The sequence below is a fragment of the Imhoffiella purpurea genome (genome assembly GCF_000585215.1).
Lineage (GTDB): Bacteria > Pseudomonadota > Gammaproteobacteria > Chromatiales > Chromatiaceae > Imhoffiella > Imhoffiella purpurea.
On the sequence record NZ_AONC01000004.1, the window covers coordinates 1 to 55,851 of the forward strand.

The 55,851-nt window shown below is 65.6% G+C and carries 54 protein-coding genes (1 of these 54 only partly in view); 21 read left to right on the plus strand and 33 right to left on the minus strand.

What is annotated here, in order from left to right:
• Positions 1-103 precede the first annotated feature (103 nt).
• Positions 104-1,675: a formylglycine-generating enzyme family protein gene (locus D779_RS20855; RefSeq protein ID WP_332307737.1), complete on the plus strand. Its 1,572-nt coding sequence runs from the start codon at positions 104-106 to the stop codon at positions 1,673-1,675.
• Between the two features lie 453 nt (positions 1,676-2,128).
• On the opposite strand, the gene D779_RS22735 is transcribed toward D779_RS20855, so the two are convergent.
• The gene (locus tag D779_RS22735; RefSeq protein ID WP_043748474.1) at positions 2,129-2,341 is read right to left on the minus strand and encodes a four helix bundle protein; all 213 of its coding nucleotides are present in this window, start codon (positions 2,339-2,341) and stop codon (positions 2,129-2,131) included.
• 6 nt (positions 2,342-2,347) lie between these two features.
• Here D779_RS22735 and D779_RS22740 point away from each other — a divergent pair, with 6 nt between their 5' ends.
• Positions 2,348-2,584 carry a type II toxin-antitoxin system HicB family antitoxin gene (locus D779_RS22740; protein WP_232424037.1) on the plus strand — a complete coding sequence of 79 codons (237 nt, stop codon included), beginning with the start codon at positions 2,348-2,350 and terminating at the stop codon, positions 2,582-2,584.
• Between the two features lie 164 nt (positions 2,585-2,748).
• Here the strand turns inward: D779_RS22740 and D779_RS01650 are convergent, their stop codons facing one another.
• The 4 genes from D779_RS01650 to grxC are packed head-to-tail and all read right to left on the minus strand — an operon-like array spanning position 2,749 to position 4,768.
• Positions 2,749-3,609, minus strand: a complete 861-nt coding sequence (locus D779_RS01650) for an SDR family NAD(P)-dependent oxidoreductase (protein ID WP_043748475.1) — start codon at positions 3,607-3,609, stop codon at positions 2,749-2,751.
• A complete protein-coding gene (locus D779_RS01655; RefSeq protein WP_043748478.1) occupies positions 3,606-4,085 on the minus strand; it encodes a hypothetical protein in 480 nt (159 codons plus the stop codon). The genes D779_RS01650 and D779_RS01655 overlap by 4 nt, the downstream gene beginning before the upstream one ends.
• A 21-nt stretch (positions 4,086-4,106) precedes the next feature.
• Positions 4,107-4,517: an RNA-binding S4 domain-containing protein gene (locus D779_RS01660; protein WP_043748484.1), complete on the minus strand. Its 411-nt coding sequence runs from the start codon at positions 4,515-4,517 to the stop codon at positions 4,107-4,109.
• A complete protein-coding gene (gene grxC / locus D779_RS01665) occupies positions 4,514-4,768 on the minus strand; it encodes a glutaredoxin 3 (RefSeq protein ID WP_043748791.1) in 255 nt (84 codons plus the stop codon). Before grxC ends, D779_RS01660 begins: the two co-directional genes overlap by 4 nt.
• A 196-nt stretch (positions 4,769-4,964) precedes the next feature.
• Here grxC and pepN point away from each other — a divergent pair, with 196 nt between their 5' ends.
• Positions 4,965-7,610, plus strand: a complete 2,646-nt coding sequence (gene pepN, locus D779_RS01670; RefSeq protein ID WP_043748488.1) for an aminopeptidase N — start codon at positions 4,965-4,967, stop codon at positions 7,608-7,610.
• A gap of 73 nt (positions 7,611-7,683) precedes the next feature.
• Here the strand turns inward: pepN and D779_RS01675 are convergent, their stop codons facing one another.
• A complete protein-coding gene (locus D779_RS01675) occupies positions 7,684-7,923 on the minus strand; it encodes a TraR/DksA C4-type zinc finger protein (RefSeq protein WP_043748498.1) in 240 nt (79 codons plus the stop codon).
• A 175-nt stretch (positions 7,924-8,098) separates the two neighbouring features.
• On the opposite strand from D779_RS01675, the gene lptF reads away from it, so the two are divergent.
• On the plus strand, positions 8,099-9,229 hold the full coding sequence (gene lptF / locus D779_RS01680; RefSeq protein ID WP_043748500.1) for an LPS export ABC transporter permease LptF: 1,131 nt from the start codon (positions 8,099-8,101) through the stop codon (positions 9,227-9,229).
• 67 nt (positions 9,230-9,296) lie between these two features.
• On the opposite strand, the gene D779_RS01685 is transcribed toward lptF, so the two are convergent.
• From D779_RS01685 to D779_RS01700, 4 genes are all read right to left on the minus strand, one after another.
• Entirely contained in the window at positions 9,297-9,491 is a 195-nt protein-coding gene (locus D779_RS01685; RefSeq protein WP_043748502.1) for a hypothetical protein, read from the minus strand.
• A 58-nt stretch (positions 9,492-9,549) separates the two neighbouring features.
• Complete coding sequence (locus D779_RS01690) at positions 9,550-9,867, minus strand: DUF4342 domain-containing protein (protein WP_043748504.1); 318 nt, start codon at positions 9,865-9,867, stop codon at positions 9,550-9,552.
• 143 nt (positions 9,868-10,010) lie between these two features.
• Complete coding sequence (locus D779_RS01695; protein ID WP_043748506.1) at positions 10,011-10,403, minus strand: YchJ family protein; 393 nt, start codon at positions 10,401-10,403, stop codon at positions 10,011-10,013.
• A gap of 32 nt (positions 10,404-10,435) precedes the next feature.
• On the minus strand, positions 10,436-11,425 hold the full coding sequence (locus D779_RS01700; protein WP_043748508.1) for a serine/threonine protein kinase: 990 nt from the start codon (positions 11,423-11,425) through the stop codon (positions 10,436-10,438).
• 274 nt (positions 11,426-11,699) lie between these two features.
• On the opposite strand from D779_RS01700, the gene D779_RS01705 reads away from it, so the two are divergent.
• Both D779_RS01705 and D779_RS01710 read left to right on the plus strand, forming a co-directional pair.
• On the plus strand, positions 11,700-13,022 hold the full coding sequence (locus D779_RS01705) for a hypothetical protein (RefSeq protein WP_043748510.1): 1,323 nt from the start codon (positions 11,700-11,702) through the stop codon (positions 13,020-13,022).
• Between the two features lie 84 nt (positions 13,023-13,106).
• Entirely contained in the window at positions 13,107-13,715 is a 609-nt protein-coding gene (locus D779_RS01710) for a hypothetical protein (protein WP_043748512.1), read from the plus strand.
• A 28-nt stretch (positions 13,716-13,743) separates the two neighbouring features.
• Here the strand turns inward: D779_RS01710 and D779_RS01715 are convergent, their stop codons facing one another.
• From D779_RS01715 to D779_RS22045, 4 genes are all read right to left on the minus strand, one after another.
• Entirely contained in the window at positions 13,744-14,658 is a 915-nt protein-coding gene (locus D779_RS01715; protein ID WP_043748513.1) for a GGDEF domain-containing response regulator, read from the minus strand.
• A complete protein-coding gene (locus tag D779_RS20860; protein ID WP_052347681.1) occupies positions 14,648-17,170 on the minus strand; it encodes an ATP-binding protein in 2,523 nt (840 codons plus the stop codon). The genes D779_RS01715 and D779_RS20860 overlap by 11 nt, the downstream gene beginning before the upstream one ends.
• Positions 17,167-18,507 (minus strand): ABC transporter substrate-binding protein, encoded by a 1,341-nt coding sequence (locus D779_RS01725; RefSeq protein WP_232424038.1) that lies wholly within the window; start codon positions 18,505-18,507, stop codon positions 17,167-17,169. Before D779_RS01725 ends, D779_RS20860 begins: the two co-directional genes overlap by 4 nt.
• Positions 18,508-18,734: 227 nt before the next feature.
• On the minus strand, positions 18,735-19,199 hold the full coding sequence (locus tag D779_RS22045; protein WP_157726296.1) for a hypothetical protein: 465 nt from the start codon (positions 19,197-19,199) through the stop codon (positions 18,735-18,737).
• Between the two features lie 374 nt (positions 19,200-19,573).
• Here D779_RS22045 and sufB point away from each other — a divergent pair, with 374 nt between their 5' ends.
• The 4 genes from sufB (at position 19,574) to D779_RS01750 (ending at position 23,611) form a co-directional block, all read left to right on the plus strand.
• Positions 19,574-21,019 (plus strand): Fe-S cluster assembly protein SufB, encoded by a 1,446-nt coding sequence (gene sufB, locus D779_RS01735; protein ID WP_043748517.1) that lies wholly within the window; start codon positions 19,574-19,576, stop codon positions 21,017-21,019.
• Positions 21,020-21,039: 20 nt separating this feature from the next.
• Positions 21,040-21,795, plus strand: coding sequence for a Fe-S cluster assembly ATPase SufC (gene sufC, locus D779_RS01740; RefSeq protein WP_043748796.1), 756 nt, complete (start codon positions 21,040-21,042; stop codon positions 21,793-21,795).
• The gene (gene sufD / locus D779_RS01745; RefSeq protein WP_043748519.1) at positions 21,792-23,111 is read left to right on the plus strand and encodes a Fe-S cluster assembly protein SufD; all 1,320 of its coding nucleotides are present in this window, start codon (positions 21,792-21,794) and stop codon (positions 23,109-23,111) included. The genes sufC and sufD overlap by 4 nt, the downstream gene beginning before the upstream one ends.
• Positions 23,112-23,200: 89 nt before the next feature.
• A complete protein-coding gene (locus tag D779_RS01750) occupies positions 23,201-23,611 on the plus strand; it encodes an SUF system Fe-S cluster assembly protein (protein WP_043748522.1) in 411 nt (136 codons plus the stop codon).
• 84 nt (positions 23,612-23,695) lie between these two features.
• Here D779_RS01750 and D779_RS01755 read toward each other — a convergent pair whose 3' ends face one another.
• A complete protein-coding gene (locus D779_RS01755; RefSeq protein ID WP_043748533.1) occupies positions 23,696-24,892 on the minus strand; it encodes an alkaline phosphatase family protein in 1,197 nt (398 codons plus the stop codon).
• Between the two features lie 117 nt (positions 24,893-25,009).
• A complete protein-coding gene (locus D779_RS01760; protein ID WP_052347683.1) occupies positions 25,010-25,459 on the minus strand; it encodes a CZB domain-containing protein in 450 nt (149 codons plus the stop codon).
• A 279-nt stretch (positions 25,460-25,738) separates the two neighbouring features.
• Here D779_RS01760 and D779_RS01765 point away from each other — a divergent pair, with 279 nt between their 5' ends.
• Both D779_RS01765 and D779_RS01770 read left to right on the plus strand, forming a co-directional pair.
• Positions 25,739-27,850, plus strand: a complete 2,112-nt coding sequence (locus D779_RS01765; protein WP_043748535.1) for a molybdopterin-containing oxidoreductase family protein — start codon at positions 25,739-25,741, stop codon at positions 27,848-27,850.
• A gap of 14 nt (positions 27,851-27,864) precedes the next feature.
• Positions 27,865-28,701, plus strand: coding sequence for a hypothetical protein (locus tag D779_RS01770; protein WP_043748537.1), 837 nt, complete (start codon positions 27,865-27,867; stop codon positions 28,699-28,701).
• A gap of 3 nt (positions 28,702-28,704) precedes the next feature.
• Here D779_RS01770 and D779_RS01775 read toward each other — a convergent pair whose 3' ends face one another.
• Complete coding sequence (locus D779_RS01775) at positions 28,705-29,007, minus strand: YhbY family RNA-binding protein (protein WP_043748539.1); 303 nt, start codon at positions 29,005-29,007, stop codon at positions 28,705-28,707.
• 368 nt (positions 29,008-29,375) lie between these two features.
• On the opposite strand from D779_RS01775, the gene aroA reads away from it, so the two are divergent.
• From aroA to ihfB, 4 genes are all read left to right on the plus strand, one after another.
• Entirely contained in the window at positions 29,376-30,716 is a 1,341-nt protein-coding gene (gene aroA / locus D779_RS01780) for a 3-phosphoshikimate 1-carboxyvinyltransferase (protein ID WP_043748540.1), read from the plus strand.
• Entirely contained in the window at positions 30,713-31,381 is a 669-nt protein-coding gene (gene cmk / locus D779_RS01785; RefSeq protein ID WP_043748546.1) for a (d)CMP kinase, read from the plus strand. The genes aroA and cmk overlap by 4 nt, the downstream gene beginning before the upstream one ends.
• 151 nt (positions 31,382-31,532) lie before the next feature.
• The gene (gene rpsA, locus D779_RS01790; protein WP_043748548.1) at positions 31,533-33,215 is read left to right on the plus strand and encodes a 30S ribosomal protein S1; all 1,683 of its coding nucleotides are present in this window, start codon (positions 31,533-31,535) and stop codon (positions 33,213-33,215) included.
• A gap of 69 nt (positions 33,216-33,284) precedes the next feature.
• Entirely contained in the window at positions 33,285-33,662 is a 378-nt protein-coding gene (gene ihfB, locus D779_RS01795; protein WP_043748551.1) for an integration host factor subunit beta, read from the plus strand.
• Positions 33,663-33,837: 175 nt separating this feature from the next.
• Here ihfB and phoR read toward each other — a convergent pair whose 3' ends face one another.
• From phoR to putP, 3 genes are all read right to left on the minus strand, one after another.
• Positions 33,838-35,163 (minus strand): phosphate regulon sensor histidine kinase PhoR, encoded by a 1,326-nt coding sequence (gene phoR / locus D779_RS01800; protein ID WP_043748800.1) that lies wholly within the window; start codon positions 35,161-35,163, stop codon positions 33,838-33,840.
• A gap of 67 nt (positions 35,164-35,230) precedes the next feature.
• Positions 35,231-35,917, minus strand: coding sequence for a phosphate regulon transcriptional regulator PhoB (gene phoB / locus D779_RS01805; protein ID WP_043748554.1), 687 nt, complete (start codon positions 35,915-35,917; stop codon positions 35,231-35,233).
• A gap of 179 nt (positions 35,918-36,096) precedes the next feature.
• A complete protein-coding gene (gene putP, locus D779_RS01810; protein ID WP_043748557.1) occupies positions 36,097-37,596 on the minus strand; it encodes a sodium/proline symporter PutP in 1,500 nt (499 codons plus the stop codon).
• A gap of 214 nt (positions 37,597-37,810) precedes the next feature.
• Here putP and D779_RS01815 point away from each other — a divergent pair, with 214 nt between their 5' ends.
• Entirely contained in the window at positions 37,811-38,377 is a 567-nt protein-coding gene (locus D779_RS01815; protein WP_043748561.1) for an NUDIX hydrolase, read from the plus strand.
• Between the two features lie 139 nt (positions 38,378-38,516).
• Here D779_RS01815 and D779_RS01820 read toward each other — a convergent pair whose 3' ends face one another.
• From D779_RS01820 to D779_RS01860, 9 genes are all read right to left on the minus strand, one after another.
• Positions 38,517-39,347 (minus strand): formylglycine-generating enzyme family protein, encoded by an 831-nt coding sequence (locus D779_RS01820; protein ID WP_043748563.1) that lies wholly within the window; start codon positions 39,345-39,347, stop codon positions 38,517-38,519.
• Complete coding sequence (locus D779_RS01825) at positions 39,344-40,627, minus strand: O-antigen ligase family protein (RefSeq protein ID WP_043748565.1); 1,284 nt, start codon at positions 40,625-40,627, stop codon at positions 39,344-39,346. Before D779_RS01825 ends, D779_RS01820 begins: the two co-directional genes overlap by 4 nt.
• A gap of 62 nt (positions 40,628-40,689) precedes the next feature.
• Positions 40,690-41,352: a phosphatase PAP2 family protein gene (locus tag D779_RS01830; protein ID WP_043748575.1), complete on the minus strand. Its 663-nt coding sequence runs from the start codon at positions 41,350-41,352 to the stop codon at positions 40,690-40,692.
• A 340-nt stretch (positions 41,353-41,692) separates the two neighbouring features.
• Positions 41,693-42,181, minus strand: a complete 489-nt coding sequence (locus D779_RS01835; RefSeq protein ID WP_043748577.1) for a DUF4405 domain-containing protein — start codon at positions 42,179-42,181, stop codon at positions 41,693-41,695.
• Positions 42,182-42,643: 462 nt separating this feature from the next.
• Positions 42,644-43,240: a zeta toxin family protein gene (locus D779_RS01840; protein ID WP_043748584.1), complete on the minus strand. Its 597-nt coding sequence runs from the start codon at positions 43,238-43,240 to the stop codon at positions 42,644-42,646.
• On the minus strand, positions 43,237-43,653 hold the full coding sequence (locus tag D779_RS01845) for a TA system antitoxin ParD family protein (protein WP_043748593.1): 417 nt from the start codon (positions 43,651-43,653) through the stop codon (positions 43,237-43,239). The genes D779_RS01840 and D779_RS01845 overlap by 4 nt, the downstream gene beginning before the upstream one ends.
• Positions 43,654-43,698: 45 nt before the next feature.
• On the minus strand, positions 43,699-43,974 hold the full coding sequence (locus tag D779_RS23250) for a cysteine-rich CWC family protein (RefSeq protein WP_408605987.1): 276 nt from the start codon (positions 43,972-43,974) through the stop codon (positions 43,699-43,701).
• A 14-nt stretch (positions 43,975-43,988) separates the two neighbouring features.
• A complete protein-coding gene (locus D779_RS01855; protein WP_043748595.1) occupies positions 43,989-44,312 on the minus strand; it encodes a c-type cytochrome in 324 nt (107 codons plus the stop codon).
• 4 nt (positions 44,313-44,316) lie between these two features.
• Entirely contained in the window at positions 44,317-44,901 is a 585-nt protein-coding gene (locus D779_RS01860; RefSeq protein ID WP_043748598.1) for a cytochrome c3 family protein, read from the minus strand.
• Between the two features lie 271 nt (positions 44,902-45,172).
• Here D779_RS01860 and D779_RS01865 point away from each other — a divergent pair, with 271 nt between their 5' ends.
• Both D779_RS01865 and cbiB read left to right on the plus strand, forming a co-directional pair.
• Positions 45,173-46,324: an adenosylcobinamide amidohydrolase gene (locus D779_RS01865; protein WP_043748601.1), complete on the plus strand. Its 1,152-nt coding sequence runs from the start codon at positions 45,173-45,175 to the stop codon at positions 46,322-46,324.
• Positions 46,315-47,277, plus strand: coding sequence for an adenosylcobinamide-phosphate synthase CbiB (gene cbiB, locus D779_RS01870; RefSeq protein ID WP_043748603.1), 963 nt, complete (start codon positions 46,315-46,317; stop codon positions 47,275-47,277). The genes D779_RS01865 and cbiB overlap by 10 nt, the downstream gene beginning before the upstream one ends.
• Before the next feature lie 78 nt (positions 47,278-47,355).
• On the opposite strand, the gene D779_RS01875 is transcribed toward cbiB, so the two are convergent.
• Positions 47,356-49,473 carry a polysaccharide deacetylase family protein gene (locus D779_RS01875; protein WP_043748605.1) on the minus strand — a complete coding sequence of 706 codons (2,118 nt, stop codon included), beginning with the start codon at positions 49,471-49,473 and terminating at the stop codon, positions 47,356-47,358.
• Between the two features lie 188 nt (positions 49,474-49,661).
• On the opposite strand from D779_RS01875, the gene D779_RS01880 reads away from it, so the two are divergent.
• Positions 49,662-51,659 (plus strand): sensor domain-containing diguanylate cyclase, encoded by a 1,998-nt coding sequence (locus D779_RS01880; protein WP_081763272.1) that lies wholly within the window; start codon positions 49,662-49,664, stop codon positions 51,657-51,659.
• A gap of 10 nt (positions 51,660-51,669) precedes the next feature.
• On the opposite strand, the gene murJ is transcribed toward D779_RS01880, so the two are convergent.
• Complete coding sequence (murJ, locus tag D779_RS01885; RefSeq protein WP_052347687.1) at positions 51,670-53,217, minus strand: murein biosynthesis integral membrane protein MurJ; 1,548 nt, start codon at positions 53,215-53,217, stop codon at positions 51,670-51,672.
• Positions 53,218-53,358: 141 nt separating this feature from the next.
• Here murJ and rpsT point away from each other — a divergent pair, with 141 nt between their 5' ends.
• Positions 53,359-53,622, plus strand: coding sequence for a 30S ribosomal protein S20 (rpsT, locus tag D779_RS01890; protein WP_043748614.1), 264 nt, complete (start codon positions 53,359-53,361; stop codon positions 53,620-53,622).
• An 82-nt stretch (positions 53,623-53,704) separates the two neighbouring features.
• On the opposite strand, the gene lgt is transcribed toward rpsT, so the two are convergent.
• Positions 53,705-54,556, minus strand: a complete 852-nt coding sequence (lgt, locus tag D779_RS01895) for a prolipoprotein diacylglyceryl transferase (RefSeq protein WP_043748622.1) — start codon at positions 54,554-54,556, stop codon at positions 53,705-53,707.
• A 32-nt stretch (positions 54,557-54,588) separates the two neighbouring features.
• A protein-coding gene (locus tag D779_RS01900) for a hypothetical protein (RefSeq protein ID WP_198295648.1) crosses the window boundary here: on the minus strand, positions 54,589-55,851 show its 3' portion. 693 nt of this gene lie beyond the right edge of the window; 1,263 of the gene's 1,956 nt are visible here — the last part of the coding sequence; its start codon lies beyond the right edge, outside the window — the gene reads right to left on this strand; it ends in the stop codon at positions 54,589-54,591.

Sequence of the window (55,851 nt, forward strand, 5' to 3'; positions counted from 1 at the left end):
GGCCACCGTGCAGACGAACGAGTCGACAGCGGGCGAGCCCGAAGACAGCTGGGGCCAGGATGTTCACCTTACGTGACCTTCAAAGCCCTGGCTCGAAGGGGTCATCGCCAAGCGCGCCCAAGAGGCCGTGCAGAGATCCGGCGTCGACGCCGAGCGGGTGCTGCCCCGTGTCTTCTGCCGACTGCTCGGACTCCAGCCCAAGGGGCCGCCGACGCGCCTGCGCGAGCATCTGGATCACTGGCGGGACGACCCGGACGCGCTCGCCCTCATCCATGCCCTGGCGGGTCAGAGCGCGAGGCTCCTGGTCCCGTCCGATCGCGAGGACCGCACGGGGGCGCAGCCAGCGGTCGAGACCGTGGACGGCCTTGCGCACGGCGGCATGATCGAGGTCGCCCACGAGGCCCTCTTCAGCGCCTGGCCCGAGCTGGGCCGATGGATCGAGAGACGCCGCGAGGCCCTGCTGCGCCAGCCCCAGGTCGAGCGCGACGCCGAGCGCTGGGACGCCGAGGGGCGCCCGGACGGTCGCATCTACAAGACCGACATCATCACCGAGACCCGCGAGCTCCTCGAAAGCGCCGAGGTCTGGCAATGCCTGGCCCAGGACGCGCGGATCGCCCACTTCCTGGCGCGAGACGACGCCGACGAGCTGGCCGCCCTTGCTCGGCGCGCCTTCGACGAGCGAATGGGAGACGACGCGGATGTGCGCCGCCTGGACCTGCTGCGCACGCTTACCGCCGAAGGCCGCCGTGCGGATACGGTCCAGACACTCGGTGCGCAGATCGCGGCCGAGCAGTCGGCGCTCGCCGATTGGCTGCGGACCGGCATCGAGACGGTCATCGAGCGGTTCGGCGATGACTTGGGTGAGCCCTGGCGCTGGCGGCGCCTGCGTCTCGGCGACCTGCTCGCGGCCATCGGCGACCGGCGCGAGGGCGTCGGGCTGCGCGATGGTCTTCCGGACATCGTCTGGCAGCCGGTCCCCGAGGGCGACTTTCAATGGCAGGGCGGGGAGACGCGGAAGACCGGCGCCTACCGGATCGCGCGCTATCCGGTGACCAATGCTCAGTACCAAGCATTTACAGAGGCGGAGGACTATGGCGATAAGGAGTGGTGGCAGGAAGGCTATGTCGGCCCTGAGCCGGCTCGGTCGACATGGAATCAGCCGAATCGTCCTCGGGTCAATGTCGCATGGGTTGAAGCCCTGGCGTATTGCCGCTGGCTCACCGCCCGTTTCCATGAACGCGGCCTCATCGACCGGAACGAAGCGATCCGGCTTCCCACCGAGTACGAGTGGGAGAAGGCCGCTCGCGGCACCGATGGCCGAGCCTTCCCCTGGGGCGAGGACTATCGCGGCGGAGATGCCAACATCGACGAGACCTATGACCAGACCGGCTTGCTCTTTCTGCGCGAGACCACTGCGGTCGGACTCTATCCGCGCAACGTCTCACCCTATGATCTGATCGACTGCAGCGGCAACGTCTGGGAATGGTGCCTGAATACCTACGACGATCCGGAAAACATCGCGACAGAAGGCGAAGCCATGCGTGCGTTGCGCGGCGGCTCTTGGGACTACGATCAGGCCGGCGCGCGCGCCGCCGCCCGCTACCGCCTCGTCATCCTCTTCCGGAGCAGCTCTGTTGGCTTCCGGCTCCTCTGCTCCGTCCCCATCGATCACTGATCCCTGGGCTTCTGGCCACTGATCGCTGATCCGCTGCCCACTGAAGTCCGCTCGCCCGGCGAGCGAACCCGGCGAGCAAAGCGAGCCGCGTTTTTTACGTTGCTGATTCGGCTGGAGGCTCTACACTCAGCGTACCGTGAGAACGGTGGGGCGCCCCGGTATCGACGGCGTGCGTTGCGCGGCGGCTCTTGGAACAACGATCAAGCCAACGCGCGCGCCGCCGCCCGCAACCGCAACGACATCAACAACCGGAACAACTCTGTTGGCTTCCGGCTCCTCTGCTCCGTCCACGTCCCCCTCTGGACCCGAAGGCCGACAGGCCCGGCCGACCAAGGTTCGCCGGGTGCGGCGGGCACCGGGGGGATGGCGCGGGTGCGTCCCGTCCGCACGTCCTTATCGGCGTCGGGCGCATATCGAAGCGAGGCGCCGCCTGGGCACGAGCCCCGCGGCGCCTCACCCCCGCTCGGTCGCCGCCTGACGGATCCAGCCGCCGAGCAGCCGGCCGATCTCCGCCACCATGCGGCTGACGTGCTCGTACTGGCTGTTGGAGAGCCAGCGCCAGCGGTGGGCCAGCCGCAGGTAGAGCCGGAGCCTGTTGAGGGCCGCATCGGCATCCGCCAGCGCGGATTGGCGTGCCCGGCCGCGCCGGCTCTGCGCCGCGTACACATCCCGGTGCCAACTCCGCTGGAGTCCTTGGCCGACAGTGCGGAGTATCAGGGGGGCGTCTGGATGCTGGTCGAGATCGACCTCGGCCGCATCCGTCCCAAGTCGGTGCGGATCAATATCTCGCTGCCGGAGACGATGGTCCGCCGGATCGATTCGCACGCGAAAGCGGGGCACATGAGCCGGTCGGCATTCCTGGCTCAGGCGGCACGCGAGGCGATCGAGAGGGCAGGTCGGAAGCCATAGCAAACTCACTTGCAGCGCATTGGAATCCGAGTCCACAACACCGCAATATTTCCGCGCAATTCGACACTATCTTCTGAAATGCAAGGCATTGATCTGAAAGCGGACTGACAGCTGTGCTGGCTTGATTTGTGTGGTGGCTTTCAGAGCCATCAACCGACGAGTCCTCAAGGCCGCTTGGCGAGCCCGGTCATTCGCTCGCTCATCTCCCAGACCTGCCGATTGGCCTCCGCATCGCGCGCCTGAGCCGGTGCCTTCAAGTCTTTTCCCCGAGTCAGATAGCGGCCGCTGACGCCCTCCCACTCGGGAGAGACGGCCAGGTCGACGATCGGGCGCGCGGCCTTGTCGGGCGATGGCAGGGCCCAGCCGATGAGGATGTCCACGAGTCTCCAGAAGCGCCCCTGGGCGCCGTCCGTGCCGCCCAGATTCGAGCGGAAGATTCCGGGGAAGACGCAGTTGACGGTGACGCCGCTGCCGGCCAGTCGGCGTGCCAGCTCGAAGGTGAAGTGCAGGTTGCCGAGCTTGGATTGACCGTAGGCTTGCATGAGCCGATAGGGGCGGCGTTCCCAGTTGGGATCCGAAAGATCCATGGCGGTATCGATGCGGGTGCCGACGTTGACGATGCGCGCCGGCGCGCTCTCGGCGAGCCGCTCCAGCAGCAGATGGGTGAGCAGGAAGGGGGCCAGATGGTTCACCGCCAGGGCGCTCTCGATCCCGTCGGGGCTCGGCCGGCGGTGCGGAAAGGCGGTGCCGGCATTGTTCACCAGCAGATGGAGCCGCTCGAAGCGTTCGAGGATCTCTTCGGCCAGCCGGCGGATCGCGCCCTGATCCGCGAGGTCGGCGACGAACAGATGGATGTCCGGGGTGTCGGCGGTCGCGCGGATCTCGGCCAGGGCGGCCTCGCCGCGCGTTCGGTTCCGCACCACCATCCCGACCCGGTAGCCCTGCCGGGCCAGGGCGCCGGCGATGGCCTTGCCGAGCCCCGAGTTGGCCCCGGTGACCACCGCGGTCTTGACGGACTGGTTCATGGTCGCTCTCCCTTGTTTGGGGCCGTTCGGCGCGGTCGGGTTCGGCCGCGATAGGCGGCGATGTGACGCATGATGACCGAGAAGGGCAGTCGGTCGGGGCTGCCGAAGCGCGATCGGACCGCCGCGACGAGGGCGCTGATGTCCTCGACCGGGCCGGGATCGGCCCGGTCCGGTTCCAGGACCGACTGGATGCCGCGCAGTCCGCCGACCTGGACCCGCATCGCCAGGGCATGCGGGCGGGCGCCCTGGGGCGCGGTCGAGCGGGTCAGGAAGAGCGCCTGCCGATGCAGCAGTTCCAGCAGCTCGCTGCAGGCGCCCTGGGCCGCCTCCGAGCCGCATTGGACGCCTTCGCGCTCGGCGATGCAGAAGCGCTCGGCCAGGGTGCAGCCGGCCTGGCGCGTCAGCAGGGTCTTTTCGAAGGGACAGACGCGCTGGTTGACGGCATCGTAGGTGTCGCGGAAGGCGTCGTCGTCCATCGGGTTCTCAGCTCATGTGGTTCAGGGCGTGGGGTCGCCGCGGCCGGTGAAGCGTTGGATCATGCGGCGGTCGCGCTTCGAGGGGCGCCCGCTGGCGTCATGCTGGCCGAGCGCCATGTCGCGCCGCTCGCGCACCATCTCCTCGCGTTTCAGGCGGCTCTCCTCGTCCTCGGCATAGAGTTTCGACGCCTCGGTCGCGGAACGGCGCTGCTTGTCGACGGCGAGCACCTCGATCCGCCAGGAGAGGCTGCCCTTGTGGATCTCGATCCGGCTGCCGGGTCGCACGGAACGGCTCGGCTTGGCGCGCTGTCCATCGACCTGGATCTTGCCGCCGTTGATCGCCTCGATCGCCAGCTGACGGGTCTTGAAGAAGCGGGCCGCCCACAGCCACTTGTCGAGCCGCAGTTCCTGGGTCGGGGACGAGGCGTTCATAGACCCAGAAGCTCGTCCAGCTCGCCGCACGAATCCAGCAGGGCCATGTCGTCGTAACCGCCGACGTGATGGTCGCCGACGAAGATCTGGGGTACGGTGTGGCGATTGCTGCGCTCGACCATGGCGGCCATCTGCGCCGGGTCGTGATCGACCGGGATCTCCTCGAAGGCGATACCCTTGCGCTTGAGAAGGTTTCTGGCCCGCAAGCAATAGGGGCAGACCTGTGTCGTATAGATGGTGACCTTGGGCATGGTGTCGTTCCGCTCCGGTGACATTGAAACAGCGCGGGAGCTTCGCCGGCCCGGCCGATGTCGTCAAGCTGCCTTGAAAAGTGGTGACTCGGACCGGAAGACCAAGTCCAAGCAAGGATCGATTCATGCCGGATCGATCCGGATACCGTTTCGAGCCGGCATCCATCCTTCATTCGATTGTCTACCCGGGATTCCCATGTATCGTGACACGCCGCATGCCATTCATCTCAAGGACTACCAGCCGCCCGAGTTCCTGATCGACAGGGTCGAGCTGCATTTCGACCTGGATCCGGATCGCACCAGCGTCGAGTCCAGGCTGGAACTCAGACGCAATCCGGCCGCGACGCGCGGGGACGGCAGTCTGCGCCTGCACGGCGAGCAGCTCGAGCTGGAGACGGTGGAGATCGACGGCAATCCGCTGACCGGTTCCGAATACGTCCTGGATCCGGAGTCTCTGACCCTGCATCGGGTCCCGGACCGTTTCAGTCTCCTGACCCGGGTGCGGATCCATCCGAGCCTGAACACCGCGCTCGAGGGGCTCTACCAGTCGGGGGACATGCTCTGCACCCAGTGCGAGGCGGAGGGCTTCCGGCGCATCACCTATTTCCTCGACCGTCCGGACGTGATGGCGCGCTATACCACCACCCTGGTGGCCGACCGGGCGCGCTTTCCGGTGCTGCTCTCCAACGGCAACCTGATCGAGGAATGCCGTCTCGAGGACGGGCGGCACCTGGCGCGCTGGGAGGATCCCTTTCCCAAGCCGAGCTATCTGTTCGCGCTGATCGCGGGCGATCTGCGCGCGATCGAGGACCGCTTCACCACGGCCTCCGGGCGCGCGGTGGATCTCAAGATCTTCGTCGAGCCGCACAACCTCGACAAGTGCGACCATGCCATGCGCTCCCTGAAGAAGGCCATGCGCTGGGACGAGGAGCGCTTCGGACGCGAGTACGACCTGGACGTCTTCATGATCGTCGCCGTCAGCCACTTCAACATGGGCGCGATGGAGAACAAGGGTCTCAACGTCTTCAACGACAAATACGTGCTGGCCCGTCCGGACACGGCGACCGACGCCGATTTCGACGGCATCGAGAGCGTCATCGCCCACGAGTATTTCCATAACTGGACCGGCAACCGCATCACCTGCCGCGACTGGTTCCAGCTCAGCCTCAAGGAAGGCTTCACCGTCTATCGCGACCAGGAGTTCTCCGCCGACGTGGGCTCGCGCGGGGTCAAACGCATCGCCGACGTGCGTCTGCTGCGCGCGCATCAGTTCGCCGAGGATGCCGGGCCCATGGCACATCCGGTGCGTCCCGATTCCTATATCGAGATCAACAATTTCTACACCGCGACCGTCTACCAGAAGGGCGCCGAGGTGGTGCGGATGCAGGCCAATCTGCTGGGCCCCGATGCCTTCCGCCAGGCGACCGACCTCTATTTCGAGCGTCACGACGGCCAGGCGGTCACCACGGAGGATTTCGTGCGCTGCATGGAGGATGCGAGCGGACGCGACCTGAGCCAGTTCCGCCGCTGGTACGCCCAGGCCGGAACGCCCGAGCTGACGATGCAGGGCGACTACGATCCCGCGGCCGGCGTCTATCGTCTGAGCGTGCGTCAGTTCACCCCGCCCACGCCGGGGCAGCCCGAGAAGCGGCCCTTCCACGTGCCGCTCGCCATCGGCCTGCTGGGTGACGACGGCGAGGATTTGCCGCTGCGCCTGGAGGGCGACTCCCAGGCTCCGGCTGCGGGAACCCGCGTGCTCGAACTCAAGGCCGAGGAGGAGACCTTCCGCTTCGTCGGGCTGGATAGCCGTCCGGTGCCCTCGCTGCTGCGCGGCTTTCCGGCCCCGGTGAAGCTGCGCTTCGATTACGGCGACCGGGATCTGCTGTTCCTCATGGCCCACGACAGCGACGGGTTCAACCGCTGGGACGCCGCGCAGACGCTGATGCAGCGCCTGCTGCTGGCCCTGGTCCGGGATCCCGATCATGGCGTTCTGGACGCCTTCTTCGATGCCTTCCGCGAGGCGTTGCTGGACGCCGAGGGCGATCGGGCGCTGCTCGCCGAGGTGCTGACGCTGCCGAGCGAAGGCTATCTCGCCGATCAGATGGATCTGGTCGACGTCGACGGCATCCACCGCGCGCGAGCCGGTCTGGAGCGCGCGATCGGCGGCCGCCTGCGCGCGGATCTGCTCGCCGTCTATCGGGCCAACGCGGCCGAGGGCTGCGGCTATGTCTTCACCCCGGAGGAGGTGGGGCGGCGGGCGATCCGCAACCTGGCGCTGCACTATCTGATGCAGTCGCCGGATGACGAGACTCTGGGGCTGTGCCGGGAGCAGTTCGCCGCCGGGGACAACATGACGGACGTGATGGCGGCCCTGCGTCTGCTGGCCGACCACGGCGGCGCGGAGGGTGCCGAGGCGCTGGAGTGCTTCTACCGGCGCTGGTCCAGGGAGTCCCTGGTCGTCGACAAATGGTTCGCCGTCCAGGCCAGCAGTCCGCGCGAGGACGCCTTGGAGCAGGTCCAGCGTCTACTGAGCCATCCGGACTTCTCCCTGCGCAATCCGAACCGGGTGCGCAGTCTGGTCGGGGTCTTCAGCGTTGCCAATCAGGTGCGCTTCCATGCCGCCGACGGCGGCGGTTACCGCTTCCTGGCCGACCGCATTCTGGAGCTGGATCCGCTCAATCCGCAGATTGCCTCGCGGCTCCTCAAGTCCATGATCCGCTGGCGTCGTTTCGACCGGACGCGCCAAGCGCTGATGTGCGACGAGCTGCGCCGCATCCTGGATGCCGAGGAATTGTCCAAGGACGTCTACGAGGTCGCCTCCAAGGCGCTCGAGTCCGACTGATCGATGCGGCAGGCGGCGTGTCGCTCGCGGACATCGCCGCCTGCCGGTTTCGGGCGAACGGGCGCTCGCCGGGTCAGGCGGCCGAGCGTCTGACCGGTGTCTGATGGCGCTCGACCATCTCTTGGCAGGAGGCGCAGCGGAGTGCGTTGGGGACGTGGCGGCGGCGGCTTTCGGGGATGGGCTCGCCGCAGAGGATGCAGTATTCGCGACCGAATCCGTCGTTGGCGTGTCGCTGGATCGCGTCGATCCTCAATTGGACCTCGCGTTCCGTGTGGGCCTGGGCCATATCCAGTACATCGGCGAATTTTTCCATGCTGTTCGGACCTTTGCGTTGAGGTACGAACCCTAAGTATGTGCCTGCTCGATGATGCCTGGATGAGCGTTTGATGGCGTGCGGATGACGGTCCGGGCCGCGCAGGCGTTCGGGCGGATGGTCAGGCGCCCGTGGGGCATGACACAATTGGGGTCCGTCGGCTCTGGTGCGGACCATGCTCGGAATCCTCGATCGATACATCCTGCGCGAGGTGGCGAAGTCCTTTCTCGCCATCATCCTGGTCTTGCTGCTCATCGTGGCCAGCATGCTCTTCCTGCGCACCCTGGAGGAGGTGAACGTCGGCGCTCTGGGCGTGGGCGTGGTCTTCCAGTATTTGCGCCTGCAGCTCGTCCGCGACGCCTCGAGCCTGCTGCCGCCCGCCTTTTTCATCGCCGTTCTGGTGACCCTCAATCGGCTTTCGCACGACAGCGAGCTGATCGCCATGAATGCCGGCGGCGTCGGTCCGCCGCGTCTCTACCGCGCGCTGCTGCTGCTGGCGCTGCCCGTGGCCCTGATCACCGCCTGGTTCGCCTTGATCCTGCAGCCCTGGGCCTCGGAGGGCATCCATCAGGTGCGGCTGCAGCAGAAGGGACAGGCGGCGCAGATCGCCGGGCTGCAGGCGGCGCGCTTCTACGTCGAGGAGGGGGGGCGGCTGGTGGTCTATATCGGCGAGATCGATCGTCGCAAGTCGCTGGCCGACGTCTTCATCCTGGATCGCCGCGGCGAGCAATCGCGTCTGGTGTACAGCGAGGGTGGAGAGCATCGGATCGAGGAGGCGACCGGAGACCATCTGGTCTCGCTCAAGCGGGGACATCGCTTCGACGGGGATCCCGGATCGGGCGCCTTCCTCGTCGGCGAGTTCGCCGACTATCTCATCCGGGTGCCTGGAACCGGCGCCAGACGCCAGGCCATCTCCAAGCGCTCGACCGTGCCGACCCAGGAGCTGGTAGGGTCGGAAGACATGGGCGACCGGGTGGAACTCGAGCATCGCATCGGTGCGCCCCTGGCCATCTTCACCCTGGCGATAATGGCCATACCGCTGATCGATATCTCGCCGCGTCAGCGGACCTCGGGGAGGCTCACGCTGGCCTTTTTGGCCTATTTCTGTTTCTTCAATCTGCAGCGCCTGGCCGAGACCTGGCTGGAGTCCGGGGTGACGCCGCCCTGGCTGGGCAGCCTCTGGTATCAGCTGGCGATACTCCTGTTCGTCTATGGCGTGCTCCTGCCCGACAGCTTCTGGGTCAGGCGCACGCTGCATCGGCTGCAGGGGCGGCGCGATCGCGGGGAGGCCGCAGCAGGGGGCTGAGGCGGGGCCGAGGACGGCCGCTTCGAGCGGTGCCGAATCGGGGGGCGGGATCCCGCCTTGCGGCGTCTTACTCGGAGTCGCTCGACTCGGCCTCGGCTTCAGGAGCGGCCTTGGGTTCGGGCAGGGTGATCAGATTTTCGTCGACCAGGATCTGCTGTTTGGCGTCGCCGTTGATCCACTGCTTGTTTTTGCCCTTGACCGCGTAACGGCCGGATTTCTTCTGAAACAGGGTGTATTCGGCGGTCTTCTTGATCTGCTGCATCTCGGATTCTCGTTTCAAATCGTGGATTTAGAAGGGGTATGGCCAGCGAATGGAGGATTCACCGGCGTCGGCGGCGAGCCATGTCGTCGCGGTGCTCGAAGACATACTCCGGATCGCGCTCGATGCGGACCCGAAATTGGGTGATCAGCGCCGTCATGGCTCCGAGCGCGGCGAGCATGGGTGCCAGGAGGGTCAGGACACCGGCGACGCCGATGCCGGTCGTCAGAGAGACGTCCGCCAGGACCTTTCCGCTCGGCCGCTGGATGATGAGCCGGCGGACGTTGCCCTGCTGAATCAGATCCTTGACCTTGTCCAGCAGCGCGGAGCCGTTCACTCGGATCTCCTCCTGCAAGGGACGTTCGTCGCGATCTCGCATTCTGGTTACCTATAAGCATTTGAGCGATGACCGTCTCGTCACCGATAGGCGTTGCGTCCGAACCCGCTACGCCCGGACAGATTGCGCCCGGGGCCGGCGGGCTCGGCCGAGCGGGCAACTTTAACCGCTTTGGGAGGCCGGCGTCACCGGTGCCGTTCCTCGATCTCGCCGTCGAGATAGACCCAGCGTCCCTCATGCCGGACGAAACGGCTGCGTTCGCGCAGGCGGTGGGCGCGTCCGCCGATCTTGTAGCGGGCGACGAAGGCGACCCAGCCGGTCTCGTCGTCCGGGCCGCCCGCCTCGGTCGAGAGGATCTTCAGACCGATCCACTTCAGGTCCCTGTCGGGCGTCAGGTCGCTCGGGCGGGTATCCGGATGCCAGCTGTGGCTCAGATAGGCGATGGCATGCGTGGCGTAGGCGGTATAGCGCGAGCGCATCAGCTCCTCCGCCGTCCGAGGGCGAGCCGCACCCTCGATATGGGGTTGGCAGCACTCGGGGTAGGGGCGTCCCGAACCGCATGGGCAGGGTTCCGGCATGGTCGTGTCTCCTGGTGTTCGGGCGTGCCCGCTCAGGCGGACCAGAGCGGTCCCTCCTGCATGGCCGCGATCTGTTCCCGGAGCTGGAGGATGTGGTTCTGCCAGTAATGCTGGGTTCCGAACCAGGTGAAGGCGGCCGGGAATGCGGGGTCCTGCCAGCGGCGCGCCAGCCAGGCGGCATGGTGGATGATGCGCAGCGTGCGCAGTGCCTCGATCAGGTGCAGCTCGCGATGGTCGAGGTCGCAGAAGTCCTCGTATCCGGCCAGGACGTCGGCGAGCTGAAGGCTCATCTCCTGGCGGTCTCCGGAGAGCAGCATCCAGATGTCCTGGATCGCCGGTCCCATGCGGGCGTCGTCGAAGTCGACGAAATGCGGTCCGGCATCGGTCCAGAGCAGGTTGCCCAGATGGCAGTCGCCATGGAGCCGGATGAGCGGGACGGAGCCGGCCCTGTCGTAACAGGCGGCGACCTCCTGCAGGGCCTGATCGACCACGCTGCGGTAGGCCGGCAGCAGATCGGCGGGGATCCAATCGTGCTTGAGCAGGAAGTCGCGCGGTGTCAGCCCGAAGCTCTGCGGGTCCAGGGTCGGCCGGTGGACGAATGGCGTCACCGCGCCGATGGCATGGATGCGGCCGATGAAGCGTCCGATCCACTCCAGCACCTGCGAGTCTCCAAGCTCCGGGTGGCGGCCGCCTCGACGCTCGGTGAGCGAGAAGCGGTAGCCGCCGAACTGGTGCAGGGTCTGGCCGGTGATCGAGGAGGGTGGGACGGCCGGGATCTCGTGCTCGGCCAGGGCCAGGGCGAAGGCATGTTCCTCGAGAATGGCCGCGTCGCTCCAGCGTCCGGGCCGGTAGAACTTGGCGATGAGCGGGCTGCCGTCCTCGATGCCCACCTGGTAGACGCGGTTTTCGTAGCTGTTCAGGGCGAGCAGCCGCCCGTCGGCCATGAGGCCCAGGCTTTCCACGGCATCGAGTACCAGATCGGGTGTGAGGTCTGAATAGGGGGTCGGATTGGATGCGGTCATGGGCCGATTCTAGTCGAGCGGTCCATATCGGTTTCATGAAAAGATGGCAATGTGTGGGTGTTTTTACGGTCGATGGACCGGCATGATCGGGTGACGGGCGATGCTCGTCTCTCGAGGGGGGCGATCCGAGCCGCGGAACTCGGGTTCATTCGTGCAATCCGCTATCATGAGCCTTTGTCATCGACGGCCGTCAATCGCGATGTATCTCCACTCAATGCCTGTGCAGTCTGCGCTCGCAGCCGGATTTCGCTCCTTCGGGGACGTCTCGGGTGCAATGCGGGGATTTCTGTGCCTGATCTTTCTGCTGCCCGCACTGAACGGTTGCGGTGCCTTGCAGGCCGCCGGTGACGGCGCACGGGCCGTTTCCGCCGGATCGGTCCAGGGTCCTCCGGAACCCGATTGGCGGCGATCCTTGGGTGGCGTCTCGGTGGGGCGTCCGGGTCCCGGCCGCTCCTCCGCCGTGGATGACGTGCCCGAATCGCAGGTCTACAGTTCCGAGCCCGTCGAACTGCGTCGGGAACTGGCCCGCGTCTGCGCCAGGACCGGGGCCTTGGACGAGCGCAATTTTCTCCGCTCGCTCGTAGCCGATCTCTATTTCTCCGGGGTCGATCCCGCCGAGGCGACCGAGGCGCTGCTGCTTGGCCGCTGTGGCGACAGTTCCGATATCCTCGAAGAGATGGCCGCTCAGGGCGGGGAGCCCTATCGCGATGTGATCGCGCAGCGGGCCATCTCGGTCATGGGGCCCTCCGACCGGCGTCGGGTCGAGCGCGCCGTCGCCGCCGGCGTCGCTCGCCAGACCGATCTGGCCGAGGCGGAGCGCGGGCTGGATGGCGACAGGCTGCCCGCCTACGGCATGCTCTATTTCCCCTCCACGGGCGAGGGCCGCAGACTGGATGCCTCCATGGCGCTCAACCGCTTGTTCGACGAGGCCGTTCCGGGGTATGGCATCTATACCTTCGTGCTGGTCGGTCGCGGCTATACCGGTCTGAGCGGCGTCGATGCCGACCGTTATCGCGAGCTGTTTCGGCTGATCGAGACCTATGTCGCGACGACCCCCGAGGAACTCGGATCGCCGAGCGCCGAGGCCCATGTCTTCCTGGTTCCGGTCGATCCCAGGGGCGACGGTCGCTCACTGGCCGATCTGGTGTCCGGCGAGCTGTCCGATCTGATGCGGAGTCGGCTGCGTCAGGAACTGCGACGCGACGGCCAGGGGGCGCTGGCGTCGAGACTCGCAACCGGTCGGGGTCCCTTTCTGGTCGCGACCCTGGAGCCCGCGCTGCTGCCGTCTTCTCCCCGGTCTCCGAGACTGGTCGCGGACCTCTCCGAGATCGGGCCCGAATATCTCTACGGGGTGGTGGATGCCTACGACCGGCCGATCCCGCTCGATCTCAGCGGAGATGCCAGAAGCCTGGCTCTGATTCGGGAGCGTCTGCTGCGCATTCCGATCAAGCCCAAGACGCAGGGCGGTGGCATCTCCAACCCCGGGGCCGCATGGATCCTCATGCTCGGCCATTTCGCCGGCGACATCCAACCGCTGCTCTGGTCTCGCCGCCTCGCCCGCGTCATTCTTCAGTCGATCGAGCAGCGGAACGTCTGAGGGGCGAGTCGGCGCGTCCGGAATCTGTGCATCCCATCCCCGATCAATCTCTTCAGAATCGGCCCATCCATAATCCAAATATCCATGAATATCATTCCCTTCGGTATCGGCAGTCTCATCCGTTTTCTCAGTGGCATCTTCCTGCTCCAGGGCTTGACGGTGCTTTTGGTCTATACGGCCCTCCATACGGACTGGACGAAGACTTGGCCCTTGTTCGTCATGATCGCGGCGGCGATCGGGTTTCTGGTGGCGCTCTGGTTCAATACCATCGTCTACGCCGACCGTCACCGGGCGGTGTCGCGCGCGAGCGAGCGTTTCTCCAAGGAGCGCGAGAAGATTCGGGTCAGGGCCGAGCAGCAGCGCGCCAAGGCGAGTCTCACCAGCGAACGCGCGGCCTCCAAGGCCCGTAAGCGCGCCTCCGCCGGGATGAGTCTCAAGACCGGGGTGGTCGTCGGCGGAGCGGTCGGGGTCGGCGTGGCCATGATGCTGGCTCAGTTCATGACTCTCGGGCTGGTGACCCTGACCGCGGCCGGCGGCGCCGCGCTTGGCTATGCGGTGCGAACCCGCCAGGAGAAGGCGATCAATTCCCGGCGGCTGGCCGCCGAGGAGCGTGCCATCAGGTCGCTGGATGCCGAGCCGGCGAAGGTGGTGCTGCCGCGGGGCAAGGGCAAGGATGCCGATCCGGCCGGTTGAGTGGCCGGGCGCGTCTTTCGCGCACGCGTCATTCGGCGATGCGAACCTGATTGCGTCCGGCTTCCTTGGCCGCTAGCAAGGCGTGGTCGGCGCGTCGGATCAGATCCTCCAGTTCCTCTCCGACGCGGTTGACCGCGAGACCGAAGCTGGCCGTGACCGTGCCGATCGGGTCGATCGTCGCGGCCTCGATCGACTTGCGCAGACGTTCCGCCAAGTGGCCGGCGCGCTCCGGGGGCGTGTCGGGCGAGAGGATGATGAACTCCTCGCCGCCCCAGCGCGCGAACAGGTCGACCTCGCGCAACGTATCGCGGATACGCTCGGTCAGGGCGACCAGGACCCGGTCGCCGATCTCGTGTCCGAATGCGTCGTTGATCCGCTTGAATCTGTCGATATCCAGGATCAGCAGGCAGAAGGACGCCCCGTAGCGGCTGGCGCGGGCGCGATAGTGCTGGCAGTAGGTGGAGAAGCTGCGGCGATTGAGGATGCCGGTCAGGGGGTCCGTGGTCGCGAGCCGCTCAAGCTCCCGGTTCTGCATTTCCAGGCGGCGCTGCAAGGCGTGCAGCCGCAGATGGGTGGCGACCCTGGCGAGAACCTCTTCGGTCTGGAAGGGCTTGGTGATGTAGTCGACGCCGCCGGACAGGAAGGCGCGCACCTTGTCGCTGGCGTCCTGAAGCGCGCTGATGAAGATGATCGGCAGCTCGCGCGTGCTGGGGTTCTGCTTGAGTCGCAGGCACACCTCGAAACCGTCGAGATCCGGCATCTTGATGTCGAGCAGGATGAGATCGGGGGGGGAGGCGAGTGCCGAGGTGATCGCCAGATTGCCGCTGGGTTGGCGCCGGACCCGATAGCCCGCATCACCCAGGATCCGGCCGAGAAGATCCAGGTTTCCCGCCGTATCATCCACGACCAGGATGGTCGAAACCTCTGTCGGTTCAGGAATCATCGTCGAGCCAGCTCAGAATCCTCGAATATTGATAATCGGAGGCCCATTCACCCAGCATCTTCACGACCTGCGGGTGGCTCGGCTCGAGACGCTGCAGCACCTCTTGGATCTGATCGGAATCCCCGATGACCAGTGCCTCTGCCAGGAGCTGTCTCGACTCGTCGGGTAGGGGCCGTGTCTCGGATTGGGCGATCGGCTCCACCTCCGTCATGGTGTCGACGCGTTCCTGGAACTTCAACCCCAGATGGCGCTCCAGCAGCCCTTGGATGTCGCGGCTGCGATAGGGTTTGCTCAGAAAATCGTCGAATCCGGCGTCGAGGATGCCTTTACGCTCGCTCTTGAAGGTGCTCGCCGTGATGGCGACGATCGTGCATTCCGATCCCCTCGGCAGGGCGCGGATCCTGCGGGTCGCCTCCAGTCCGTCCATGACGGGCATGCGGATGTCCATCAGAATCAGATCCGGCCTCCAGGCGGTGAAGGCATCGATGCCTTCCTGGCCGTTGGCCGCGCTCCTCGATTCGATTCCCATGGATTTCAGGAGCCTTTCCAGCAACAAGCGGTTGTTGGCATTGTCTTCGATGCTCAGAATGCGATGGGCGGGTTGGCCCGGCAACGGTCTGGCCATGGCGCGGGGGGCGATTCCGGGCGGGCTCTCGATCTCCTGGGTCTCCTCGAACGGTATCTTCAAGCGGAAACGCGAGCCCGCGTCCACCATGCTTTCGAGCGTGATGGTGCCGCCCAACATTTCGGCGAAGCGTGCGCAGATGGCCAGGCCCAGCCCCGTGCCGTCCTGGCTCTGCGGATCGGCCTGTACGAAGGGCTCGAAGACGGAATCGATCCGGTCCGGCGGAATACCCGCTCCGCTGTCCTCGACCTCGCACACCAGCAGCGGTGTGTCCGCCGCGCTCCGCTCGATCTCCACCCGGATCAGGACATGGCCTCGCTCGGTGAACTTGACCGCGTTCCCCAGCAGATTGATGAGGATCTGCCGGAGCTTGCCCTCGTCCGAGCCGATGGTTCTCGGGACATTCTCGGAGCGTTCGAGGATGAATTCGATCCCGGCCTGGTCGGCGCGCAGCGCGAACATGGACGAGACGTCGTCGATCATCTGCCAGAGATCGAAGCTCTTGATGTGAGGCGCGTATTGACCGGCCTCGATCTTGGACATGTCCAGGATGTCGTTGATCATGCTGAGCAGGTGGCTGCCGCTGCGATTGATGATCTGCAGATAGACGCGCTGCTCGTTCGGTGTATCGTCCATCTGGGCGATGAGTTCGGAAAACCCCAGGATCGCGTTCAGCGGGGTGCGCAATTCGTGGGACATGTGCGCCAGGAAGAGGCTCTTCGACCGATTGGCGGCCTCGGCACGCTGTTTCTTGATCACCGCCTGGCGAAAGACGTCGGCCGCCTTGGCGATGATGCCGATCTCGTCGCGGCGATCCCGATAGGGGATGCAGGCGTCGATGCGTCCCTCCGAGATATGCGTCAGGGTATCGCTCATGGCGATGAGCGGCCTGGTGATGCCGCGCGCGATCCGCCAGGAGAGCAGGATGGCCAGCAGGATGGTCAGTCCTGAAACCGCGAGCGTCACCTCCCGGTTCAGATCCATGTCCTGGATCATCTGCTGACGCAGCAGGGATTGCTGCGAGAGCGTTCTCCGCTTGAGACTGTCCGCCAGTTGATCCAGCTCCGCCGCCTCGCCGGCCATGACGACATACACCAGGTGCAGATAGGCCCGGGTCGACTGAACCATGCCCGCGAATGCCGTCCGGTATCGCTCCAGAATCTCCATCAGCGCCGCGATCCGCTGCCGGTGGCTCGGATCCCGGGTCTGGCGCTGCAGTCCATCGAGGCGTCGGCCGATCTGCTTCAGCCGGGTCAATGCCTCCTGCATCAGCGTCGAGTCCGGGCCGCTCTCGAATGCGAGCGCATTCTGATGGGCGAACAGCAGGTCCACGAGGCTGTCCTTCAGCCCGGCCGCCATGACCGGATCCTCCGCCTGCGGTGTGCGCTGCAGCACATCGAGCAGACTCACCGCCTGTCGGCTCAACGGCGCGAGCTCGTCTTCGAACAGGCGGTCGTGTCGCCGGCGCTCCTCGACCGCCTGTTCGAAGTTGTCCGCATAGAGCTCGAAGACCGATAGCATGCGATGCAGGAGTCGGCGTTGCTCCTCATCCCGAACCTCGTCGCTGACCCGTTCGATCTGGCGTCTGATCTCGATCGCCAACCCGCGGACCCGGGTCACGATGCCCGTGTAGCCCGAGTAGGTGAAGGCGAGTACGCGCCGTTGCAGGTCGACCATGCGGCGCTCGATGTCCAGGATCGTGCTGGTCTGGGCACTGAGTTCGCTGAATTCCTGGAATTGATCGTCCGAGTGCTGCTGCCCCATGTGCCCGATCATGGCGACCGCGACCAGTGCGAACAGGACCAGGGCGAATCCCAGCCAGATTCGCGGCCCGATGCTCAGTCTCAGGCGGGGCTCGGTTCCAAGGTCGAGCGGCTTGCCCTTCATGCGAGCAGCAGCTCGTACCAGCGCGGCAGGCTGTATTCGTAGGTATTCATCACCGTGTTCCATACCGCGATGTGTCCGAAGCGTTCCCAGTAGGAGCCGCCGTTGCGTTGGCTGCCGGCGCGCACGGAGATGGCTCCATCCGGCCCTGGCAGATCGGTGGCGGCGATCCCGCCTTCGTACCAATAGTCCCATTCGGCCGTGCTCAAATGGGCTCGCGCGGGCTCGGGGACCGAGATGTAGTAGCCCTGTCGGGCGACGAAGGCGCCGGGCCAGCCGGACAGCCACCAGTTCAGATACTCGTAGGCCGCGTCGAGCTGGCGTCCCCGGCAGCGCGACGACAGACACATGACGCCATGCCAGGCGCGATATCCCTCGCGCGGCGCGGCATAGACGGCCGGGATGCCCGACTCCTTGAGTGCGGCGACGGCCGGCGAGAACATGCTGGCGATGGCCGTGCGACCGCTGCGCATCATCTCGACCGATTCGGGAACCTCGCTCCAGAATCCGCTGAAATGTCCCGCGAGCTTCAAGGTGATCAGGATCTCGAACAGCCGATCGATCTCCGCCTTGGTCAGCTCGCCGATGTCGCCGAATTCGATCAGCCCGCGGGCCTCCGCCGCCAGGGCCATGTCGAACAGACCGATGGTCGGGTCGTTGACCAGGGCGACGCGTCCCCGCCAGCGCGGCTCCAGCATCCAGCCCCAGCTCTCGGTCTCGTAGGCCCTCCCGGTCGGAACGAAGCGGGTGTCGTAGCCGAATGCGTCGACGTTGTGGACGTAGGGGAGAAAGCTGATGCGGCCGGTCGGCCGCGGGCCGAGGCTGCCGTCCGGCTGGACGTTGAGCAGTCTGTAGGGGGCGTCTCCGCGTCCGAGTGGTGCGTCTGGCGTCAGGCGCCCGGTCTTGGTCAGGTCGTTGACCGCATCCCAGTTGCGGATGCGCCGGGTCTCGATGGCCTGGATGCTGTCCGCCCGCCACAGGATCTTGATGCTGTTTGACCACTGTTCGTAGACGTCGAAACCGTCCGGGTCGGAGGATGCCCGATGCAGGACCTCGGCATTGCCGCCGGGCATGAAGATCAGCTCGATGCCCAGATCCTGCTCGGCTTGGCGGCGGATGGCCTCGCGCAGCGTGACGTGGGTTCCCAGGACGCGCAGCTTGACCCGTTCGCGGGTCTGCACGTAGGGGGCGCCGATGCCTTGGGCCGGTCCGAGCGCCAGACCGGCGATGGCCTGGCACAGGTGCCTGCGCCGGATCGATGTGGCGGATGTGGTATCCGTTGCGCGCTCTACTGGCGTCCGGCTCATCTGGTCGTCACTCGAGTGGAGCTTCTGATCCATGCCGGAGGATGTCGATCCAATGGCACGGGCCGGATCGGACCCAGGGCGGGCCGATGCGACTCCTTCACTCTAGACGCAAATCGCCGATCCTTCGCCCTATCGGACGTTCGGTGTCGTATCGAGCGGACTGTCGGCCCGCAGAGGCTGGCCTACATCGAGCGATTTCGCCCCCGGCGGTTGCGGGGGACGATGGTTCGGGCCATGGGCGGCCCGAGAAGTCGGCGGGATCAATCGGTCTTCGGCTGTTCGTGCCAAGTCGGTTCGATACGTTCGGTCGTGGGCGATTCGGGATCGCCGACCTTGTCGATGACCTTGAGGGCCGGTTTCTCGGCCTCCTCGGGGGCGCAGGTACGGACGCATTGGTCGTGCTGGACCTTGCAAATGTGCATCTCAGCGCCCAAGCAAGGTACAGGGTCGAGACAACGCCCGTAGGAGTTGCGCTCGCAATCTTCGGTAGCTGGAGTCAGGCTCTCGATGTGCGCTTGGCACTCCTGCTCGCGGAGTTCCTGGCGCTGTTCGCATTGGACGCGGGCCAGTTCGCAGCGCTCGATGCAATCGGGATCCAGGTCCGGAGCGGCCTTCGCCGCGTCGGCCTTGGACGGCAGCAGTTGGCAGCCGGCGAGCGAGCCGCAGAGAATCGCTCCTGCGAGCGGGATGAGGTGGCGAGTGGATAGGCGGGTCGAAGCGTGCATCGGCTGGTTCTCCAAGAGAAATGGCTCGCACTCTACCACAGCTGCGCTTTCGGTTCGGGACCCGGCGGCGGGCGGCTCCGCAGGATCCGGGCATCCCGGCCGATCCGGGCGCGCATCCTCCATGGGTTCCGGGGCGGTTCGAGCGTTCGGGTCGCGCGCCCGTCATCTTTTGAGCCCTTGCCTGAACTCGGAATATAATCGGTCGGTGATTTCAATGCGTACGCAATCGATCTTCCACTCTCGGTCCATTCCCGCTTGGCCCGCCCCATCCCAGCCCCAAGCGCCAGGGTGCGAGCGCGGGGGCATTGAATCTATGCACCATAAGCGTATATTAAAAACCCAGTAATGCACTAAAGATAATGGAGCCAGGAGCGATGACCTCAGCCCCAGCCGTCGATGACATCGTCAAGTCGGAATACGAGCACGGTTTCACCACCGAGATCGACTCCGATACCTTGCCGCCAGGCCTGGACGAGGACGTCGTGCGCGCCATCTCCAAGCGCAAGGGCGAGCCCGAGTTCATGACCGAATGGCGCCTCAGGGCCTACCGTCACTGGCTCACCATGCGCGAGCCCGAGTGGGCGGCGGTGAACTATCCCAAGATCGATTTCCAAGCGATCTCCTATTTCTCGGCGCCCAAGCGCCCCGAGGACGGTCCCAAGAGTCTCGACGAGGTCGATCCGGCCCTGCTCGAGACCTACGAGAAGCTCGGTATCCCGATCGAGGAGCAGAAGGCGCTCGCCGGTATCGCAGTCGATGCCGTGTTCGACAGCGTCTCGGTCGCCACCACCTTCCGCAAGAGCCTGGCGGAGGCGGGCGTCATCTTCTGCTCCATCTCGGAGGCGGTGCACGAATATCCGGATCTGGTGAAACAGTATCTCGGATCCGTGGTGCCACACACGGACAACTACTACGCCTGTCTCAACGCGGCCGTCTTCAGCGACGGGACCTTCGTCTATGTCCCCAAGGGTGTCCGCTGCCCCATGGAGCTGAGCACCTATTTCCGCATCAATGCCCGCAACACCGGACAGTTCGAGCGTACCCTGATCGTCGCCGAGGCCGGCAGCTACGTCAGCTATCTCGAGGGCTGCACCGCGCCCCAGCGCGACGAGAACCAGCTCCACGCCGCCGTGGTCGAGCTGATCGCCATGGAGGACGCCGAGATCAAGTACTCGACGGTCCAGAACTGGTATCCGGGCGACGCCGAGGGTCGGGGCGGCATCTACAACTTCGTCACCAAGCGCGGCGATTGCCGCGGTGCCCGCTCCAAGATCTCCTGGACCCAGGTCGAGACCGGCTCGGCCATCACCTGGAAGTATCCGAGCTGTCTGCTGCGCGGCGACGACTCGGTCGGCGAGTTCTATTCGGTGGCCGTGACCAAGGGGCGCCAGCAGGCCGACACCGGCACCAAGATGATCCACATCGGCAAGAACACCCGCTCGACCATCGTGTCGAAGGGCATCTCGGCCGGGCAGGGCGAGCAGACCTATCGCGGTCTGGTTCGCATCAGTCAGCGCGCCGAGGGCGCGCGCAACCATACCCAGTGCGATTCGTTGCTGATCGGGGACCGTTGCACCGCCAATACCGTGCCCTATATCGAGGTCAAGCACCCCTCGGCCAAGATGGAGCACGAGGCGACGACCTCGAAGATCAGCGACGATCAGCTTTTCTATTGCCGCTCGCGCGGACTCACCGAGGAAGACGCCGTCTCCATGATCGTGAATGGCTTCTGCAAGGAGGTCTTCAACGAGCTGCCCATGGAGTTCGCGGTCGAGGCCCAGAAGCTTCTGAGCATCAGTCTCGAAGGCGCGGTCGGTTGAACGAACATTTGGAGCGAACCATGCTGTCTGTCAAAGGACTCACCGCCAACGTCGGTGACAAGGAAATCCTCAAGGGGCTGGACCTAGAGATCGCCCCGGGCGAGGTGCACGCCATCATGGGTCCGAACGGGGCCGGCAAGAGCACCCTGTCGCACGTGCTCTCGGGCCGCGAGGGCTATGAGGTGACGGGCGGTTCCGCCACCTTCGAGGGTCGTGATCTGCTGGAACTGGAGCCCGAGGAGCGCGCCCAGCTGGGGCTCTTCCTGGCCTTCCAGTATCCGGTCGAACTGCCCGGGGTGAACAACACCTACTTCCTCAAGGCGGCGCTCAACAGCATCCGCAAGGCGCGTGGCGAGGAGGAACTGGACGCCGTCTCCTTTCTGCGTCTGATCAAGGAGAAGCTCAAGATCCTGCATCTGGACGACTCCTTGCTCAAGCGCGCGGTCAACGCCGGATTCTCGGGCGGCGAGAAGAAGCGCAACGAGATCTTCCAGATGGCGCTCCTGGAGCCCAAGCTGGCCATTCTCGACGAGACCGACTCGGGTCTCGACATCGACGCCCTGCGCGTGGTTGCGAACGGCGTCAATGCCTTGCGCAGCCCCGAGCGCTCCATGATCGTCGTCACCCACTATCAGCGTCTGCTCGACTACATCCAGCCCGATTATGTCCATGTCCTGGCCAAGGGGCGGATCATTCGCTCCGGCGGCAAGGAGCTGGCCCTCGAACTGGAAGAGAAGGGCTACGGCTGGATCGACGCGGAGGGTCAGGCGGCATGAGCGACGCGGCGTTCACGGCATTCGCGGGCTGGTTGAGCGAATCGGGCGAGGGCTCCCGTCCCGACTGGCTCGAATCCCAGCGTCTGCTCGCCCGCGAGCGTCTGGCCGATCTGGGCGTTCCGGACAGGAAGACCGAGGCCTGGCGTTACACCAGTCTCAAGGGGCTGATGGAGCAGGGCTTCGGACGGACCGGCGAGACCATGGCGGCGCTGCAGCCGGACGACCTGGAGGAGGTGCTGGTTCCCGGCCTGGATGCGCAGCGCATCCTGCTGGTCAACGGGCGCTATCTGCCCGAGCTGTCGGGGCAGGGCGATCTGCCGGCCGGGGTGCGGATCGGCGGGCTGCGTGAGTTGCTCGCCAGCGAGCCGGATCGGCTGCGCGAGCATTTGAACGCGGTCGCCGAGACCGACGCCCAGCCACTGTTCGCCGCGCTCAATACGGCCGGTCTGGACGACGGCCTGGTGCTCTGGGTCGGCCGCGGTGTCGTCCTGGAACGGCCGATCGAGCTGGTCCATCTGTCGGTGGGGCTCGACGAGCCGCGCGTGGCCCAGCCGCGTCATCTGGTGGTCCTGGAGGACGGTGCTCAGGCGACCCTGATCGAGCGCTATGTCAGCCTGGGCGATTCCATTTACTGCACCAATACGGTCCTTGAGCTCTCCCTGGGTCGCGATGCGCTGCTCCGGCACGACCGCATCCAGATGGAGAGCGCCAACGCCTTTCATATCAGCGGGCTCTATCTGACCCAGGGCGCCGACAGCCGCTATCTGGGCGTCAACATCGGTCTCGGGGCCAGCTGGTCGCGGACCGATCTGAACTGCCGCTTCCAGGGCGAGCACGCCGAGTGCGATCTCCAGGGGCTCTATGTGGCGGGCGACGGCCAGCTGATGGACTATCACCTGGACGTCCAGCACACCCAGCCGAACTGCAACAGCCGCGAGATCTTCAAGGGCATTCTGCACGGACACGGAAGGGCGGTCTTCGACGGCCGGGTCTTCGTCGCCCGCGAGGCGCAGAAGACGGACGCGGCCATGTCCAACCGCAATCTGCTGCTCTCGGAGAGCGCCGAGGTGGACACCAAGCCGCAGCTCGAGATCAATGCCGACGACGTCAAGTGCAGCCACGGCACCACCGTGGGTCAGATCGAGCCCGAGATGCTTTTCTATCTGCGCTCGCGCGGGATCGGCGCGTCCCTGGCGCGGCGCATGCTGTGTCTCGGATTCGCCGAGGAGATCATCCAGCGGCTGAGCGCCGAGGCGCTGCGCGACCATGTCTCCGAGCGGGTCGGCCGGCGGCTCGAATCCGCCCCCATGAATTGATCCATGAACATCATCGAGAGTATCCGGTCGCGCGGATCCGCTGAATCCTGCGTTGGGTTCATGCCATTAGCGTTGTCGAGAGGTCGAACATGAACAGACTGGCCCGCTTCGCCGGTTTCGGGAAGCATGACGAGGAACGGGACGAGACGGAGCATCTGGACGTGGATACGGACGTGGCCGTCGAGCGGATGGACGCCGAGGCGCTGCGCGAACCCATCATCGCCGCGCTGCGCATGGTCCACGACCCCGAGATCCCGATCAACATCTACGATCTGGGTCTGATCTACCGCATCGACATCGCCGGTAGCGGCGACGTAAAGATCGATATGACCCTGACCGCGCCCGCCTGTCCGGTGGCCGGAATGATGCCCGTGATGGTCCGGGACGCAGTCGTCCGCGTCGAGGGCGTCGGCGAGGTGGAGGTGGATCTCGTCTGGGATCCGCCCTGGAATCAGAACAACATGAGCGACGAGGCGCGGCTGCAGCTCGGTCTCATGTGAGGTCTTGGCGACACGGGTGGCGGATCTCTGATTTGAACCGCAAAGGCACAAAGGACGCAAAGATAGAGAAGGTTCCGTTTTGTCTCAGGGGCGGAAGAGACAGAGCGGGACCATGAGTTCTGAGCTGGACAGTCCGCCGTGCACGCCGATCTGCGGGTGGGGGCGCTCGGTCGGCAGGCGCTGTAGGATGACGCCCCGATCGCGGGGCAGGATGCAGTAGTCGCCGATCCGGTCCATGAATCTCGGGTGGGGCTTGCCGATTCCGAACAGACCCTCCTCGACCAGTTGCCGGCTGGGAATCAGATCGATCCGGTCTCCCAGCCGTTCCTCGCAGTAGCGCACGAAATCCGCCTCGCGCCCGTTGCGCAGATAGCAGAATGCGGCCCTGGGCTCGCCGCAGAGCGGCAGCAGCAGAGCGTCTTCCAGCTCGGGGTGGGCGATCAGATCCAGCACGTCTGCAGGCGTGGTGTCGACATGCCCGTGGTCGGCCGTCACCAGGACCAAGGTGTCCGTTCCTTTGATGGCCTCCAGGAAGGATTCGAGCGCCTGTTCGAGCTGGATCAGGTGTTCCGCCGCGGCTGGGCTCTCCATGCCCATCTCGTGCCCGATGCCGTCGAGCCTCGGCCAATAGAGATAGCAGTAGGTTGATTCGGGCGGGGCGCGTCTGCCCCAGCGCGGCTTGGTCCGCAAAGCCCGAGCCGCCTGGCGGAACATGTCGCTCAGATCCCGATAGGGGAGTATCTCGGCCGATCCGGCGTGCGAACGGTTGAAATCCGAGTGGGCGATGAAATGGGGCGAGACGCAGATCCCGCGGCTCCGGATCCGGTCGAACACCGAGGTGTGGCCGAAGAGCCCCATCGGGTCGACTCCTGCCTGACGATAGGAGACGCCTCCATACCTCGGGTTGCCGGGTAGGACCGTCATCACGCACCCGAGCTCGCGGAGATAGGTGAACCAGCCCGTCAGTCCATGCTGGAGCGGCGCCTCGCCGGTGAGGAAGGTGGTGATGGCCGCCGCCGTCGTCGCCGGGAATACCGAGGTGAGTGAACCGCGCAGCGATTGGTTCAGGATGCCGTCGGGCGAGCGTCGTGCCAGCCAGTCGGCACCGAGGCCGTCGACGACCAGCAGGACGAGATTGGTGACCCTGGTCAGCTCGTCCGCCGGCAATATCCTCGATTCCGGGTGATCCGAGTGCCCGCCGCGCGACCGGACGATGCTGCTCATCAGGTTGACGATTCCGCCACCCCGATAGTCCGGGTCGATCCGTTCCGGTATCGGCATTCGCTCGACCCCCGCTCAGAGACGCGCCACGGCTGGCACGCGATGAAACTCATGGGTGACATTCTCACGCACCTCCGTGCGTGAGAACAATGACATGGCTAGCAGGGAGACGCGGAATCAGTAGAGCGCCTCGAGCTCCTCATCTGACATCTGCAAGACCTCCTGTTCGAGCAGCGCGATCGCCTCGAGCAAGGTACGCGAGACCGACAGCAGGTTCTGCATCAGTCCATCCACCTCCGCCTGCTGCCTTTTGTCCAGCCGTCCCTTGGAACCGAAGAGTTTGTGGAGCAGTCCGCGATCCTCTTCGGTGAAGAGGATCTTGAAGATCTTCATGTAGATCCGGTGCAGCGTCTCATGGGGGACCTCGATCGCCTCGTAGGTCTCCAGGGAGGAAAGCTGCTGGCCGGGCCCGTAGTACCACTTGCCGAACTTGCAGGCCGTGTGGATCACGGGGACGTGGTCCTGATCGACCGGAAGTCCCGAAGTCAATGCCTGGGCGTAGGACCGCCATTGGATATGCGCCGTCTTGGCCGCGCGCAGCTGTGTGAGGATCTCTTTCTTGGTCATCCGCTCATCCTGTTTGGTGCTTGTTGTTATCTGGTCAGTGTATCCGGATATGCAGTCTGCTGGGGACGTGACGCGAGGATCGCTGTCTCGCGGGATGATCCCAGTTCGATGCGATCCTCTCTGAGAACCAATACGCGTTTTGGGGTTGTTTTCAGTCCAATCCGGTCGAGTCTCGTCGGCTGCGCCCCGGCCGTTGATAATCCATGATTTTCGCTCCACCTGTTACCGCGGAGACTTATTGCACCTCAAAGACTGTCGCGCATTTCCAAAGGAGGCGGAATGCCATCGAAACCCAGTACCTGCTACGAGTGCGACGCCAACTGTCCGATCGAGGTCGAGCTCGACGAGGCCGGCGAGCCGACTGGAATCAAGGGGCCGGATTGTCCGCGTTGCTATGCGCAGATCGACCGCCGCGAGCATCCTCAGCGGCTGCTGTATCCGCTGAAGCGGGTGGGGCCGAAGGGGAGCGGTGAGTTCGAGCGGATCTCGTGGGACACGGCGCTCGACACCATCGCGGAGCGGCTGCAGGCGATCAGGGCGGAGCAGGGTGCGCCGTCCGTGGCCTTCTTCGCCGGCTATACCAAGGAGGCACGGCCACAGCTCCAGCGTCTGGCCCATGCCTTCGGATCGCCCAACTATCTCACCGAGAGCGGCTGCTGTTTCTCGGCCACCATGGTCGCGGAGAAGGTCACCTTCGGCTACAAGGTCAAGACCACCTCGACCGTGGTCTCGCCGAAGACGCGCTGCCATCTGGTCTGGTCGACCAATCCGCGCGGCTCCATCCCGCCCTTCGACCAGCATCCGCTGGCGAACATCCGCACCGCTTCGCTCGGGGAGGATGGGCCGAGCCGGCGGATGATCGTGGTCGATCCGCGCCGCACCCCGCTGGCCGAGCGGGCGGATATCCATCTGCAGATCCGGCCGGGCACGGACGGCGCCCTGGCGCTCGGATTCCATCATCTCATCTTCGCCAACGGCTGGCAGGACCAGGCGTTCCTGGACGAGTGGGCGAATGGGGTGGAGGACTTTCGGAACTATGTGCGCGCCTTCGATCCGGCGCGGGTGGCCGGGATCTGCGGGGTCGAGGAGTCGGATCTGAGGGCGGCCGCCGAGCTGTTCGCGACCACGGCGCCGGCCCAGATCAATCTCTCGCCGACCTCGACCGTCCAGCACAGCAACGGCTTCCAGAACCACCGGGCGCTCATCCTGCTGTCGGCGGTGACCGGCAATCTGGACCGCGAAGGGGGCAACCGCTTCTTCAACGACAAGGTGATGCCCAAGCCGATCGAGCTGTTCGACTATTGCCGCGCTGAGCTGCCGCCGCGCATCGGCGACGAGGTCTATCCGGTCTGGACCCGCTATTGGCCGGCCGGTCAGAGCATGCTGCTGCCCGACTGCATCCTGGACGGACGGCCGCAGCCGGTGCGTGCCCTGGTGGCCATGGGCATCAATACCGCCATGTGGCCCAACTCCAAGCGCATGGAGCAGGCGCTGGGCGCGCTCGACTTCTTCGTCGCGACCGATTTCTTCCACAATCCGGCGACCCTGCAGGCGGATATCGTTCTGCCGGCGGCGACCAATCTGGAGCGTCCGGCGCTCATCGCCTATCCGGGCTGCGCCTATCAGGGCGAGCTTCGATATCGGCGTGCGGTCGTGCCGCCGAAGGGCGAGGCGCGTCCCGACGGCGAGATCTTTCTGGAACTGGGCGTCCGGCTCGGGATGGGCGACCGTTTCTGGCAGGGCGACCTGGAGGCGGCCTGGGCCGAGGCGGCGGAGGGCATCCCGGAGGAGATCCGCGAGGAGGTCTACTGCAATCCGAACGGGGTGACCGTCTATGCGGACGCCATCGAGGAGCTGGTCGAGCATGGCTTCCTGGATGCCGACCGTCTCTACCGTCTGCGCGGTTTCCCGACCGCGAGCGGCAAGGTGGAGTTCGATTCGGAGGAGCTGCGCGCCGCCGGTCACGACGGCCTGCCGGTCTATCGCGAGCCGGCCGAGAGCCCCGTCTCCACGCCCGATATGGCGCGCGACTATCCGCTCGTCCTGACCAGCGGGGCACGGACCAAGTTCGCGACCCACTCCCAGCATCAGTATCTGGAGCGGATGCGTCGCGGGTTGCGCGATCCCCTGATCGAGATCCACCCGGAGGATGCGGGGGGGCGCGGGATCTCCGATGGGACCTGGGTGCGTGTGAGTTCGCCCAGGGGGGCGGTCCGGTTCCTCGCCCAGGTCACGGATCGGGTCAAGCCGGGCGTGGTCCACTGCGCCCACGGCTGGAACCATGCCAACGTCAACGAGCTGACCGACGACCGTCATTTGGATCCGATCAGCGGCTTTCCGCCCTTCAAGTCCGGGCTCTGCCAGGTGGAGGTCGATCCGGAGCCAATCTGAGCGAGGTCGTCTGCATGCCCTTCATCGGAATCCAATCTGGACGCGAGCATTTGTTCCGGCCGCAGCCTCGCCGAACCGTCGCCGTCAACGACACGGGGGCTTGGCGGCTGAATCCGGATCATCGCCAGGTCTACGATAAGCTGGATCTCGCACTGGCCGCCGGTCTGCGGGCGGCGCCCTGCGGCGTGGATCCGCGCGACTGCGGCATCGCGGCGGGCGAGTCCCTGTTCGTCAAGCCCATCGTCAATCTGGCCGGGATGGGGCTGAACGCCCGATCCGTCGCCGCCGACCGGGTGCCGATGGAGCCGGGCAGCTTCTGGTGCGAGCGTCTGACCGGTGAACATACCAGCAGCGATTGTCTGGTGCGCGACGGCCGAGCCCTCTGGTTCGCCCACACCCGGGCCTCGGCCGCCAAGGATCGCGAGCGCCCGCTCTACTGGGAGGTCGGGGTCGAACTCGCCGACTTGGAGCCGGTGGTCGCCGGGTGGGTGGAGCGGCTGCTGCCCGGCTATACCGGGCTATGCAATCTGGAGATGATCGGCGGGCAGCCGATCGAGATGCATCTGCGCGGCTCCAACGGGTTTCTGGACCTCTACGGAACCCGGTTCCTGCCGGCCTGGGTCGCGCTCGTCGACGGCGAGTCCGCCGAGCCGCCTCCTTCGGTTCCAGGCGGCCTGGTGATCTCTCTGTTCGGCGAGGATCCGCCACCCGCCGATCGAGTCGAGCGGATTCGCGAGGCAGGCGGGCAGTTGCAGTGGGATGCCCATACCCCGGATCGGTCGGCGATCGTGCGTTGTCACGACCGGGGTTCGGGATTGCGGTTGGTCCGAGACCTGGGGCTGGACGGCTGAGGCTCAGAGCTTCGGCAGGACGATGGGGTCGCGCTTCTTCGGGTTGTGCCGATAGAAGGCCGCCACATTGCCGATGCGGTTGATGAGATCGGCCTGCGTTCGCTCGCGGATGATGCCGATCGCCGCGTCGCGCTCCGTGCGGTCGCCGGCGTTGATCTTGATCTTGAGCAGTTCGTGGTGGGCGAGCGCGATCTCGATCTCGGCCAGGACCGGTTCGCTGATGCCGTGCTGGCCGACGGTGACCACCGGCTTGAGATGATGGACCTGCTTCTTGAGCCAGCGTTTCTGTTTTTCGGTGATCTTCATGTGGTTCGGGGAATTCGTTTATGGGGCGGGTCTGACGTACGGTATGCGGGCCGCGAGGGAGAGCGATTCTATCGCACATGGCGGACGGTCAGCCCGAAAACATGAAACGGACGATAGGCTGGACGAAATAGATAGGCCCCGACATGCGGCCTCGTACCTCGGCCCGCCAGCCTACAAACCGGCTGTTTCACAATCGGTCTTCGTCCTGTTCCCGCGCTCATGGGCGAATAGTGGCTGCTCCGAGCTCGGTGTCCATCGAGCGAGAGCGAGACGGCGCATGGCGCGCGAGGGGCGGCGGTTTACCCCTCGGGCAGGCACGTCTAGAATGCCGCTTTTTACGCATCCAAGCTCCGCGCGTGGGAGTGCACTTGGCTCAAGTATCCGACCTTCGATTTCTGGTGACCCCCGGCGGCTCGTTGCAGGGGCGTCTGCGCGTGCCCGGCGACAAGTCCGTGTCGCATCGCTCAATCATGCTTTCGGCGATCGCCGAGGGCGAGACGCACATCACCGGCTTCCTCGAAGGGGCCGATGCCTTGGCGACCCTGGCGGCCTTTCGGCGCATGGGGGTCGAGATCGAAGGGCCGCGCGATGGCGAGGTCCGGGTGCGCGGGGTCGGGCTGCGCGGGCTCAGAGCACCGGACGGTCCGTTGGATCTGGGCAACTCGGGCACGTCCATGCGCCTGCTCTCGGGCCTGCTGGCGGGGCAGTCCTTCCCGACCACGCTGATCGGCGATGCCTCGCTGACCAAGCGCCCGATGCGTCGGGTCACCGAGCCGCTCGCGACCATGGGGGCCCGTATCAACTCCAGCGAGACCGGGACCGCGCCCCTCCATATCGAGCCTGTTTCCGGTTTGAGCGGAATCCGCTACGAGATGCCCGTCGCCAGCGCCCAGGTCAAGTCCTCCCTGCTGCTCGCCGGACTCTATGCCGAGGGCGAGACCTGCGTGACCGAGCCGGCACCGACCCGCGACCATACCGAGCGTATGCTGACCGCGTTCGGCTATCCCGTTCAGGTCGAGGGATCGCGAATCCGTCTCTGCGGTGGCGGTCGACTGAAGGGTTGCCGCTTACGGGTTCCGTCCGATATCTCCTCGGCGGCCTTCTTCATGGTAGGGGCCAGCATTGCGCCCGGGTCCGATCTGCTGCTCGAGGGCGTTGGCATCAATCCCACGCGCGTCGGCGTCGTCAACATCCTGCGCCTGATGGGCGCCGACATCGCTCTGCTCGACGAGCGCCTCGAAGGAGGCGAACCGGTGGCCGACATCCGGGTGCGCTCGGCGCCGCTCAAGGGGATCCGTATCCCCGAGGATCAGGTTCCCCTGGCGATCGACGAATTCCCGGCGATCTTCATCGCCGCCGCCTGCGCCGAGGGCGAGACCCTGCTCACCGGTGCCGAGGAACTGCGCGTCAAGGAGAGCGACCGCATCCAGGTGATGGCCGACGGTTTGATGAAGCTGGGGATCGAGGCCGAGCCGCGCCCGGACGGTCTGCGCATCCTCGGTGGCACCCTGGGTTCCGCGCTGGCCTCCGAGGGCGGGGGCATCGACGCGCACGGCGACCATCGCATCGCCATGTCCTTCGCGATCGCCGCGCTGCGCGCGGGCGGGCCGATCGAGATCCGCGACTGTCTGAACGTCGAGACCTCCTTTCCCGGCTTCGCCGCGCTCGCCGAAACCGCCGGGCTCGGCATTCGGGAGGTGCGGACATGATCCCCGTCATCACCATCGACGGTCCGTCAGGCACCGGCAAGGGCACCATCATGAGCCTGGTCGCCGAGCGTCTGGGTTGGCACAGCCTGGACAGCGGCGCGCTCTATCGGGTGCTGGGCGTCGCGGCACGGCGTCGAGGCGTCGCGCTGGAGGATGCCGAGGCGCTGGTTCCCATCGCCGAGACGCTTTCCGTGCGTTTCTCCGCCGGTCGGGTCTATCTGGATGAGAGCGACGTTTCGACCGAGATTCGTACCGAGGAGGCCGGTATGTGTGCCTCCAAGGTGGCCGCCCATCCTCGGGTTCGCGCCGCGCTGCTCGACTGGCAGCGCCGCATGGTCCGCGAGCCCGGCCTGGTCGCCGACGGACGCGACATGGGGACCGTCGTCTTCCCCGGCGCGCCGCTCAAGATCTTCCTCGACGCCAGCCCCGAGGTGCGTGCCGAGCGTCGATATAAACAGTTGAAAGAAAAGGGGTTGGATGCTAACCTCGCGCAACTTGTCGTAGATATCCGCGAGCGTGATGAGCGTGACCGCAACCGTCCGGTGGCCCCACTGCGTCCGGCCGAGGATGCGGTTTTCGTCGATTCCACCTCCATGTCTGTCGCTGAAGTGCTCGATCGGGTTCTGGAAGAGGTGAGGCGCGTCTTCCCGGAACCGGTCCTATAGATGGATTGGACGCTTCCAGCCGCGCAGGTCGCGGCCTCGGGCGTCTTCGAAAGGTGGGTCGGTGCAGAACGCGCCGACCTTTTCGTTTAATTGAAACCCCTCGCTCCGGATGGGGCGGGATAGCGCGCCGTTCTCAGGATAACTGGATCTCATGACCGAAAGCTTTGCCGAACTTTTTGAACAGAGTCTGAACACCACCCAGCTGCAGCCGGGCACCATCGTTATCGGAACCGTGATCGAGATCACCTCCGACAACGTCGTCATCAATGCCGGACTCAAGTCCGAAGGCATCATTCCACGCAGCCAGTTCCTGTCTCCCGAAGGTGAGCTGGAGGTCGCTGTCGGCGACGACGTCGAGGTCGCCCTGGATGCCGTCGAGGACGGTTTCGGCGTCACCCGTCTGTCCCGCGAGAAGGCCAAGCGTTTCGCCGCGTGGGACTTCCTGGAGAAGGCGTTCGAGAACGCCGATACCGTCAAGGGCATGATCAACGGCAAGGTCAAGGGCGGCTTCACCGTCGACCTGGGGACCGTGCGTGCCTTCCTGCCGGGCTCCCTGGTCGACGTGCGTCCGGTGCGCGATACCACCTACCTCGAAGGCAAGGAGCAGGAATTCAAGGTCATCAAGCTCGACCGCAAGCGCAACAACGTGGTCGTCTCCCGCCGCGCCGTGGTGGAAGAGGAATACAGCGCCGAGCGCGAGCAGCTCCTCAAGAACCTCGAGGAGGGCATGGAAGTCAAGGGTGTGGTCAAGAACCTCACCGACTACGGCGCCTTCCTGGATCTGGGCGGTATCGACGGCCTGCTGCACATCACCGACATGGCCTGGCGCCGCGTCAAGCATCCTTCCGAGGTCGTCGAGATCGGCGACGAGATCAGCGTCAAGGTGCTCAAGTTCGACCGCGAGCGTCAGCGCGTCTCCCTCGGCCTCAAGCAGATGGGAGAGGATCCGTGGGTCAACATCTCGCGCCGCTACCCGGAGAGCACCCGCGTCTTCGGTAAGGTCACCAACATCGCCGACTATGGCTGCTTCGTCGAGATCGAAGAGGGTGTCGAGGGTCTGGTGCACGTCTCCGAGATGGACTGGACCAACAAGAACATCCATCCGAGCAAGGTCGTGGCCTTGGGCGACGAGGTCGAGGTCATGGTGCTGGATATCGACGAGGAGCGTCGCCGCATCTCGCTCGGCATCAAGCAGTGCGCCATGAATCCTTGGGACGAGTTCGCCGCCACCCACAAGAAGGGCGACCACGTCTCCGGCAAGATCAAGTCGATTACCGATTTCGGTATCTTCATCGGTCTGGACGGCGGCATCGACGGCCTGGTCCACCTCTCCGACATTTCCTGGGACGAGGCCGGCGAGCAGGCACTGCGCCGCTACAAGAAGGGCGACGAGCTCGAGACCGTCGTCCTGTCGGTCGATCCCGAGCGCGAGCGTATCTCGCTCGGTGTCAAGCAGCTCGACAAGGATCCCTTCTCCAGCTTCGTGGCCCTGCACGAGAAGGGCAGCGTGGTGACCGGCGTGATCGCGGACGTGGATGCCAAGGGTGCGACCATCACCCTGGCCGACGGCGTCGAAGGCTATCTGCGGGCCTCCGAGATCTCGCGCGACCGTGTCGAGGATGCGCGCTCGGTGCTGCGCGTCGGCGAGGAGATCGAGGCCAAGTTCCTCGGTGTCGACCGCAAGAACCGCACCCTGTCCCTGTCCATGAAGGCCAAGGACATGGAAGACGAGCAGACCGCGATGAAGGGCTATGCACGCGAGGCCGCCAGCGGCACCGCGACCCTGGGCGACATTCTGAAGGAGCAGATGGAGGAGGCGCAGCGGGGCAACTGATCGCCGCTGTTCCTACTTGAGTGCGGGGCCCGTCATGGGCCCCGCTGGCTTATCCCAGGAGTCGAAACCATGACGAAATCGGAGCTGATCGATATTCTGGCCGCCGAGCAGGACCATTTGCCCTATAAGGATGTGGAGGAAGCGGTTAGAAAGATCCTCGAGCGCATGAGTACGGCGCTCGCGTCCGGAGAGCGAATCGAGATTCGCGGATTCGGAAGCTTTTCGCTGCACTATCGCCCGCCGCGCATCGGGCGCAACCCCAAGACCGGCGACTCGGTGTCGCTGGCCGGCAAGCATGTTCCGCACTTCAAGCCGGGCAAGGAGCTGAGGGATCGCGTCAACCAGGCATTTCAGACGACGCTCGATTCCCAGCCGCCCACCTCGGAAGATCAGGACGCCTTGATCGAGGACGAGCCCGATCGGTTGCAGGTCGCGGCATCCCGCTGATCCGGCGTCTTGATTTCAGTTGTCAGCCTCTAGCGACCAGCTTCCAGCCGCCATTCCCTTTTCCGAGCCTTCCGCGTTCCGAGGTCCCGATCCAATGGATCAGGTCCGCCGGGGCGTCGTGCTCGATGCCAATGAATCTGGAGGCTGCTGGAGGCTGGGGGCTGGAGGCTCTCCTTCAGCACCCGTTGACCGATAGCTTTTCCTCGTCTCTCCAGACGATGCGCCTGGCCGGAAAGCGGCAGGAGAAGATGGCGCCGCGTTCGGGTTCGCTGGAGATCGTCAGCCGTGCCTCGTGACGATTCAGGACGTGCTTGACGATCGCCAGTCCCAGGCCGGTCCCGCCCGACTCGCGCGAGCGGGCGCGGTCGACGCGATAGAAGCGCTCGGTGAGTCGCGGCAGGTGCTCGGGGGCGATGCCCGGACCGTCGTCCTCGACCGAGAACCAGGCCCCGTCCTCGTCGCAGCACCAGCGGATGCCGATTCGCGTCCCGTGCGGGGTGTGCTTGATCGCGTTGAAGATGAGATTGGAGAATGCGCTGCGCAGCTCGGGCTGATTGCCGAGCAGCAGCAGATCGTCGTCGACGTGGATCTCCATAGGGTGCCGGCCGCCGCTGAGCGCCTGCGCCTCCTGCATGATGAGATGCAGCTCGTCCGGCACGTCGGCCGTCTGTTGTTCCTCGGGGCTCTCGTCCATCTCGAGCCGGGACAGGGTCAGCAGATCGTCGATGATGGAGCGCATCCGCTCGGTCTGGTTGTGCATCAGGGTCAGCGGACGCCGGTGGTTGATGGGAGTGATGGGTGCGTCGAGCAGATTCTCCAGGAATCCGGCGATGACGGTCAGCGGCGTGCGCAGCTCGTGCGAGGCGTTGGCCACGAAATCGCGCCGGATCATGTTCAGGTGATAGATCTTGGTGATGTCGCGTCCCACCACCAGACGTTGCTTCTTGCGCTCGCCGAATGGGGTGATGCGCAGCGACAGCATGATGGCCCGGTTGTGCTCCGGGGCGATGTCCAGCGGGCGCATGTATTCGCTGGTCTCGATGAAGTCGTCGAGACCCGGATTGCTGAGCAGATCGGTGAAGAGCCGCCCGTCGTCATCCGGCCAATGGATGTTCATGAGCTTGGCCGCGGCCGGGTTGGCCCAGTCGATCCTCAGCTGCTTGTCGAGGATCACCAGCGCGTCCGGGACCGCGTTGGCCGCCTCGCGGAAGCGCCGGGTGAAGCGTATCTGACGCTTGCGGCTCTTGCGTCCGCGCTGCTGGTAGCGGGCGATGCTGCGATAGACGTCGCCCCAGAGTCCGCGCGGAAAGGGCGGGACCAGGCGGTGCTGGCGGCGGATCAGGAGCGCCAGGCGAATCAGATGATAGAGCGAGCGCGTCGTATAGGGCAGCAGGGCGAGCGGCCAGATCAAGGCCGGATCCGCCCCCATCGACGCCAGCGCGATGACGGCGGCGGTCGGCAGCAGCACGAGATTCAGCTCGAAGATCAGGGGGCGGCGCATGGACTCCCCCTCGATGTCGCTCTGATCGCTCAACCCCTTGTCGCTCCCCCTTGAAGCTCGATCGAGCTCAGAGCTTGTCCGAGAAACGATAGCCGACGCCACGGACCGTCTGCAGCAGACGGTCGTGCCCGGTCGATTCCAGCGCCTTGCGCAGACGGCGGACGTGTACGTCCACGGTGCGCTCCTCGACATAGACCTGATCGCCCCAGACCTGATCCAGCAGCTGCGAGCGGCTGAAGGCCCGGTCGGCATGGGTCATGAAGAAATGCAGCAGGCGGTACTCGGTCGGCGCCACGTCGATGGCGTGTCCCTCGGCGCTGACCCGGTGGCTGATGTTGTCGATGCGCAGACCGCCGATGTCGATCTCGTCCGCCGGCTCGTCCGGCTTGGTCCGGCGCAGCACCGCCTTGACCCGGGCCACCATCTCGCGCGGCGAGAAGGGCTTGGCGATATAGTCGTCGGCGCCCGTGTCCAGTCCCTTGACCCGGTCCTCCTCCTCGCCGCGCGCGCTGATCATGATGATGGGCACGGTGCGGGTCTTGGGGTTCTGCTTGAGCTGCTGCGCAAGTTCCAGACCGGAGCGGCCGGGCAGCATCCAGTCGAGCAGGATGAGGTCCGGGCTCTCGTTCGAGAGCAGACGGCGCGCGTCGTCGGCGTGTCCGGCCTCCATGACGCGGAACTCGGCGCCTTCCAGTGCGAAGCGCATCACTTCGCGGATATCGGGTTCGTCGTCGACGACAAGGATGGATGCCATGGCCACGGGTCCTGGTGCTGGGGACGTTCGGGCAGGAACGTCTCCGGTGAAGGCGGTCTCCTCACGCAATTCGTATGCCGATATTGGGCGAGGTGTAATGCGGCCTTATTTTATTGACGACTGATTACGGTCAGATGACCGTGATCTCAGGGTCGCGTCAGGGTTGGCCGAATCCTCGCTCACGACGTCCGCCGAGCGCCCTCCCGAACCCGTATGAAGTCTTCGGCCACGGGGTCGATCCGGTCGGGGCGGTCGCGCCGGCTGACCAGAACGATGGCGAGTGTCGACAGGATCATTCCGGGGACCAGCTCGTAGAGATCGAAGAGTCCGCCCTCGAGCTGTTTCCAGACCACCACGGTCAGGCCGCCGGTCAGGATGCCGGCCAATGCCCCCAACTTGCTCATGCGCGGCCAGTAGAGCGACAGGATCAGGGCCGGGCCGAAGGCGGCCCCGAACCCGGCCCAGGCATAGGAGACCAGTTCCAGGACCATGGTATCCGGGTCCAGGGCGATGATGAAGGCGCACACCGAAACCAGCGCGACCGCGATGCGTCCGACCATGACCAGCTCCGATTGGCTGGCGGACCGGCGCAGAAAGGTGCGGTAGACGTCCTCGGTGAAGGCGGACGAGCAGACGAGCAGCTGCGAATCCGCGGTACTCATGATGGCGGCCAGGATCGCCGCGAGCAGGATGCCGGCCACCAGGGGATGATAGAGCTGATTGGTCAGGACGATGAAGACGGTTTCGCGCGCGTCCTCGGCGAGGGGCGGATCGATCAGCAGAATGCCGGCGAGTCCCGTCAGAACGGCGCCCGTGAGCGTCAGCGCCACCCAGCCGACCGCGATCCGCCGGGCGGTTCCGACCTTCTCGTGCGACGCGATCGCCTGGAAGCGTGCCAGGATGTGAGGCTGTCCGAAATAGCCGAGTCCCCAAGCCGCGAGGGAGAGGATGCCGATGAGCCCAAGCGGACTGCCGTCGGCGTGGGTCCAGGGATCGAGCAGCTCGGGATTGGCCGCCGCGATGCGGCCCAGCGCCGGATCCGTCCCGCCGATCAGGTCCAGGGCCATCAGCGGTACCAGGATCAGCGCCAGGGCCATCAGCAGCCCCTGCAGGACGTCCGACCAGGAGACGGCGAGAAAGCCGCCGAAGGCGGTGTAGATGAGGATGGAAAGGACCGCCAGAGCGATCGACACGACATAGTCGATCCCGAACACGGACTCGAACAGCTTGCCGCCGGCCACCAGGCCGGAGGCGGTATAGATGAGGAAGAAGAGCAGGATGAAGAGCGCGGCCAGGCCGCGCAGCAGGCCGGAGCGGTCGTCGAAGCGCTTGCTGAAATATTCGGGTAGCGTCAGGGCGTCATCATAGGCGGCGCTGAAGATCCGAAGCCGTCGCGCGACCAGCCGCCAGTTGAGCCAGGTGCCCAGCAGCAGTCCTCCGGCCAGCCAGATGGATTCCAGTCCGGCCGCATAGGCGAATCCCGGGAGTCCCAGCAGCAGCCAGCCGCTCATGTCCGAGGCGCTGGCGCTCAGTGCGGCCACGCCACTGTGCAGCGTGCGCCCGCCGAGGATGAAATCGGACAGGTTTCGAGTCCGCTGATAGGCGTACCAGCCGATCAGCATCACGATGGCGAAATAGACCCCGAAGGTCAGGGCGATGACGAGTGGATCTTGGGTCACGATGGGGCTCCAGGCGGGAGAACTTAGGGTCTTGCTTGTCGAATCGAGCGGAGGCGGCTAGTTTAGAGCCTCTGGAAAGCGGCTTCCAACCGAGGTCGCGCCTGGTTGCGGCGACGAGGATCGTCGTTCTGTCGATCGCTGCTCGGCTCGAGCCCGGCTTCGTCCTGGAGGCCGGCATCGGACCCCGGGCCATACGTACGATGAGGTGACTGCGATGAGTGAAGGCCAGATCCTGAAGGATGAGTCTCTGTATCGAGGACGGGTCATCGACCTGTCATTGGAGACGGTCGAGTTGCCGAACGGCGGACAGGTCGAGCTCGAGATCGTCCGCCATCCGGGCGGAGCGGCTGCGGTCGCGCTCGACGAGCAGGACCGCGTCTGTCTGCTGCGCCAGTTCCGCCATGCCAGCGGCGGCTGGCTGTGGGAGCTACCGGCCGGCCGGATCGATCCGGGCGAGTCCCCGTTCGAGACCGCGCGGCGCGAGCTGGCCGAGGAGGCCGGTCTGGACGCGGCCGACTGGACCGATCTCGGCCCCATGCACAGCTCGCCCGGAATCTTCACCGAGGTGATCCATCTGTGGCTGGCGCGCGGATTCACCAGCCTGGAACCGGCCCACGAGGACGGCGAGGTGATCGAGATCCACTGGCTGCCGCTGTCCCAGGCGCTCGACTGGTGCAACGACGGCACCATCACCGACAGCAAGACCCTGGTCGGGCTCTATCGCGCCGGCGCCCATATCCGGAGCGCCGTCGAGATGCTGTCGGAGGATCCTGGCTGCTGAAAGGGTTTGAACCGCAAGGCGCGAAGAGCGCAAAGAGTCTTGAAGGCTTCGTGGTATAGGGGGGACTCGATGGTATGAGTGCCCAGCCCCACACAAGACATCTTTTCATCCTTCGCGTCCTTTGTGCCTTGCTGTTCGATTATTCTTCTGAATCGACCGAGCGGGCCAGACGCAGTCCGAAGCCGTAGTGGCGGACGCTCGGGTCGTAGCGGAAGCGGAAGGCGGAGCGTGCGCCGTTGGGGTAGAGGTACCAGGCGCCGCCGCGCAGGATTCGGGTGAGCTTGCCGTTGCCGAGACGCTGGCAGTCGGTCGTCCAGGCGCTGCCGTCGGTCGGCGCGCCCTCGTAGTTGGGGTGGTAGCAGTCCCCGACCCATTCCCAGACGTTGCCGAGGATGTCGTGGAGTCCCCAGGGATTGGCGGGTTTCAGTCCGACCGGATGGGGATGCTCGCGTGAGGAGTCCAGATACCAGATGTTGCGGATGAGATCCCGGTCGTCCTCGCCGTCGCCGAACCAGTAATGGGTCCGGGTGCCGGCGCGCGCGGCATATTCCCACTCTGCCTCGCTCGGCAGGCGATAGCCGCCCTCGAGGTCGGCGCGCCGGTTGAGCGTGCGAACGAATGTCTGGGCGTCCTCCCAGGTGACCTGCTCGACCGGGTTGTCCGGATTCTTGAAGTGACTCGGATTCTCTCCCGTCACCGCCTCCCATTGACGCTGGGTGACCTCGGTCACCCCCAGATAGAAGGGGGCGGAAAAGGTCACGCGGTGCGCCGGAACCTCGGTCGCGTCGCAGTCGTCGCGGCTGGCGTCGCAGCCCATCTGGAAGCTGCCGGCCGGGATCAGGCGAAAGCGCATCCCCAGCGCGTCGGTATAGGTCTCGGGCGGCTCGGCCTGAACGGCGGCCGAGATCAGCAATCCCGCGAGGGCCGCGCCGAGTCGGCGACGGCGGGTGAATCTCCTGCTGTGGATCATGTGTCGGTTCGGGTGTCCGTCGGGTCGGCGCGGATCTCCTCGTCTCCGGCGATTCCGAAGAAGAGGATCGCCAGGTAGCAGATGAGCGCCGACATGAAATGGGCATAGAGCGACAGCGAGGCGCTCAATGGAAAGGCCGCGACCATGAGCGTCATGCCCCAGGGCATGGCCTCGTAGCGTCCGGCCCGTGCCATCTTCCACAGCGCGGACAGGATGACAATGAAGAAAAGCAAATAGCCGGCCAGACCTACCGTGCCCGTTTCGGCTCCGACCTCGAGCAGGAAGAGGTGCGGCTGGCTGCGGTGTCTCTCGTCGCCCCCCGAATAGCGCGGATAGGCGTCGGGGAAGCCCCTGACCCCGATGCCGTTGACCGGGTTCTGCTCCCACATCGCGTAGCCCGCCTTCCAGTGCGGCAGACGATCGCTGACCGCGGTGTTCATGGCCTGGTAGTCGCCCGAGACCAGCCCCGTGAGCTGGGTGAAGCGGTCGCGCAGCCAGTCCGACTGCGCCAGGGCGACGCCGCAGATGAGCGCGGTGACCACCAGTCCGGCGATGATCTTGCGTCGATCGATGCGGGTCCCGATCAGCCTGAGGAAAATCCCGTAGAGGATCGCGCCGAGCACGAGCAGCATCCAGGACACCCGACTTCCGCCGTAGAGGATGGCGGTCAGATAGGGAATCAGCAGCAGCCAGAGGATCGGAAGGCGTCTGCCGAAGCGATACAGCGCGTGGAGGAAGAGCGGCGAGAAGATGGCGAGCACGATCCCCAGTCGCACCCCCGGCAGCATGCCGGTGAGCCGGCCCTGCTCGAAGACCTCGCGGCCGAAGATGTTGTGGCCGAACGCGAGCTGGACCATACCGTCCAGCGCCCAGAACGAGAGGACGGCCAAGACGCCGGCGAGTATCAGGTCCGAGTGCGCGGCGAGGTTCAGGCGTTGGACGATGAAATAGCCGGCGAAGAGATAGATGAGATAACGGGCGGCCACCGTCAGGCTGGCGCCGAGGAATTCGGCGTCGAGGAGCGAGATCAGTATCGGGATCCAGATGCAGAGAAAGGCCGCCAGATACCAACGGAACCAGGGGCCCTGAGTCTGTCTGGGGTTGCGGACGAATTCGACCAGGCCGATGACGGCCAGGAGCGCCAGCGTGTGCCGATACATCTCTCCGACCGAGAAGAACAGCAGAATGCCGATCGCCAGCAGCGGCAGCCACAGGGTCGGCCTCGACCCGCCTTGGTCGTGATGGCCGCCGGACTTGAGCGTCGTGAAGGGTAGAGGCATGTTCGTGGAGACCCTTGGAGGATTGTGATGACTGGATCTGGATGTCGTGTCTTGGGCCGCACTCAATCAGGCGCGGCTCTGCAGTCCGCGTCCCGCCCGAAAAAGAGCCGGTAGAGCATGAGCGCGCCGATCAGGACCAGGAAGAAGGAGGTGACCACGTCGCTCAGGAAATGTCCGCCCGCCGCGATGCGGACGAAGCCGACCATGAGGCTGTAGATCAGCGCCGCCGCGACCCACCAGGATCTGCACCCGGCAAGCACCGCCGCGACCACGACCAGATAGGCTGCCGCCGCCGCATGGCCCGAGCTGAAGGAGCCGCCGCCCTGATCCGAGGGCACGAAAGGCGGCGAGAAGGCCCTGGTGCCGTCGAACTCCATCACCTGCACGGGGCGGGCGCGTCCCCAGTGCTCCTTGAGGGTCGAGTTGACCAGCAGGCCCGGCACCAGGATCAGCACGGCCAGCAGATAGAGCAGCTTGCGCCCGGGCACCCGCCGAAACCACCAGAGCCCGCCGAGAAAGACGACGACGCTCGTCGTCGCGACGTTCACCGACCAGTAGAGTAGACGCTCCAAGGGCTGCTCGCGCAGCTCGAATCCGGTCTCGGGGGAGAAGAAGGCGCCGGAGACCCAGAGGTCGATCCGGGGTGCGGCGAGCATGATGTCGGCAAAGGTGAAGAATAGGATCCAGATCGCGATCGGAACCCCGAATGGTTTGGATGCGCGCATGACGGAAGGACAGCCTGGAGGAGATAGTGGGTGGGCAGGCGATAGGGCGCCGAGGACGCTGGATATGCCTGTTGGGTCGAGTCCGGATGATACCTCAAGAGCAGGGGGAGTCGAGACGGGGGGATGGTCTTTCAGCTCGAGCCATCCATGCCCCGGCGGGTTCGCGTCCGCTTCGACTCAAGGCCAAGGTCGCGAGCGAAATCGCCGCAACCCAGGAATTGATAGAGTATCCGGTGCAGCGACCCGGCCACGGCAAGCCGCAGAAGATACCGAACAGCCGGGCATTCTGGCCGCAAAGGAGACGCCGGTCAGGCGGCTGGCCGGCGTCTTGGTGGATTCCTTATTCGAACAGGGCATGGATTAGTTCTGGGGGCCGGGTGCCGTTGCGCGAGGCGATCTCCTCGATCGACTGGGCCGTGCTGGCGACCTTGAATCCCTCGGATTGCAGTTTGGTGGCCAAGCTGTCGGCACTCGTGTCCAGCAGGGGCGCGATCTCGGTCAGCGGGGCACGCTCGAAGCTGTGAAAGATGCGGTGACGCGCGTTGCCGCCTTCATGCGTGCCGGAGACGACCATGAGGGACAGGGTTGCCAGTGTGACCACGGCGATGATTCCGAGCGCCTTGCGTTGGGCGAAATAGCCTTTGAAGCCGCGCCAATGGGTGGCGATGTGGAGGCCGACGAAGACAGCGAAGGCCAAGCCGATCCATTCGTGGGCCAGCTTCACCGGGTCGTGCATGCCGAAGAACATGAGCACGCCGGAGACGGACACGAAGACGCCGGCGGCGATGATGGCCGGTGTGGACCATTGACGGGTGTTCAGACTGATCATGACGAGAACCTCTCTCGATGTGGTTGTGAAATCGGCTGGAAACTGGGCGGTTCGAGAATCCCGTGAGCGGGTCGCCGCGTTCCATGAATGCTATTTCACGACTCCCCTGTGTCCGGGACTTGCCGAGAGAGGGCGGGTTTTGTGACATCATGTGACAAGGCCCGGTATCGACACAGGCTGTCACCGACATCGGCTGGAGTTACCGAGCGTTGGTGGGCCGATTGCGATGGGACTTCTGAACCTGGCTCAAGATAGCGTTCGATCGAACCCAAGGCCGTTGCCGGTGACCGCCTACATGCCGACAGCCGACTGCAGAGCCCGGGCTGCATGCTGCGCGAGATGCTCGCAGATCTGTTGGCTGGGCAGGGATTGGTGTGGGCTATGGCTGTGTGCGACGTCTATCCTGACAGAGGGGGCGATCGGATTCGAATGTCTGGATATGGGGCTGAGTCTCGACGACCTCTACGAAGAGGTGGATTGATCCTGCAGCAACCAACCGGCCCACTCGGGCAATTCCTCCTGGGTCGGAATCTCCACGCGGCCGGCGCGGATCGCCGCGATCTGCCGGAAGGGATCGTCGGCGCGCGAGTTGTCCAGGATGCGCACCTGATCGCAGAGGGGGAGGGCCGTTCTGACGTGGCCGAGCAGCCTCGGGATGCGGGCCGAGATCTTGTCGGCCGGGACCGAATGGCCGCCCTCGACGACGCGTTGAGCGACGCGGGCCTGGTTGAGCTCCGGGCTTTCGAGGTGGATGAAGACGAGCAGGATTTCGTAGCCGAGCGTCTTGGCCTGGGCGATGAAGTCGATTTTCGAGGGGTGCGAGAAAACGGTTTCGAAGCAGAAGCTCCGTCCCTCCTTCAGGAGGCGCTGGCGCAGCTCGGCGGCCACCTTGGCCGCGTCGTAGCTGCGCCCCTCGGGGGCGTCCGGATATAGGTCCCGGGCGATCAGGTCGGCGTTGACGAAGGGCAATCCCAGAGGGGCGAGCTGGAGGCGGTAGAAGGTGCTCTTACCGGCGCCATTGCCTCCGGCGAGCAGCCACAGCTGCTTTCGCTCCCTCACGAATCGAACTCTGTCGCTTCGATGAAGCGCCCTCCATTGAATGTGCCGACGGCGATCTGGCCGTGTGGGCCGATGCGTTCCAGATAGCCTGGATGCGCGCGTGAGATCTGATAACGGATCGGGCTGGATGTCACGGCTGCGGAGAGGGCTCCCTGGGTACGTTTCTGCTCGAGCGCGCGGAATACCTCATCCGGATCCAGGGGGGGAGATACGACGGGTTCGACGCGGACTCGCGCCAATCCGGTCGTGATCGACAGCAGTGAGTCCGGATTCAGCAGGTTCGAGACCTGGCGTCCTATGCTGGCCCAATATTCGATCTGCTCGGCCGTGCTGCGATGGAAGCGTTCGCCCGTGACTGCGGCGGCCTGCATGAGGTCGTCCTGTAGACGAATGGGTGAAGCGGATTTCGGCATGGATCGAGATCCCGGTGGAGGTCATGGAAAAAACGTAGCAGAATGCTACATTTTGGTCAATGTGGATACAGCGGCGGGGCTCGGGCTCAGGGTGGTACCCGATTCGGCATCCGGATGAGGGGTGAAAAAACCGGCGCTCAAGTCGCGCAGGCAGTCGCCGCAGAGGCAGTCGTCGTAACGGGCTCGCACGCTCGCGGTCGCGGCCGGTGTGAGCGGGATTCTCATGCAGTCGCACCGCTCGACGTGCGCCGCGAGACACGCGAAGGTTCGTCCGCAGCGCGGACAGACCTTGTCGCGCCGCGTGCCCGGCGGGTCGGCCATGGTTTCGGGACCGATCAATGGGCCAGCATGAAGGCGGTGAGGTCGGCGATCTCCTGGTCGGTCAGCTCGACCTTGGGCATCTGGGCGCCGGGCAGCGTGCCTGTCGGATCCTTCAGATAGGCATTGATCCAGGCGGCGTCGCGTCTTGATCCGAGGTCGTCGAGCGGACCGCCCAGGTCCGCCATGGGACCGGACTCTCCGGCCAGGGTGTGGCAGAGATTGCAGGTCTTGGAGGCGTAGAGGCCGGCGCCGCGCTGGACGTCGCCGTCCTGCGCGAGGACGCTCGAGCCGATGAGCGACAGACTCAGCAGCGCGGTGGTGAAAACTGGATGGGACATGGCACTACTCCGAAGGGGTGTCCGCCGTTCCGGTCTTGGCCTCCTTGGATGTCTCCGGAGTCGGACTCAGATGGTCGAGAAGGTCCTTGTGGCCCACATGCATGTGGCAGGTGACGCATTGCATTTCGCCGTCGTTGGCGAAATAGGCCCGATGGCCGTAGAGGGCGGCGGGCTGCTGATCGGGCGCCCGGTCCAGCCCGGCATGGCAGATCAGGCAGCCGGAGTCGTAGACGAAGTCGCCGCGCCGTTCCAGTCCGGCGGCCCAGTCGGGCTCCCTGAAGATGGACAGGAACTCGCCCCAGACGTCGATGATCCCTGTCTCCGCCTTGGCGAGGAGATAGTCCGTCCGTCCGGTGTGGGGAAGATGGCAGTTGGCGCAGGGGGCCACCAGACCCTTGGGGTTGGCCCCGCCATGAACGTCCGCCGCATGGGATTCGGCGAATGGCTTCATGGTGTGGCAGACGGAGCAGAACTCGGCTCCGGCGGTGGCTTCCAGTGCGCTCTGGGTCAGTATCCAGGAACCGGCCACGAAGGCCGGCGTCAGCACGCAGAGACCCAGGATGAGAAATATCCAGATGCGGATCTTCATCGGTATTGGCTTCGGTTGTTCGACATCTCCGATGGTACGCCTCCCGCCTCGGTGCCGCCAGGGGGATGGGTGCTTCAGTAGTCGCTAATTTCAGCGATTTCCGATACTTGTACCGGGCTGACGGCATCTTCTCGGGTTTGGGCGCCTGGGCGCGGATTGCGGCCTTCGGACGTCTTGTCTTAACCTGAGACGAGACCAACCCCTTGGAAACCGTCGGCTCGATGATGGCGGTCGTTCGCGATTCAATCCGCCCTCACGGGCGAGGCTAGGCATGCTGCTCGAAGACACAGACCGCTATGCACTGCGTCGGCAGGGACGCTATCTCTTCGCCGAACTCAAACGCCCGCATCTGGTGCTCAGCACCTGCCGCGTCAACGGCGGCCTGCGCGAGGATCTGAGCCATGTCGCCAACCATCAGAGCTGCGAGGGCGTCGGTCATCGGCTGCCTCCGGGCGTCGATCCGGGGCGCGAGGCCCTGCATGTCCGCGCCTGCGCCGAGGCCGGGCTTCCGCCCGCGACCACGGCGCTCATGGCGACCGCCGCCAATATGCAGTGTGCCGTGCTGGGCCGGGCCGAACATGCCGATCTGAGCGTGACGGTGGCGGCGACGGCCGGGGTTCTCAGCAATGCGACCCGTGCCGGCGATCCGGCCGGCTGGCACGAATATCCCGACGGCAGCCGTCCGCTGGAGGCGCCGGCTATCGAGGCCGCCTCTCCGGACGCCCGCGGTTCCGGCACCATCGTGACGCTGGTCTTCATCAACCAGCCCTGCACCCCGGCCTGCCTGGTGCGGGCCGCGACCATGGTGACCGAGGGCAAGAGCACGGCCGTGCTCGACCTGCGCATGCCGAGCATCCAGTCGTCCGGGCTCGCGACCGGGACCGGGACCGACCAGATCGCCATCGCCGCTCCATTGGCGCGCGGCGAGGAGTGGGAGCGCCATTGGGCCGGCGGCCACAACACCCTGGGCGAGCTGCTCGGGCGCGCGACCCACGCGGCGGTGACCCGCTGTCTGCTGCTGCAGAACGGGGTCTGTGCCGAGCTGCGGCGCTCGCTGTGCGGCGCCCTGGGTCGGCACGGCTGCCATGAGGCGACCTTGTGCGAGCGTGCGCGGGCCGAGCTGGATCCGGAGACCGCGCAGCTGTTCGAGTCCAATCTGCTTGCCATCATCCATGACCCGCAGAGCGCCGCGGCGGCCTATGCCCTGGCCGAGATCCTGGATCTCGGCCGAACCGGGGTGCTGCACCGCGAGGTGGCGCGCGAGTCCATCCTCAATCAGGCCGCGCTGCTCGCGGCGGCGGTCGCGGTGGCGCCGGAGCGTTTCGTCGAGCTGCGCGACTCGCTGCATCGTCGCGACGAGCTGGATCCGGGCGAGCTGGCGGCGCTGGCCGTGGTCACCGGGTTCGCGCACAAATGGACCTGAACGCGCATCTGGCGCTGATCCTGGCGGCCTTCGTCCTGGATCTGGTCTTCGGCGATCCCGTCTATCGGCTCCATCCGATCCGTCTGCTCGGGATCTGGAGTCTGGCGTGCGAGCGCTGGCTGTTCGGTCTCGGACTGAACGGCCGGATCGGCGGGGTTCTGCATTGGCTGCTGGTGGTCGCTGGTGCGCTCGCGGGCTGGTGGGGCGTGCGCGAGGGGCTGGTGTGGCTTCATCCCTGGCTGGCTTGGTGCTGGGATCTGTTCCTGGCCTACAGCCTCCTGAGTTTGGGCGATCTGCTCGTCCATGGCCGGCGCGTACTGGATGCGCTGCCCGATCTGCCCCGCGCACGACAGGCGGTCTCGATGCTGGTGGGGCGCGATACCGATCGGCTGGGACAAGACGGCGTCGTTCGCGCGACCATCGAGAGCCTTTCCGAGAATCTCACCGATGGCGTGCTGACGCCGCTGTGGGCACTCTGTCTCTTGGGTCTGCCGGGGCTCGTCCTGGTGAAGGCGGTCTCCAATCTGGATTCCATGGTCGGCTTCAAGAATGAACGCTATGCCCGTTTCGGCTGGGCCGGCGCGCGCTCGGACGATCTGGCGCACTGGCTGCCGGCACGGCTCTCGGTGCCCCTGATCGCCCTCGCGTCTGCGTTGATGCGGCTGCATCCCGTCCTCGCCGTGCGCGCGGCGCTGCGTGATCACGCGCTCCTGCCCAGCCCCAACTCGGGCTGGAGCGAGGCCGCCTTCGCTGGCGCGCTGCGGGTGCGTCTCATCGGCCCCATCCATGCGGGCGGACGCCTGGTCACGCAGGTCTACATGGGCGACCCGGACTGGCCGGCCGATCTCGATGCCGGTCATCTGCGCCAGGCGCTGCGGCTCATCCGTATCAGCTCGCTGCTGGCGCTGGCGTTCGGACTGGCGTTGGCCGCTGTGCGGCCGATGAGTGTTTGAACCGCAAAGACCGCAAAGAGAATCAGAAAGGCATTTGCGTGCTTTGCGCCTTTGCGGTTCGATTTTCGAAGTCCTGATTCATGCCAGGAAGAGACGTTCCAGGGCTCCTCGGCCGAGGTTGCCGCGCTGGTCCTCCGCTTCGATGAAATAACGCACGTCGCCCAGCCCGGGCGGCAGTTCGGCCGTGAAGTAGTGGGCGGTTACCCTGGCCCCGGTCTGGCAGGGGTAGGGGCCATGATCGGTCATGGTCAGGGTGCGCTCTCCCTGCGGGTCGCGCAGATGCAAAGTAACCCTTTTCAGCCCCGAGAGGTCGTGCACGAACGTGTGCACGGTCGCCTCGCGGGGTGCGTCGACCAATCCTCCTTGACCCCACTGCTTGCCGCCCGGGTTCTCGGGGGTGACCCATGGCGGGAAGATGGTCGGCCCGGTCCGGTCGGCGCTGCCGACGAGCCGCTCGAAGTCGCTCCCGGCGATCGACCAGGCGCGATTGGCCGCGTTCGTCACCTGCTGGTCCCAGACGCTCTGGCCGGTCCAGTACCAGTAATCGCTGGCCTCGGCGGTGAGCAGGAGCCGGGTGAGCTCCGGGAGCGAGGGATGATCCGGCTCGCTGTCCTCCAGGCTGTGAACGGCGTTCTGCAGCGCGGTCAGCACCGCCCAGGAGTTGAGATCCGGGGAATAGGGCTCGCGATAGCGCCCGAACCATTTCATGAACTGGGGGTCGCCGTTGTCGGCGCCGCTCCAGGATCCGGCCTCGATATGGACCGCCCGGTCCGGATCCGGCGGGAAGCGCTGCAGATAGTCGGCGATGCCGATCAGCTCGAAGCGCGGGTCGGCGGCCAGCCATTCGATCATGCGCGCCGTGTTGTGGCGGTAATAGCTCTCGGCGCCGCCGCCGTGGTTGTCGCCGTCCGAGTGCAGGAGGAGAAAGGGCGGATGCTCGGGGTCGAATCCGCCGTGGTCCTGCAGGTGCTGGTAGAGCTGATCGAAGACGTCCGGATATTGGAGCGCGCCGAATCCGCCGCGCGCGTCCTCGTTGCCGATGTAACGCTCGGCGGGGATGCCGACGATCTTGTGGGTGGTGCCGTCCGGATCCGTGTAGGCGAGATATTCGGGCCTGAGCAGGCTGGGCGCGATCTCGGATCCGGTCCAGACGTTGTGCAGACGCAGCCAGTCGGTCACCGCCGGGTCGACCTGGTCGGCGGGATTCGGCGGCAGCATGCCCTCGCTGGGTCCGGCATAGGGATAGTCCCGACAGGCCCGGTAGCGATGGATGGAGTCGTACATCACGGCCTGGATGCCGGCGGCGTTCAGTGCCGGGATGATGCGCGGATGGAAGGCCGTCTCGGGCGGGAAGAGGATAGCCGAGGCGGGGGCGCCGAAGGTCTTGGGGATCAGGGCGCGATGGAGCTGGATCTGGCGGACGATGTCGCGCTCCGGGATCAGCGGCATCAGCGGGTGGTAGAAGCCGAAGGCGCTCAGGTCCAGACGCGGATTGCCTAAACTTGTCCTGAGATGGGCGACCGAGCGGATCTCGCGGGTCCAGTCGGCGAAGCGTCCGCCGCAGCGTCCCTGCTCGGCGCAGCGATCGAGCTGCTCGATCAGCGATCCGCTCCAGCTGCAGGTCAGTCCGCCGTGCGGCAGATCGGCCTCGGCGTACTGACGGATGGCGGCGGTCACGAAATCGACATAGGGTCCCCCGCGCGAGCCGAAGATGGCGTCCTTCTCGCCGTCCCAGGCGTTCGGATCCACCGCGTCGTAGTAGGGCTGATGCATGTGCTTGTGGATGCCGAAATAGAGCTTGGGCAGCGCTCCGCCCTCGACGCGCCGGATGGCGGGGCGGGGCGGGTGCTCCAGCTGGAGCGTGCGGAAGGTCTTGATCCAGTCGTCGCCGCCCGCCAGTTGGATGTCCGACCTGCGGCAGCCCTCGATCTGGATCTGGACCTCGCCGGGACCGACCAGCCCCGCCTGGATCCGGACGCGGTATCTGTGGCCGCCGTCCGGTTCCTGCGAGACCCAGACGATGTGGTCGCCGTTGATCAGCCGCTCGCGGCCATGCTGGCGCAGGATGACCTGCGGGAAGGGGATGGGGCCGTCGGCGATCAGGTCGATCTCGAAGGCCGGATTCTTGCCGGGTGGATCGCAGACGAGACGCTCGGGGAGAAGGATACTCTGCAGTTGCGTGAAGACGCTGATCATGACGACTGGTTCCCTCGCGGATGGCGTGGCTGACCTGCGTAGGATAGCCTTCGGAGTCGGCCGGCGTGGAAATGCGATGTCATTCACGGTATTGGGCCGGCAAAATGGACAGGCTATGTGTTCGACGACCGGTCCTCGAGCGGCTGTCGCCGAGGGCGTGGAAAATGTCGATCGAGGGGCGACAGGGAGTGGATGATCCAAACAACAGAGAATCCTCGGTTCGCGCGGCCTTGCGCCAGGATGTCGACGATCTGCCGCCCGCTCCGGCCGCCGCGGTCAAGCTGCTGCGCCTGACGAGCGACCAGGACACGGACATCGCCACCATCTCGCGCGTGATCGAGACCGAGCCCGCGTTGGCGGCCAAGGTGCTGCACATCGTCAACTCGGCCTTCTATGGATTTCCGCGCAACATCCAGTCCATCCATCGCGCCGTGACCCTGCTGGGACTCTCGGCCGTGCGCCAGGCCGCCATCCAGATCCTCTTCTTCGAGAGCCTGGTGAAGCGCGGCCGCAGCGGCGTGTTCGATCGGCTCTTCTTCTGGCAGCACAGTCTGCTGGTGGCCATCCTCAGCCGATCCATCGGCGAGCGGCTGGGACATCCGGAGCCGGATTCGCTCTATTCTGCCGGTCTGCTGCACGATCTGGGCAAGGTCATCCTCGAGTCCTACGGACGCATCCGCTACAGCGATTTTCTCGGCATCGCCTCAAACAGCGGCAATCCGACGCGTCACGACGAGCGTACCTTCTTCGGCGTTACGCACGACATGGTGGGCGCGGTGGTTTGCGAGCGCTGGGAGCTTCCCGATCTGGTCTGCCGCGTTCAGGAGCTCCATCATGCGCCCAGTCTGTCCACGGGGCTGACGCCCCGGGAGGCTCAGGAGGTCGCCATCGTGGCCATGGCCGACTTCATCGCCTGGACCCAGGGGATCGGATCGGTCGACAACCTCAACAACCCACCGCTGTCTCCCGATGTGCTGATGCATGTGCCCTTGGACGCGATCGATCTCCCGGACCTGCTCGAGCGGGCCGATGCCGAGATCACCGAGATCGGCACCTTCTACGGGCTCCAGTTTCCGACATCGATGCAGCTGCGGGCCAATATGGTGACCGCGGCCATCGGTCTCCGCGGCACCGGTGTTCCGGAGTCCTCCGGTGAGCGCCCGGATCCTCGGCTCAGTCATACGGCCCCCCATCAGAGCCTGGATCCCGAGGAATTCATTCCGGCCACCTTGGACGCGCTTCACAAGGAGTTCGGGATCGACGCTCTCCTGATGATGCAGATCGAGCCCAAGCGGCGCAGCCTGGTCGCCACCCATACCCTGCCGCGATCCGCTCCGGCGGCCGTCAACCGCATGCGCATGGAGCTGGCGATCGATACCCTCTCCGGGGATCTGGTCCGCTGTCTGCGCGAGCGTCGGCCGACGCTGATCCAGGAGTCGCGGGAGAACGACGACATCCTGATGCCGCTCGGTGTCTCGGAGGCGGCGGCCGTGCCCGTGATGAGCAACGGTCGTCTCCTGGGGGTGCTCTGGCTCGCCAACGAGCCCGATGGCCTGCCTCTGGTGATCGGCTATCTGCAGGAGGTGCAGCGCGTCGCCGGCGAATTGGGAATCGCCCTGGAACGCAGCCGGACCTTCGCCCTCGAGCGGGCCAAGGCCGAGATCGACGAGCTGACCAGGTTGTCGAATCGCCGGGCGGTCGATCGGTTCCTTGCGCAGGCGTTCCAGCAGGCGGTCGAATCGGGACGGCTGTTCGCCGTGGGGCTGGTGGATATCGATCGTTTCAAGAGTTTCAACGACACCTTCGGCCATCAGACCGGCGATGACGTGCTGCGGATCGTCGCCGATACCATGCGCAGCATGACCCGCCCGAACGATTTCCTGGGCCGTTACGGGGGAGAGGAGTTCCTGTTCGTGCTGGTCGATAGCGCCGGGAACGGTGCCTTGAGCTATGCCGAGCGCGTTCGGGCTGCCATCGAGCGGCGCGGACGCCTGCTCGTCGATCGCTTTCCGGGGCATGCGCTGACGGCCAGCATCGGCGTGGCCTTGTGCGACGGACGCGGTGCCGATCCATCCCAGGTGGTTGCGGCGGCCGATCGCGCCCTCTACCGCGCCAAGGCCGGTGGTCGCAACCAGGTCGTTCCGGCCTGGACCCCCGCGGATTCGCCCGCGCTCGGTTCCGCCTGATCGGAGATCTTCATGGGCTCGAGGTCGGCCGCGGCATGAAATGCCCCGGACGGATCCCGAGCGCCAGCAGGATGGCGGCATACACCAGTCCGCCGGCCAGGATCCAGGCGAACAGTTTCAGGATCCGCGTCCCCTGATCGAGCGCGATCCAGCTCTCCGGCGAGCCGGAGCCGAGCATGATGAGGGCTCCCATCGCCAGGCTGGCCGAGGCGCCCTTGGCGATGAGCGCCGGCCATCCGGGACGGCTTCGCAGTGCCCCGCAGCGGAGCAGCCCTTGGAGCAGCAGCCCGGCATTGACCGTGGCCGCGACCGTGGTGCCGATGGCGAGTCCGGCATGGCCGAGCGGGTACATGAGCGCCAGGCTGACGCCGATGTCCGCGGTCAGAGCGATGGCGGCGATGCGTACCGGAGACCGGGTGTCGTGACGGGCGTAGTAGCCGGGCGCCAGGACCTTGATCGCCATGAAGCCGAGGATTCCGGGCGCATAGGCCATGAGGCTGAGGCTTGCCATGGTCACGTCCTCGGTGCCGAACGCGTCGGAGTGGAAGAGCGTCGCCATCAGCGGTCCGGAGAGCGCCAGCAGACCGATCGACGCCGGCAGTCCGAGCAGCAGCACCCAGCGCAGTGCCCATTCCAGGGTCGCCGAAAAGGCCTCCGGGTCCTGCTCGGCATGCCGCTGAGACAGGCTCGGCAGGATCACGGTCCCGAGCGCCACCGCCAGGATGCCGAGCGGGAACTCCATCAGCCGATCCGAATAATAGAGCCAGGAGATGCTGCCGGTGGCGAGCAGGGAGGCCAGTATGGTGTCGAGCAGCAGGCTGATCTGGGCCACCGAGACCCCGAAGATGGCCGGCCCCATCGTCATCAGGACACGTCTGACGCCCGGATCCCGGATGTTGAGGCGCGGCCGCGGCAGCAGGCCGAGCTGGCGCAGGAAGGGGATCTGAAAGGCCAGCTGGGCGACGCCCGCGATCAGCACCCCCAGTGCGAGCGCGACGATGGGCCGATCCAGATGCGGCGCCAGCCAGAGTGCGCAGCCGATGAGGCTGAGGTTCAGAATGACCGGGGTGAATGCCGGGACGCCGAAACGCTCATAGGTGTTGAGGATGCCGCCGGCGAGCGCGGTGAGCGAGATGAACAGCAGATAGGGGAAGGTCAGCTGCAGCAGACCGGCGGCCAGCTCGCGCTGATCCGCATCCGCGGCGAATCCGGGCGCGAACGCCAGGATCAGCACCGGGGCGCCGAACACGCCGAGGATGGTGAGCAGCAAGAGCCCGGCGCCGAGCGTGCCCGTGATGTCGTCGACGAAGCGCTTGAGTCCCTCCGGGTCCTCTTGCCGGCGGTATTGGTCGAGCACCGGGACGAAGGCCATCGAGAAGGCGCCCTCGGCGAAGAGGCGACGCATGAAATTTGGAATCTTGAAGGCGACGAAGAAGGCGTCGGTCGCGGCATCGGCGCCGAAGACGCGGGCGACCACCAGATCGCGGACGAAGCCCAGGATACGCGATAGAAGGGTGTTGCCGCCCACCTTGGCGAGCGATGCGGAGAGTGAGGCCAAGCTGGGGCTCCGAAAAATGCGCCGATTATAGAGTTTCGGGCTTCCGTAATAAGCAGTTGACACAGGTCGGCATATCGTTAACAATACGCGATCTTACGTTTTTAATGCAGATTCAAGCAGCCGGATTCTCAGGAGACCCACTTGGCCAATTCAGCACAAGCTCGCAAGCGCGCTCGTCAAGCAGAAGACCGTCGTCAGCGAAACATGGCGCAGCGCAGCACGTTGCGTACCTTCATCAAGAAGGTGGTCAAGGCTATCCGGGCGCAAGACAAGGATGCTGCCATTCAAGCCTTCAAAGAGGCTGTGCCGCAGATCGATCGCGCCGCCCGCAAAGGCCTGATCCACGCGAACAAGGCCGCTCGACACAAGAGCCGCCTCAACGCGCACATCAAGGCGATGGCCTGATAAGAAAACCGGCGACGAGCCGGTTTTTTTATGCCCGCATCCCGTCCCTCGAGTTCCACTCGAGGGACGGGAACGAAATGGGTCAGATGTCCTGCGGTTGGGAGCCGATCCCGGCGCGCTGGCGATAGGCGAGCCCCAGCAGAATCAGCCCGGCCAGCAGCATGGGGATCGACAGCAGCTGTCCCATGGTGAGCCAGTCGAAGGCGAGATAGCCGATATGGGCGTCCGGCGTGCGCACGAACTCGACCAGGAAGCGGAAGGTCCCGTAGCACGCCAGGAAGAGTCCCGAGACCGCCATCATGGGGCGCGGCTTGCTCGAATAGAGCCAGAGGATCGCGAAGAGGGCCAGTCCCTCCAGGCCCGCCTCGTAGAGCTGCGAGGGGTGGACGGCCGGGCTCAGCATCGTGCCGGCCGGCTGATCCAGGCATTGTCTCGGAAAGTCGGCGCAGGGGAGTTGCATGCCCCAGGGCACGTCCGTCCGGTGCCCCCAGAGCTCGCCGTTGATGAAGTTGCCGATGCGCCCGGCGAAGAGTCCGGGCGGGACCAGTGGCGCCAGGAAGTCGGCGACCTGGAAGAAACGCATCCGGTGCCGGCGGGCGAAGAGGAAGATGGCCGTCAGCACGCCGATCAGTCCGCCATGGAAGGACATGCCGCCCTCCCAGACCTTGAGGATGTTGAGCGGGTTGGCCAGGATCTGGTCGTATCCATAGAAGAGCATGTAGCCCAGCCGTCCCCCGGCGATGGTCCCCAGGATGCAGTAGAAGACGAGGTCGTCCAGGCGCTCGGCGCTCCAGGGCGCGCCCATTCGGCCGATGCGCCAGCGTCCCAGCCCCCAGGCCGTGGCGAATCCGACGAGATACATGAGTCCGTACCAATGGACCTTGAGCGGTCCGATGGCGAGTGCGATGGGGTCGATGTCGGGATAGGTCAGCATGTTGGCGGATAGGACGAGTGAGAGTGATCAGCTTAGCGTTCGCGTGTGACAGGTTCGAATGCGGCGGCGGTCGCGGCGAAGTCGAATGCGGGCAGCTTGGGATAGAGCTGGCCCGAGAACTGGTCCGCCCATTCCACCCCGCGGGGCAGCCGCGCCTGCAGTGCCGAACCCGGTTTCGGGCCCGCCGATGACGGACCGGCCTGAAAGGCCGCCACGCCGCTGTAGCCGAAGAGCCCGTAGAACCCTTCGGCGCCATGGCTGCCCTGGCAGTTGAGCAGCGATGCGCGCGCGTCCAGCCCCGGAAGCGGCATATTCTGGCCGAACTTGTAGGGTTCGTCGAATGCCTCGAATGCATGGATCTGGACGCCCCTGGCGCGCGACCAGGCGAAGGCCCGGGTCAGGAAGGCGGCGCTCATGTCCGGGCTGCAATAGCGGTGGAGGATGGCGAGTCCCTCCGTTTCCAGGCGCCATGGATCGCGCTCGATGTGCTCGGCGAGACGGGCGATGGCCGAATCGGCCGGTGGATTCGGGTTGCCATGGCCGGGCAGATTGAAGGGGATGCCGTTGCTGGGGTGTCCGATCTCGCCGATCATCAGCTCGATGGGTCTGTCCCCGGCGAGCGTGGCGACACTCTGACTCAGGCGCTCCCATTGGATGTCGAGCTCGCCCGTCTCTGGGGCGAAGAAGGTGTCCCAGTCTCCGCTGCGCGCCGCGATCTCCAGCGCTTCCGGGCTCGGATAGATGTTCTCCATCAGAAAATCCACCTCGCCGAGGAGCCGGGTCGCGTCTCGGGTGAACCGACGGATGGCGGGATCCGTGGCGTTCGGGTCCAAGAGCCGAAACCGGTTGCCGCGGACCCCGACCGCGAGTCCGAGTCCGGCGAAATCGCCGCCGGGCGCCATCTGGGCCTTGGCGAAGCGGACCATCTCGGTGGTCTGTTCCGTGGGCGTCCGCAGCGTGCCGCTCTTGGTCGCCGGAACGGCGTATTCGTTGCCGACGATCAGGTGGGTGACCGTGCCCGGAAAGCGGTCGTTGGCGATCCGGGCCTGGGCGAGCGCGGCGAGGATGGCGAAGCGCATGCGATCGTTGATCAGGGATCCGGCGACCGCGACGTTCTCCACCCCCTGCGCGATGGTCAGCAGCGGCTTGCCGGCGCGCGCGTTGATCTCGGCCGCGGCGAGCGCGATCTGGCCGTTGGCATCCCCGGCGAAGAAGCCCGGATTGAGTCTGGCGTCCGGCTCGTCCTGGCGGGCCGGGGCGAAGAGCCGGAGATCCACCCGGTCGAGCGCCAGGTC

Excerpts from the sequence above, each read along its gene's own strand:
- grxC (WP_043748791.1), bottom strand. The coding sequence starts at position 4,768 with ATGCCCAAGGTCACCATCTATACGACACAGGTCTGCCCCTATTGCTTG.
- D779_RS01750 (WP_043748522.1), top strand. The coding sequence starts at position 23,201 with ATGAACAGACTGGCCCGCTTCGCCGGTTTCGGGAAGCATGACGAGGAA.
- D779_RS01865 (WP_043748601.1), top strand. The coding sequence starts at position 45,173 with ATGCTGCTCGAAGACACAGACCGCTATGCACTGCGTCGGCAGGGACGC.
- D779_RS01690 (WP_043748504.1), bottom strand. The coding sequence starts at position 9,867 with ATGCGAGATCGCGACGAACGTCCCTTGCAGGAGGAGATCCGAGTGAAC.
- phoB (WP_043748554.1), bottom strand. The coding sequence starts at position 35,917 with ATGGCATCCATCCTTGTCGTCGACGACGAACCCGATATCCGCGAAGTG.
- D779_RS01700 (WP_043748508.1), bottom strand. The coding sequence starts at position 11,425 with ATGACCGCATCCAATCCGACCCCCTATTCAGACCTCACACCCGATCTG.
- D779_RS22045 (WP_157726296.1), bottom strand. The coding sequence starts at position 19,199 with ATGCACGCTTCGACCCGCCTATCCACTCGCCACCTCATCCCGCTCGCA.
- lptF (WP_043748500.1), top strand. The coding sequence starts at position 8,099 with ATGCTCGGAATCCTCGATCGATACATCCTGCGCGAGGTGGCGAAGTCC.
- D779_RS01845 (WP_043748593.1), bottom strand. The coding sequence starts at position 43,653 with ATGCCGAAATCCGCTTCACCCATTCGTCTACAGGACGACCTCATGCAG.
- D779_RS20860 (WP_052347681.1), bottom strand. The coding sequence starts at position 17,170 with ATGAAGGGCAAGCCGCTCGACCTTGGAACCGAGCCCCGCCTGAGACTG.
- D779_RS01655 (WP_043748478.1), bottom strand. The coding sequence starts at position 4,085 with ATGGACGACGACGCCTTCCGCGACACCTACGATGCCGTCAACCAGCGC.
- D779_RS01660 (WP_043748484.1), bottom strand. The coding sequence starts at position 4,517 with ATGAACGCCTCGTCCCCGACCCAGGAACTGCGGCTCGACAAGTGGCTG.
- D779_RS01705 (WP_043748510.1), top strand. The coding sequence starts at position 11,700 with ATGCGGGGATTTCTGTGCCTGATCTTTCTGCTGCCCGCACTGAACGGT.
- D779_RS01770 (WP_043748537.1), top strand. The coding sequence starts at position 27,865 with ATGCCCTTCATCGGAATCCAATCTGGACGCGAGCATTTGTTCCGGCCG.
- D779_RS01815 (WP_043748561.1), top strand. The coding sequence starts at position 37,811 with ATGAGTGAAGGCCAGATCCTGAAGGATGAGTCTCTGTATCGAGGACGG.
- D779_RS01765 (WP_043748535.1), top strand. The coding sequence starts at position 25,739 with ATGCCATCGAAACCCAGTACCTGCTACGAGTGCGACGCCAACTGTCCG.
- D779_RS01855 (WP_043748595.1), bottom strand. The coding sequence starts at position 44,312 with ATGTCCCATCCAGTTTTCACCACCGCGCTGCTGAGTCTGTCGCTCATC.
- ihfB (WP_043748551.1), top strand. The coding sequence starts at position 33,285 with ATGACGAAATCGGAGCTGATCGATATTCTGGCCGCCGAGCAGGACCAT.
- D779_RS01685 (WP_043748502.1), bottom strand. The coding sequence starts at position 9,491 with ATGCAGCAGATCAAGAAGACCGCCGAATACACCCTGTTTCAGAAGAAA.
- rpsA (WP_043748548.1), top strand. The coding sequence starts at position 31,533 with ATGACCGAAAGCTTTGCCGAACTTTTTGAACAGAGTCTGAACACCACC.
- D779_RS01825 (WP_043748565.1), bottom strand. The coding sequence starts at position 40,627 with ATGCCTCTACCCTTCACGACGCTCAAGTCCGGCGGCCATCACGACCAA.
- D779_RS01830 (WP_043748575.1), bottom strand. The coding sequence starts at position 41,352 with ATGCGCGCATCCAAACCATTCGGGGTTCCGATCGCGATCTGGATCCTA.
- D779_RS01775 (WP_043748539.1), bottom strand. The coding sequence starts at position 29,007 with ATGAAGATCACCGAAAAACAGAAACGCTGGCTCAAGAAGCAGGTCCAT.
- D779_RS01715 (WP_043748513.1), bottom strand. The coding sequence starts at position 14,658 with ATGATTCCTGAACCGACAGAGGTTTCGACCATCCTGGTCGTGGATGAT.
- D779_RS23250 (WP_408605987.1), bottom strand. The coding sequence starts at position 43,974 with ATGGCCGACCCGCCGGGCACGCGGCGCGACAAGGTCTGTCCGCGCTGC.
- D779_RS01760 (WP_052347683.1), bottom strand. The coding sequence starts at position 25,459 with ATGACCAAGAAAGAGATCCTCACACAGCTGCGCGCGGCCAAGACGGCG.
- D779_RS01650 (WP_043748475.1), bottom strand. The coding sequence starts at position 3,609 with ATGAACCAGTCCGTCAAGACCGCGGTGGTCACCGGGGCCAACTCGGGG.
- D779_RS01875 (WP_043748605.1), bottom strand. The coding sequence starts at position 49,473 with ATGATCAGCGTCTTCACGCAACTGCAGAGTATCCTTCTCCCCGAGCGT.
- sufD (WP_043748519.1), top strand. The coding sequence starts at position 21,792 with ATGAGCGACGCGGCGTTCACGGCATTCGCGGGCTGGTTGAGCGAATCG.
- cbiB (WP_043748603.1), top strand. The coding sequence starts at position 46,315 with ATGGACCTGAACGCGCATCTGGCGCTGATCCTGGCGGCCTTCGTCCTG.
- sufC (WP_043748796.1), top strand. The coding sequence starts at position 21,040 with ATGCTGTCTGTCAAAGGACTCACCGCCAACGTCGGTGACAAGGAAATC.
- pepN (WP_043748488.1), top strand. The coding sequence starts at position 4,965 with ATGTATCGTGACACGCCGCATGCCATTCATCTCAAGGACTACCAGCCG.
- D779_RS01755 (WP_043748533.1), bottom strand. The coding sequence starts at position 24,892 with ATGCCGATACCGGAACGGATCGACCCGGACTATCGGGGTGGCGGAATC.
- lgt (WP_043748622.1), bottom strand. The coding sequence starts at position 54,556 with ATGCTGACCTATCCCGACATCGACCCCATCGCACTCGCCATCGGACCG.
- D779_RS01835 (WP_043748577.1), bottom strand. The coding sequence starts at position 42,181 with ATGATCAGTCTGAACACCCGTCAATGGTCCACACCGGCCATCATCGCC.
- D779_RS01675 (WP_043748498.1), bottom strand. The coding sequence starts at position 7,923 with ATGGAAAAATTCGCCGATGTACTGGATATGGCCCAGGCCCACACGGAA.
- cmk (WP_043748546.1), top strand. The coding sequence starts at position 30,713 with ATGATCCCCGTCATCACCATCGACGGTCCGTCAGGCACCGGCAAGGGC.
- sufB (WP_043748517.1), top strand. The coding sequence starts at position 19,574 with ATGACCTCAGCCCCAGCCGTCGATGACATCGTCAAGTCGGAATACGAG.
- D779_RS01695 (WP_043748506.1), bottom strand. The coding sequence starts at position 10,403 with ATGCCGGAACCCTGCCCATGCGGTTCGGGACGCCCCTACCCCGAGTGC.
- D779_RS01820 (WP_043748563.1), bottom strand. The coding sequence starts at position 39,347 with ATGATCCACAGCAGGAGATTCACCCGCCGTCGCCGACTCGGCGCGGCC.
- phoR (WP_043748800.1), bottom strand. The coding sequence starts at position 35,163 with ATGCGCCGCCCCCTGATCTTCGAGCTGAATCTCGTGCTGCTGCCGACC.
- D779_RS01860 (WP_043748598.1), bottom strand. The coding sequence starts at position 44,901 with ATGAAGATCCGCATCTGGATATTTCTCATCCTGGGTCTCTGCGTGCTG.
- D779_RS01710 (WP_043748512.1), top strand. The coding sequence starts at position 13,107 with ATGAATATCATTCCCTTCGGTATCGGCAGTCTCATCCGTTTTCTCAGT.
- D779_RS01725 (WP_232424038.1), bottom strand. The coding sequence starts at position 18,507 with ATGGATCAGAAGCTCCACTCGAGTGACGACCAGATGAGCCGGACGCCA.